At 62.0% G+C, this 57671-nt stretch carries 49 protein-coding genes (1 of these 49 running past the window's edge); 24 read left to right on the top strand and 25 right to left on the bottom strand.

Annotated elements, in window-relative coordinates:
* The 5 genes from xdhC to NIT7645_RS17235 form a co-directional block, all read left to right on the top strand.
* A protein-coding gene (gene xdhC, locus NIT7645_RS17255; protein ID WP_008559404.1) for a xanthine dehydrogenase accessory protein XdhC crosses the window boundary here: on the top strand, positions 1–392 show its end. It extends 562 nt beyond the left edge of the window; only the last 392 of its 954 coding nucleotides appear in the window; its start codon lies off the left edge, out of view; its stop codon occupies positions 390–392.
* A complete protein-coding gene (locus NIT7645_RS17250) occupies positions 389–1906 on the top strand; it encodes an ABC transporter ATP-binding protein (RefSeq protein WP_008561993.1) in 1518 nt (505 codons plus the stop codon). The genes xdhC and NIT7645_RS17250 overlap by 4 nt, the downstream gene beginning before the upstream one ends.
* A gap of 120 nt (positions 1907–2026) precedes the next feature.
* A complete protein-coding gene (locus tag NIT7645_RS17245) occupies positions 2027–3109 on the top strand; it encodes an ABC transporter permease (protein ID WP_037302688.1) in 1083 nt (360 codons plus the stop codon).
* 1 nt (position 3110) lies between these two features.
* Entirely contained in the window at positions 3111–4031 is a 921-nt protein-coding gene (locus tag NIT7645_RS17240) for an ABC transporter permease (protein ID WP_008561847.1), read from the top strand.
* A 70-nt stretch (positions 4032–4101) separates the two neighbouring features.
* A complete protein-coding gene (locus tag NIT7645_RS17235; protein ID WP_008562595.1) occupies positions 4102–5178 on the top strand; it encodes a BMP family ABC transporter substrate-binding protein in 1077 nt (358 codons plus the stop codon).
* A 172-nt stretch (positions 5179–5350) separates the two neighbouring features.
* On the opposite strand, the gene NIT7645_RS17230 is transcribed toward NIT7645_RS17235, so the two are convergent.
* Entirely contained in the window at positions 5351–5962 is a 612-nt protein-coding gene (locus tag NIT7645_RS17230; RefSeq protein WP_008562466.1) for a CDP-alcohol phosphatidyltransferase family protein, read from the bottom strand.
* A 149-nt stretch (positions 5963–6111) separates the two neighbouring features.
* On the opposite strand from NIT7645_RS17230, the gene NIT7645_RS17225 reads away from it, so the two are divergent.
* From NIT7645_RS17225 to NIT7645_RS17200, 6 genes are all read left to right on the top strand, one after another.
* Positions 6112–7077 carry an aldo/keto reductase gene (locus NIT7645_RS17225; protein WP_037303081.1) on the top strand — a complete coding sequence of 322 codons (966 nt, stop codon included), beginning with the start codon at positions 6112–6114 and terminating at the stop codon, positions 7075–7077.
* Positions 7074–8192, top strand: coding sequence for an NAD(P)/FAD-dependent oxidoreductase (locus NIT7645_RS17220; protein WP_008562216.1), 1119 nt, complete (start codon positions 7074–7076; stop codon positions 8190–8192). The genes NIT7645_RS17225 and NIT7645_RS17220 overlap by 4 nt, the downstream gene beginning before the upstream one ends.
* 72 nt (positions 8193–8264) lie before the next feature.
* Positions 8265–8960 carry a DUF938 domain-containing protein gene (locus NIT7645_RS17215; RefSeq protein ID WP_008560845.1) on the top strand — a complete coding sequence of 232 codons (696 nt, stop codon included), beginning with the start codon at positions 8265–8267 and terminating at the stop codon, positions 8958–8960.
* Positions 8961–9057: 97 nt separating this feature from the next.
* A complete protein-coding gene (locus tag NIT7645_RS17210) occupies positions 9058–9393 on the top strand; it encodes a carboxymuconolactone decarboxylase family protein (RefSeq protein WP_008562377.1) in 336 nt (111 codons plus the stop codon).
* Positions 9394–9622: 229 nt separating this feature from the next.
* The gene (locus NIT7645_RS17205) at positions 9623–10867 is read left to right on the top strand and encodes a class I SAM-dependent methyltransferase (protein ID WP_008560996.1); all 1245 of its coding nucleotides are present in this window, start codon (positions 9623–9625) and stop codon (positions 10865–10867) included.
* Positions 10868–10994: 127 nt separating this feature from the next.
* The gene (locus NIT7645_RS17200; protein WP_242656133.1) at positions 10995–11744 is read left to right on the top strand and encodes an HNH endonuclease; all 750 of its coding nucleotides are present in this window, start codon (positions 10995–10997) and stop codon (positions 11742–11744) included.
* A gap of 243 nt (positions 11745–11987) precedes the next feature.
* Here the strand turns inward: NIT7645_RS17200 and NIT7645_RS17195 are convergent, their stop codons facing one another.
* The 6 genes from NIT7645_RS17195 to NIT7645_RS17170 form a co-directional block, all read right to left on the bottom strand.
* Positions 11988–14495, bottom strand: coding sequence for a GcvT family protein (locus tag NIT7645_RS17195; protein WP_008562445.1), 2508 nt, complete (start codon positions 14493–14495; stop codon positions 11988–11990).
* Positions 14496–15120: 625 nt separating this feature from the next.
* Positions 15121–16155 carry a VOC family protein gene (locus NIT7645_RS17190; RefSeq protein ID WP_110732342.1) on the bottom strand — a complete coding sequence of 345 codons (1035 nt, stop codon included), beginning with the start codon at positions 16153–16155 and terminating at the stop codon, positions 15121–15123.
* Between the two features lie 87 nt (positions 16156–16242).
* Positions 16243–16758 carry a hypothetical protein gene (locus NIT7645_RS17185; protein WP_037302686.1) on the bottom strand — a complete coding sequence of 172 codons (516 nt, stop codon included), beginning with the start codon at positions 16756–16758 and terminating at the stop codon, positions 16243–16245.
* Between the two features lie 179 nt (positions 16759–16937).
* Entirely contained in the window at positions 16938–18341 is a 1404-nt protein-coding gene (locus NIT7645_RS17180) for an FAD-binding oxidoreductase (protein ID WP_050673945.1), read from the bottom strand.
* Between the two features lie 215 nt (positions 18342–18556).
* Entirely contained in the window at positions 18557–20359 is a 1803-nt protein-coding gene (gene ggt / locus NIT7645_RS17175; RefSeq protein WP_008561479.1) for a gamma-glutamyltransferase, read from the bottom strand.
* Between the two features lie 151 nt (positions 20360–20510).
* Complete coding sequence (locus tag NIT7645_RS17170) at positions 20511–21497, bottom strand: 2-hydroxyacid dehydrogenase (protein WP_008561080.1); 987 nt, start codon at positions 21495–21497, stop codon at positions 20511–20513.
* Positions 21498–21748: 251 nt separating this feature from the next.
* On the opposite strand from NIT7645_RS17170, the gene NIT7645_RS17165 reads away from it, so the two are divergent.
* Positions 21749–22285, top strand: a complete 537-nt coding sequence (locus tag NIT7645_RS17165; protein WP_008561729.1) for an SH3 domain-containing protein — start codon at positions 21749–21751, stop codon at positions 22283–22285.
* 2 nt (positions 22286–22287) lie between these two features.
* Here NIT7645_RS17165 and NIT7645_RS17160 read toward each other — a convergent pair whose 3' ends face one another.
* Both NIT7645_RS17160 and NIT7645_RS17155 read right to left on the bottom strand, forming a co-directional pair.
* Positions 22288–24897 (bottom strand): AAA family ATPase, encoded by a 2610-nt coding sequence (locus tag NIT7645_RS17160; protein WP_008563226.1) that lies wholly within the window; start codon positions 24895–24897, stop codon positions 22288–22290.
* The gene (locus NIT7645_RS17155) at positions 24894–26027 is read right to left on the bottom strand and encodes a metallophosphoesterase family protein (RefSeq protein WP_008559163.1); all 1134 of its coding nucleotides are present in this window, start codon (positions 26025–26027) and stop codon (positions 24894–24896) included. Before NIT7645_RS17155 ends, NIT7645_RS17160 begins: the two co-directional genes overlap by 4 nt.
* Before the next feature lie 469 nt (positions 26028–26496).
* Between NIT7645_RS17155 and NIT7645_RS17150 the strand changes: the two genes are divergently transcribed.
* Positions 26497–28713 (top strand): NADP-dependent isocitrate dehydrogenase, encoded by a 2217-nt coding sequence (locus tag NIT7645_RS17150; RefSeq protein ID WP_008560188.1) that lies wholly within the window; start codon positions 26497–26499, stop codon positions 28711–28713.
* A gap of 79 nt (positions 28714–28792) precedes the next feature.
* Here NIT7645_RS17150 and NIT7645_RS17145 read toward each other — a convergent pair whose 3' ends face one another.
* Complete coding sequence (locus tag NIT7645_RS17145) at positions 28793–29515, bottom strand: gamma-glutamyl-gamma-aminobutyrate hydrolase family protein (RefSeq protein WP_050673950.1); 723 nt, start codon at positions 29513–29515, stop codon at positions 28793–28795.
* Positions 29516–29827: 312 nt separating this feature from the next.
* Positions 29828–30238: a methylglyoxal synthase gene (locus tag NIT7645_RS17140; protein WP_008560630.1), complete on the bottom strand. Its 411-nt coding sequence runs from the start codon at positions 30236–30238 to the stop codon at positions 29828–29830.
* 190 nt (positions 30239–30428) lie between these two features.
* Between NIT7645_RS17140 and NIT7645_RS17135 the strand changes: the two genes are divergently transcribed.
* Positions 30429–31238, top strand: a complete 810-nt coding sequence (locus NIT7645_RS17135) for a siderophore-interacting protein (protein WP_008560058.1) — start codon at positions 30429–30431, stop codon at positions 31236–31238.
* A gap of 41 nt (positions 31239–31279) precedes the next feature.
* Here NIT7645_RS17135 and arsB read toward each other — a convergent pair whose 3' ends face one another.
* The 9 genes from arsB to NIT7645_RS17095 form a co-directional block, all read right to left on the bottom strand.
* Positions 31280–32323 (bottom strand): ACR3 family arsenite efflux transporter, encoded by a 1044-nt coding sequence (arsB, locus tag NIT7645_RS17130; protein ID WP_008560336.1) that lies wholly within the window; start codon positions 32321–32323, stop codon positions 31280–31282.
* Entirely contained in the window at positions 32320–33606 is a 1287-nt protein-coding gene (gene arsJ / locus NIT7645_RS17125; protein WP_008560688.1) for an organoarsenical effux MFS transporter ArsJ, read from the bottom strand. Before arsJ ends, arsB begins: the two co-directional genes overlap by 4 nt.
* On the bottom strand, positions 33603–34601 hold the full coding sequence (locus NIT7645_RS17120; protein ID WP_037303075.1) for an ArsJ-associated glyceraldehyde-3-phosphate dehydrogenase: 999 nt from the start codon (positions 34599–34601) through the stop codon (positions 33603–33605). Before NIT7645_RS17120 ends, arsJ begins: the two co-directional genes overlap by 4 nt.
* A gap of 42 nt (positions 34602–34643) precedes the next feature.
* On the bottom strand, positions 34644–35477 hold the full coding sequence (locus tag NIT7645_RS17115; RefSeq protein ID WP_050687643.1) for a metalloregulator ArsR/SmtB family transcription factor: 834 nt from the start codon (positions 35475–35477) through the stop codon (positions 34644–34646).
* Positions 35478–35614: 137 nt separating this feature from the next.
* Positions 35615–36328 carry an aspartate/glutamate racemase family protein gene (locus NIT7645_RS17110; RefSeq protein WP_008559299.1) on the bottom strand — a complete coding sequence of 238 codons (714 nt, stop codon included), beginning with the start codon at positions 36326–36328 and terminating at the stop codon, positions 35615–35617.
* Between the two features lie 31 nt (positions 36329–36359).
* Positions 36360–37598, bottom strand: a complete 1239-nt coding sequence (locus NIT7645_RS17105; RefSeq protein WP_008561119.1) for an NAD(P)/FAD-dependent oxidoreductase — start codon at positions 37596–37598, stop codon at positions 36360–36362.
* 4 nt (positions 37599–37602) lie between these two features.
* Positions 37603–39378, bottom strand: coding sequence for a TRAP transporter permease (locus NIT7645_RS17100; protein ID WP_306316146.1), 1776 nt, complete (start codon positions 39376–39378; stop codon positions 37603–37605).
* Between the two features lie 40 nt (positions 39379–39418).
* Positions 39419–39835: a hypothetical protein gene (locus tag NIT7645_RS19810; protein WP_306316145.1), complete on the bottom strand. Its 417-nt coding sequence runs from the start codon at positions 39833–39835 to the stop codon at positions 39419–39421.
* 97 nt (positions 39836–39932) lie between these two features.
* Positions 39933–40943 carry a TAXI family TRAP transporter solute-binding subunit gene (locus tag NIT7645_RS17095; protein WP_050687641.1) on the bottom strand — a complete coding sequence of 337 codons (1011 nt, stop codon included), beginning with the start codon at positions 40941–40943 and terminating at the stop codon, positions 39933–39935.
* 155 nt (positions 40944–41098) lie between these two features.
* Between NIT7645_RS17095 and NIT7645_RS17090 the strand changes: the two genes are divergently transcribed.
* Positions 41099–42064 carry a LysR family transcriptional regulator gene (locus NIT7645_RS17090; protein ID WP_008559586.1) on the top strand — a complete coding sequence of 322 codons (966 nt, stop codon included), beginning with the start codon at positions 41099–41101 and terminating at the stop codon, positions 42062–42064.
* Positions 42065–42066: 2 nt separating this feature from the next.
* Here NIT7645_RS17090 and NIT7645_RS17085 read toward each other — a convergent pair whose 3' ends face one another.
* Positions 42067–42996 (bottom strand): LysR substrate-binding domain-containing protein, encoded by a 930-nt coding sequence (locus tag NIT7645_RS17085; protein ID WP_037303074.1) that lies wholly within the window; start codon positions 42994–42996, stop codon positions 42067–42069.
* Between the two features lie 157 nt (positions 42997–43153).
* Here NIT7645_RS17085 and NIT7645_RS17080 point away from each other — a divergent pair, with 157 nt between their 5' ends.
* The 7 genes from NIT7645_RS17080 (at position 43154) to NIT7645_RS17050 (ending at position 49289) form a co-directional block, all read left to right on the top strand.
* A complete protein-coding gene (locus tag NIT7645_RS17080) occupies positions 43154–43648 on the top strand; it encodes a TRAP transporter small permease (RefSeq protein ID WP_008558803.1) in 495 nt (164 codons plus the stop codon).
* A gap of 1 nt (position 43649) precedes the next feature.
* Complete coding sequence (locus NIT7645_RS17075; protein WP_008561572.1) at positions 43650–44948, top strand: TRAP transporter large permease; 1299 nt, start codon at positions 43650–43652, stop codon at positions 44946–44948.
* Between the two features lie 54 nt (positions 44949–45002).
* Complete coding sequence (dctP, locus tag NIT7645_RS17070; protein ID WP_008562558.1) at positions 45003–45995, top strand: TRAP transporter substrate-binding protein DctP; 993 nt, start codon at positions 45003–45005, stop codon at positions 45993–45995.
* 96 nt (positions 45996–46091) lie between these two features.
* Positions 46092–46403, top strand: coding sequence for a (2Fe-2S)-binding protein (locus NIT7645_RS17065; protein WP_008563192.1), 312 nt, complete (start codon positions 46092–46094; stop codon positions 46401–46403).
* Positions 46390–47817, top strand: a complete 1428-nt coding sequence (locus tag NIT7645_RS17060; RefSeq protein WP_050687639.1) for an FAD/NAD(P)-dependent oxidoreductase — start codon at positions 46390–46392, stop codon at positions 47815–47817. The genes NIT7645_RS17065 and NIT7645_RS17060 overlap by 14 nt, the downstream gene beginning before the upstream one ends.
* The gene (locus NIT7645_RS17055) at positions 47814–48929 is read left to right on the top strand and encodes an NAD(P)/FAD-dependent oxidoreductase (protein WP_008563152.1); all 1116 of its coding nucleotides are present in this window, start codon (positions 47814–47816) and stop codon (positions 48927–48929) included. The genes NIT7645_RS17060 and NIT7645_RS17055 overlap by 4 nt, the downstream gene beginning before the upstream one ends.
* 12 nt (positions 48930–48941) lie before the next feature.
* Positions 48942–49289, top strand: coding sequence for a RidA family protein (locus tag NIT7645_RS17050; protein ID WP_008563097.1), 348 nt, complete (start codon positions 48942–48944; stop codon positions 49287–49289).
* Between the two features lie 271 nt (positions 49290–49560).
* Here the strand turns inward: NIT7645_RS17050 and NIT7645_RS17045 are convergent, their stop codons facing one another.
* On the bottom strand, positions 49561–50778 hold the full coding sequence (locus NIT7645_RS17045; protein WP_037302684.1) for an MFS transporter: 1218 nt from the start codon (positions 50776–50778) through the stop codon (positions 49561–49563).
* Between the two features lie 109 nt (positions 50779–50887).
* Positions 50888–51748, bottom strand: a complete 861-nt coding sequence (locus NIT7645_RS17040; RefSeq protein WP_242656134.1) for an AraC family transcriptional regulator — start codon at positions 51746–51748, stop codon at positions 50888–50890.
* A 191-nt stretch (positions 51749–51939) separates the two neighbouring features.
* On the opposite strand from NIT7645_RS17040, the gene NIT7645_RS17035 reads away from it, so the two are divergent.
* Together NIT7645_RS17035 and NIT7645_RS17030 are read left to right on the top strand one after the other, a co-directional pair.
* The gene (locus NIT7645_RS17035) at positions 51940–52752 is read left to right on the top strand and encodes an SDR family oxidoreductase (RefSeq protein ID WP_008562738.1); all 813 of its coding nucleotides are present in this window, start codon (positions 51940–51942) and stop codon (positions 52750–52752) included.
* Positions 52753–52789: 37 nt separating this feature from the next.
* A complete protein-coding gene (locus NIT7645_RS17030) occupies positions 52790–53632 on the top strand; it encodes an SDR family NAD(P)-dependent oxidoreductase (RefSeq protein WP_008560135.1) in 843 nt (280 codons plus the stop codon).
* Between the two features lie 176 nt (positions 53633–53808).
* Here the strand turns inward: NIT7645_RS17030 and NIT7645_RS17025 are convergent, their stop codons facing one another.
* Together NIT7645_RS17025 and NIT7645_RS17020 are read right to left on the bottom strand one after the other, a co-directional pair.
* Positions 53809–56019 carry a glycosyltransferase family 2 protein gene (locus tag NIT7645_RS17025; protein WP_050687637.1) on the bottom strand — a complete coding sequence of 737 codons (2211 nt, stop codon included), beginning with the start codon at positions 56017–56019 and terminating at the stop codon, positions 53809–53811.
* Positions 56009–57307, bottom strand: a complete 1299-nt coding sequence (locus NIT7645_RS17020) for an HlyD family secretion protein (RefSeq protein ID WP_131724152.1) — start codon at positions 57305–57307, stop codon at positions 56009–56011. Before NIT7645_RS17020 ends, NIT7645_RS17025 begins: the two co-directional genes overlap by 11 nt.
* Positions 57308–57671 lie beyond the last annotated feature (364 nt).

Below are 57671 nucleotides of genomic sequence, written 5' to 3'. Positions count from 1 at the left end.
TCGATACCGGGCCTGAGCGGTTTCCGCCGGATGTACCGGGCCATGTCACGGTTTTGCCCGCTGCTGATCCTGCGCTTTTGGTCAGCCATTGCCCTGAAAATGCACATCATTTGGTGCTTACCTATTCCCATGCGCTGGATCTGGCGCTATGCCACGCCCTGTTGCAGCGGGGGTTCTCCTTTGCCGGGTTGATCGGATCTGCGACCAAATGGGCGAGATTTCGGTCGCGGCTGGCGGATTTGGGGCATCGCCCTGACCAGATCGCAAGGATCACCTGCCCGATTGGGGATCCTGCCCTCGGCAAACATCCGCAGATGATTGCGGTCGGGGTGGCGGCAGAGCTCTTGCGCATGGGCGCCACAGACGAGTTGAAGAAGGACAGACGCGCGTGACACACCCTCTCCTGAGCCTGCAGGGCCTGACCAAGGCCTATCCCGGAGTGGTCGCCAACGACCAGGTCTCCTTTGATATCGGCGCAGGAGAGGTTCACGCCCTGCTTGGCGAAAACGGCGCCGGGAAATCGACGCTGGTCAAGATGATCTACGGGCTGGTGAAACCCGACAGCGGCACCATGCTGTTGCGCGGGGAACCCTATACCCCAAGCGAGCCGCGTCAGGCCCGCGCCGATGGCATTGCGATGGTCTTTCAGCATTTTTCGCTGTTTGACGCGCTGAACGTGGCGGAAAACATCGCCCTTGGCATGGAAAACCCGCCCGCCATGCGGGATCTGGCAAGCCGCATCCGCGAGGTTTCGGAAACCTATGGCCTGCCGCTTGATCCCTATCGCACGGTTGGCGATCTCTCTGCAGGCGAACGCCAGCGGGTCGAAATCATCCGCTGCCTGCTGCAAGATCCCAAGCTGCTCATCATGGATGAGCCCACTTCGGTTCTGACCCCGCAGGAGGTGGATATCCTGTTCCAGACCCTGCAGAAGCTGCGCTCCGAGGGCACCTCGATCCTGTATATTTCCCACAAACTCGAAGAGATCCGCACCCTGTGCGATCACGCCACCATCCTGCGACTGGGCAAGAATGTGGGCGAATGTGTCCCGGCCGAGACCTCGGCGCGGGATATGGCCGAAATGATGGTCGGCACCGCGCTGCAGACACCCGAACGATCAGGCCGCGCGTTCGGTGATGTGGCGCTGGATATCACCGGGTTGTCGGTGCCTGCCCCATCGGCCTTTGGCACCGCGCTGAAGAATGTCCACCTCACTGTTCGCAAAGGGGAAATCCTTGGAATTGGCGGGGTTGCGGGCAACGGCCAGGACGAGCTGCTTGGCGTTTTGTCGGGCGAGACGCTGACCACCGACGATGCGGTCAAGCTGGAGGGTGCGCCAGTCGGCCACCTCGGCCCGGTTGCCCGCCGCCGCCTCGGCATTCTCGCAGCACCAGAGGAACGTCTGGGCCATGCCGCAGCCCCGGATATGAGCCTGACGGAAAACGCCATGCTGACCGCCGCCACCCGCGAAGGGCTGGCGAGCCGGGGGTTTCTCAAATGGGGCCTGGCGCAGGAGTTTGCCGAAAAGGTCATCGAGCGCTTTGACGTGCGCACCCCTGGTCCGCAGAACGCCGCCCGCTCGCTGTCGGGGGGCAATCTGCAGAAATTCGTCATCGGCCGTGAGGTGCTGCAAAGCCCCGAGGTTCTGGTGGTGAACCAGCCGACCTGGGGCGTGGATGCCGCCGCCGCCGCCGCGATCCGCCAGTCGCTGCTGGATCTGGCCGCGGGCGGCACCGCCGTGATCTGCATCAGCCAGGATCTCGACGAACTGATGGAGATCGCCGACAGTTTTGCCGCCCTGAACGAAGGCCGCCTGAGCGCACCGCGCCCCACCACAGGGCTGAGCGTTGATGAAATCGGCCTGATGATGGGTGGCGCACATGGGATGGAGGTTGCGCATGTCTAGCGCAGCGACCCTGCTGATCCCCACCAAGGGCCGCGTGTGCGGGTCGGTCGGGACTGTGAGTATTTTTGGAAAGATGACAGGCACGCAGGCACAGATCTGCGACCGGGGGGAACAACAACAATGATCCGGCTAGAAAAGAGACCACAGCCGTCGCGTGTCTGGTCGATGGCAACGCCGCTGGTGGCGGTGCTGGCGACCATGATTGCAGGCGGGCTTTTGTTTGCGGCGCTTGGCAAGAACCCGGTCGAGGCGATCCGCACCATTTTCTGGGATCCGCTGTTTGGCGAATTTGCCTTTTACTACCGTCCGCAGCTTTTGGTGAAGGGCGCGCCCCTGGTGCTGATCGCCATCGGCCTGTCCCTGGGCTTTCGCGCCGGGATCTGGAACATCGGCGCCGAAGGCCAGTATATCATGGGCGCCATCTGCGGCGCCGGTGCGGGCCTTGCGTTTTATCCCGCGGATTCTGCGCTGATCTTTCCCCTGATGGTGGTGGCCGGCGCGCTTGGCGGTTGGGCCTGGGCGATGATCCCCGCTGTGCTGAAGACCCGCTTTGGCACCAATGAGATCCTGGTCTCGCTGATGCTGGTCTATGTGGCCGAGCAGTTCCTGGCCTCGGTTTCGCTTGGCCTGTTGAAAAACCCCGAAGGCTTTGGCTTTCCCGGTTCGCGCAACCTGCAGTCCTGGGACGCCGCCCATAACGCCGAGCTGATCACCGGCACCGGCATGCACTGGGGCGTTGTGGCGGCGCTGATTGCGGTGATCTTTGCCTATGTGCTGCTGAACCGTCACATGCTGGGCTACCACATCCGCCTGAGCGGCGAGGCCCCGCGTGCCGCACGGTTTGCAGGCGTGAACCCCACCCGGCTGGTGCTGTTCTGCCTTGGCACCTCTGGCGCGCTGGCGGGTCTTGCGGGCCTGTTTGAGGTCTCTGGCCCCTCTGGTCAGATCTCCATCGATTTCAACGTGGGCTACGGCTTTACCGCGATCATCGTCGCCTTCCTGGGCCGGTTGCACCCCGTGGGCATCCTGCTGGCGGGGGGGCTGATGGCGCTGACCTACATTGGCGGCGATATCGCGCAGTCCAACATGGGCCTGCCTTCGGCGGCGATCCAGGTGTTCCAGGGGATGCTGCTGTTCTTCCTGCTGGCGCTGGATCTCCTGACCAATTTCCGCATTGCGCTCAGCAAACCCGAGGTGGTGTGACATGGATCTTTCTGCAATCAATCCCGTCCTCCTGGTCGCCTCGCTGATGGTGGCGGCCACACCGATCCTGATCGCCGCGATCGGAGAGCTGGTGGTGGAGAAATCAGGCGTTCTGAACCTTGGCGTCGAAGGCATGATGATCACCGGCGCCATTGCTGGGTTTGCCACCGCGGTGGAAACCGGCTCCCCCCTGCTGGGCTTTTTTGCGGCCGCCTTTGCCGGGGCTGCGCTGTCGGTGCTGTTTGGCTTTCTGACACAGATTGCGCAGGCCAATCAGGTGGCGTCGGGTCTGGCGCTGACATTGTTCGGCCTGGGGCTGTCGGCCTTGATGGGGCAATCTTATGTGGGGGTGAAACCGCCGCAGATGAGCGACATCCACATTCCCGTCCTCAGCGATCTGCCGGTGGTTGGCCCGATCCTGTTTGGCCATGACATCATTCTCTATTTCGGCATCGCGCTCACCGCCGCGGTCTGGGCGCTGCTGAAGTTCTCGCGCGCCGGGCTGGTGCTGCGCGCGGTGGGGGAAAACCACGATGCCGCCCATGCGCTTGGCTACAAGGTGATCCGTATCCGTCTGATGGCGATCCTGTTTGGCGGCGCCTGTGCGGGCATTGGCGGCGCCTACATCAGCCTCATCCGGGTACCGCAATGGACCGAAGGCATGACGGCCGGTGTTGGCTGGATCGCGCTGGCGCTGGTGGTCTTTGCCAGCTGGAAGCCCTGGCGCGCGCTGCTTGGTGCCTATCTTTTTGGCGGCGTCACCGTTGTGCAGCTCAATCTGCAGGCCGCAGGCGTTGCCATCCCGGTCGAGTATCTGGCAATGTCGCCCTACGTGATCACAATTATCGTGCTTGTTATCCTTTCCGCGGACAAGAGCAGCGCACCCGCCGCCCTTGGCCGCAATTTCCACGCCTCCCGCTGATCTGGCGGGGGTCGCTCATCGTCCAGGGCCCTCTCCTGGGCGTAACAACCAAAACGGGGAGTCCGTAAAGATGAAATTGAACAAACTGCTGACCAGCGCCGCTGTGGCGTTTGGCCTGGCAACCGGCGCCGTGGCCGCAGATGACAAAACCAAAGTCGGCTTTGTCTATGTTGGCCCGGTGGGCGATGGTGGCTGGACCTACGAACATGATCAGGGCCGCAAGGCCGTGGTCGAGGAATTCGGCGACAAGGTCGAAACCGTCTACGTCGAAAACGTGGCCGAAGGCCCCGACGCCGAGCGCGTCATGACCCAGATGGCGCTGGAAGGCGCGGATCTCATCTTCACCACCTCCTTTGGCTACATGGATCCAACCATCAACGTTGCCAAGAAATTCCCCAACGTGAAGTTCGAGCACGCCACCGGCTACAAGCGCGCTGACAACGTCTCGACCTATTCTGCCCGCTTCTACGAAGGCCGCGCCGTTCAGGGCCACATCGCAGGCCAGATGACCGAGAGCAACATCATCGGCTACATCGGCTCCTACCCGATCCCCGAAGTGATCCGCGGCATCAACTCTGCCTATCTGCACGCCAAGGAAGTCAACCCCGACGTTCAGTTCAAAATCGTCTGGGCCTTCACCTGGTTTGATCCTGCAAAAGAAGCTGACGCTGCCAAGGTTCTGATCGAACAGGGCGCAGACGTGATCCTGCAGCACACCGACTCCACCGCGCCGCAGGCCGCCGCTCAGGCCGCAGGCAATGTGATCACCTTTGGTCAGGCCTCGGATATGGCGGAATACGGCCCCAAGCCGCGCGTCTCCTCCATCATCGATGACTGGGCGCCTTACTACATCGCCCGCACCAAGGCGGTTATGGACGGCACCTGGGAAAGCAGCGACACCTGGGACGGCATCGGCGCCGGCATGGTGAAAATTGGCGAGATTTCCGACGCTGTTCCGGCAGAGATCAAGGCCTCTGCCCTGGCGCTCAAGGCTTCGCTGGCCGATGGCAGCTACCACGCCTTTACCGGCCCGATCAAGAAACAGGACGGCTCTGACTGGCTGGCAGACGGCGAAACCGCCGATGACGGCACCCTGGCCGGCATGAACTTCTACGTCGAAGGTCTTGAAGGCGACATCCCGCAATAAGCGGCTCGCACCATCTGATAGATGAAACAACACGAAAGGCCCGCCTCCTCTGGCGGGCCTTTTTCGTGGGGCCATGACTGGCCAGCGGCGATGGCAGACGTCGCAGGGGCCCCTGCCCTTGCCCCGTCATCTTTCCATAAATACTCAAATTCGGGGCGCGCGGCGCAGCACCTCAGTCGCGGCGAAACACCCGCAGCGCCAGCAGCACGCGCGAGCCCGCAGTCACCAGACACAGCGCGCCAAAGACCCAGGCCATAGGGGCAAACCATGCAGGCAGCAGACACAGGAGCACGAAAAAGCCGATGGTTTCGGCCCCTTCCAGCAGCCCCCCGGTGAAATAGAGCGTTTTGACACCGCGCGCTTCGCTCTTCATCTTGTGCTTTTCCGCCAGCACCGCGTAGCCGAGAAAACTGGTGCCATTCACATAGAAGGTCATCAGCAGGAACGCCCCGGCGACGCCGTTTTGCACAGGATCGGCCAGCACAAAGGCAAGCGGCACCGCGCCGTAGAACAGAAAATCGCAGGTGATATCAAGATAGCCGCCAAAGTCGCTTGGCTCGCTGGCGCGCGCCACCGCACCGTCCAGACCATCGGCCAGCCGCGACAAGAGCAACGGCAGCAAGGCCAGCGCAAACAGGCCACAGGCGATCATCACCGCCGACAGCAACCCCAGCGCCAGCCCCAGCAATGTCACCTGATTGGCGCTTATGCCTGCGCGCGCAATCACTGCGCCCTGGGCGTTCAGAACCGGATCAATCAACGGGCGGATCTTTGAATCAAACATATCTGTCCCTACTCCGAGCCCGGTGTCATTGCCATTCACGATTGCGCCACGGCTTTGAAACAGGCCAGCGCGAGCCTGCGGTGATTTTGCACAACGTATGGGAATTTTGGGGCTTTTGGTTGCTGCGAACTCATGCCACGCTCTGCGCCATGAACACCGATTTGATCAGCCTGGATGGCACCCCCGCAAGCGCCCTTGCCTTTGGCACCATGCAATTTGGCGGCCGCGCCGACGCCGCCCAATCAGCCGAGATGTATGCCGCCTGCCGCGCTGCAGGCATCACCCATTTCGACACCGCCTGGGTCTATACCGACGGGCGCAGCGAAGAGATCCTGGGCCAGTTGATCCGCGACGCGCGTGACAGTCTGCTGATCGCCACCAAGGTTGCCTATACCGGTGGTGCGGGCGCCGAGAATATCCGCCGCCAGCTGGATCAGTCGCGCGCGCGGCTGGGGCAGGATATGGTCGATATCCTGTATCTGCATCGCTACGACGAAGACACCGATCTACGCGAAACGCTTGCCACACTGGCAGAGCTGCGCGCGGCCGGGCAGTTTCGCTATCTCGGCCTGTCGAACTTTGCCGCCTGGCAGGTGATGAAGGCGATCATGATCGGACAGGAATTTGATCTTAGCCCGGCGATTCTGCAGCCGATGTATTCGCTGATCAAACGTCAGGTCGAGGTCGAGATCCTGCCGATGTGTGCCGATCAGGGGATTGCCGTTGCGCCCTATTCTCCGCTGGGCGGCGGGATGCTGACCGGGAAATACGCCGCGGGTCTTGCGGGCGACACGGCCGCGGGCAGCAGCCGGGGGCGGCTGGATGATGATCCGCGCTACCGCGAACGCTATGGCCAGCCCTGGATGCTGGACAGCGCGCGTGCCCTTGCGGATCTGGCCGCAGAGCTTGGGGTGGAGCCTGCGAGCCTCGCAGTGGCCTGGGCGGCAGGCTATGGCGCGCAGGTGACACCGATCATCTCTGCCCGCTCGCTGGAGCAGCTGCGCCCGTCGCTGGCGGCGCTGGAGATTGACATGACGCCCGCGCTTTATGAACGGATTTCGGCGCTGTCGCCGCGCCCTGCCCCGGCAACTGACCGGTTGGAGGAACAGGCATGAGCGATCAGATCCTTGATGTGATCATCATTGGTGGCGGGCTTGCCGGCCTCAGCGCCGCAGCCGCGCTCAGCCCCTTGCGCAGCACCCTGGTGCTGGAGAGCGAAAGCGCGCTTGGCTATCATTCTTCCGGGCGTTCTGCCGCGATGTTCGAGGCCCATTACGGCCCCGGCCCGGTGCAGGTGCTGACACAGGCCAGCGAGGCCCATCATCGCAGCAACGGCTATCTCAGTCCGCGCGGCATGATGCTGGTCGCAGGCCCCGATCAGGCAGAGGAATTTGCCGCCGATTGTGTGAGCCTGTCGCTGACAGAGATTCCCGTGGAACAGGCGGTGCAGATGGTGCCGGTTCTGAACCCCGCCGCGGTGGGCTTTGCCGCCTATCACGACACTGCCGAGGATCTGGATGCCGACCGTCTGCTACAGGATTTTGCCAAGGTCACGCGCAGCCACGGCGGGGTGATCCGCACCGATGCACAGGTCACGGCGCTGCAGTATGCTGCCGCTGACGGTATGTGGCAGGTCGACATCACCACGGGATCAGGGGCCGCGCGCAGCACCGAAACCCTGCGCTGCCGCAGTGTCGTCAATGCCGCCGGTGCCTGGGCTGATGAAATCGCCGCGCTGGCGAATATTGCCCCGATTGGGTTGCAGCCCAAACGCCGTTCCATGGCGCGGCTGCCTGCCCCCGGTGGCCATGATGTCACAACCTGGCCGATGATCATGGGGGTGGGCGAATGCTGGTATGCCAAGCCGGACGCGGGCAAACTGCTGGTCTCCCCCGCCGATGCCGATCCGGTCGCACCCCATGATGCCTATGCCGATGACATGGTGCTGGCCGAGGGGCTGGCCCGCTATGAAGAAATGGTCAGCGAGCCTGTGACGCGGGTGGAACACAACTGGGCCGGTCTGCGCAGTTTCGTCAACGACGGCGTGCCGGTGATGGGTCCCGATCCGGATCAGCCCAGCTTTGTCTGGTGCGCCGGTCAGGGGGGCTATGGCGTGCAGTCCTCACCAGCTGCCGGGCGGTTGATTGCCGCTTTGATGACAGGCGCGGCACCGGAGATTGACGCGGCCACCCTGGCCGCTCTCAGCCCGGCACGTCTGCGCGGGGCGTAACCGATCGGGCAAGCGGGCCAATTCCAAACGGCCCGATACGTATGGGCCCGACACATATGGAAAGGACAAACAATGGCCGTGAGATCCGTCCCTGGCGCAGCCTCTGTCGTGGCCCCGGCCGATGACGCGACCTCGCCCAAGCTGTTCTCTCCCTCTGCCGCGCGCAACCTTGCGCCGCTTGCAGATCTGATCGCCGCGATTGCCCCTGCCGCACGCCCGGACCGCCCCCAGCCCAAGGCGCTGGAAATCGCCAGCGGCACCGGTCAGCACATCACGGGCTTTGCCGCGCGCTGCCCGCATATCCTGTGGCAACCAAGCGAGGTCGATCCGCTGCGCCGGGCCAGCATCGATGCGCATGTGCGCGATCATGTGCGCGATCAGGCGAGCCCAAACATTGCCCCTGCGCTGCATCTTGATGCCACCGAAACCGACTGGCCCGCAGGGCTGGGGCGCTATGATCTCATCACTTTGTGCAACCTCCTGCATCTGATCAGCGCGCCCGAAGCCAGAACCCTGATTGATGGTGCCGCGCGCCATCTGGCGCCGGGGGGACGGCTGATGATCTACGGCCCGTTCATGCGCGCCGGAGAGCTGACATCCGAGGGCGACCGCAGTTTTCACACCAAGCTGACCGCCCATGACCCCGACGTGGGCTACAAGGATGATTTCGACGTCATGGACTGGATGCAGGCCCAAGGGCTTGAGATGGCAGAGGTGGTGGAAATGCCCGCCAACAATCTTGCCCTGATTGCGGAAAAACCGGCCTGAGCTGCCCCAAAACCGCATCCGGCTGATCGAGATCAAAGTCCGGGAACGGGCGTCGCCTTACGCATTCCATTACCTGAATGTGAAAGGATCCCACATCATGAACTGGCATGACAAACTCACCCAGACCCGCGACCGGCTGCGCCGGCTGAACCGCGCCATTCCCCAGACCGCGCAGGCCTTTGGCGGGCTTGGCAAAGCAGTCAAGGAGGGGGGCGTTCTGGAGTTCAAGCAAAAGGAATTCGTGGCCCTTGGCATCGCGGTCGCGCTGCGGTGCGAGGACTGTATCGGCCTGCATGTCGAGGCCCTTGTGCGGGCGGGCGCCAGCCGCGAAGAGCTGGGGGATGTGCTGGCCATGTCGATCCAGATGGGGGGTGGCCCATCAATGATGTATGCCTCAAAGGCGATGGCCTGTTTTGACGAGCTGACCGCCTGATATCGCGCCTGTCTTGAGTGCCGGGTCGGGCCACTGATGGTCCTGGCCCGCCCCCTTCACCCGGCCACGGCAGAGCGCAGATTAAAAGCCCCACAAAAAGCCCAGAGCCAGCAGAACAACCGGGCCGCCCCCTGCCACAACAATGCCCGTTTCCCTTTACCGAAAATTAGATGCGAATGCCCGATAGTCGCCGCAACGCATTTGCCTCAAAACAAGGGAAAATTGAAAGTTGCTTGAAAATCAGACGCCTGCCCCTTCCCCGATGCCTGCCTTGCCCGCCCAAAGCCCCGCCGCCGCCGTCGATGCCGACCATCTGGTCGCTTTGGCCAAGGCCACAGCTTTGGGGGATGGCGGTCTGCAAACCGCGCGTCTGCTGAATGAGGCGCTGGCGCTCGACCCCCAGCACCACGAGGCGCAGATCCTGCGCGAGCGGCTCTATCAGACCTTTGTGCCGCGCTGGCATTTTCCGATGCTGGCCGATCAGGCCCGCAATCAGGCCTATGCCGCGGCCATTGCTGCCAAGGTGCGCCCCGGTGACATCGTGCTCGACATTGGCTGCGGTGCCGGGCTGACCGCCATGCTGGCCGCACGGGCCGGTGCGCAGCACGTCTATACCTGTGAACAGCAACCCCTGATCGCCGAAGCCGCCCGTCAGGTGATCGCCCGAAACGGGCTGGCGGATCGGATCACCGTCATCAGCAAATGGTCGCATGAGATTGTCATTGGAAGCGACATGCCGGAGCCTGCGGATGTGGTGATTTCCGAAATCGTCGATACGGTTCTTCTGGGCGAAGGCGCGCTGGCGACGCTGACCCATGCGATGGGTGCGCTGGCCAAACCCGGCGCACGGGCCATTCCCGAAACCGGGCGTCTGCTGGCACAGCCTGTCGAGGCGGCGCATCTGGCGCAGCAGTGGCAACCGCAAAGCGCCGAAGGCTTTGATCTCAGCGCCTTTCACCATTTTGCCAATGTGGCGCAGATCACTCCGGGGGAGTTTTCTGCCAGCCCGCCGCGCTCGCTCGGCCCGGCGCAGGAGCTGTTCACCTTCGACTTCACCCGCCCCAGCATCGATCCCGGCCACAGCCAGCGCAGGCTGACCTGCGCCATGCCCGGCACCCTGCATGCGGTGCTTGTCACCTTCGAGATGCAGCTGGCAGAGGGCATCGCGGTCAACAACGGTCTGGCCTCTGATGGTCACTGGGGGCGCACCGCCTATCTGATGGAGGCCCCGTGCGCGGTCAAAACCGGCGCGGTGGTGTCGCTCACCGCGCAGCATGACGCCGCGCAGCTGAGCCTCAGCATCAACAGCACCCGCCCCGCTGCAGCCGCCCCGCAACCCGCACAGGACAGCGACGCCGCCATCTGGCTGAACCCCGCCTGGGCCGTCCCGCAGGACACCACAGGCCCCTGGCTGCCCCCTGCCCCCACGCCCCAGGACCGCCCGACCATCCCCTCGCAGGCGGCCTTTCACTAGGCGGGGCGACATGAGAACAAAGGCGGGGCCACACTCCCCGCCTTTGTCTTGTAGGAAGGGTTGTGCTTGAATTCGCACCGACGTCCTGGCAGCCTCTGTCAGGATTTTATTTTGCGATTTTATGACGATGCGACGACATTGGACCGACGCCGAAGTGCGCAAGGCCCTGACCCTCTATCTGCGGCTCGAGTTCGGCAATTTCCACAGCCGACAACCTGATATCATCGCTCTGGCCCGCGAGATCGGCCGCACCGCCAGTGCGGTGGCGCTAAAGCTCGCCAATCTCGCAGCATTGGATGACAGCCTGCCCCAGAAAGGCATGCAGAATGCATCTGCCCTGGATCGAAAGATCTGGGAAGAATTCCTGCGGACACCAGACACAATCCTCGATCATGCGGCACCGCTGACGCCTTTCCAGAACGAGGACCCTGTGGCTGGTTTTGCGGAAAGACAGGCCCGATTTGAGCAGCACCACCCGCAAGAGCCAACTGCCCTCGTCCGTCAGCGCCGAGGGCAGGCGTTCTTTCGCGAGATGATCCTGACCTCATACAAACACAGATGTGCGCTGAGTGGGATCGAAGACCAGAGGCTTCTGACGGCAAGCCACATCGTGGGATGGGCAGAGGATCACTCGGTACGTCTGAACCCGCAAAATGGCATTTGCCTCAATGCGCTGCACGACCGGGCTTTTGACAGGCACCTGATTTCCTTCGACGAAGACTATCGCCTGATCATCGCACAAGACGTGCCGAGCGAGGCCCGCAAATCCCTGGAGCGGATCGATAGCCCCCGCCTTGCGTTGCCAAGCCGGTTTCTCCCCAGCCAGAGCTTTCTCGAACGGCACCGACGCAAACTGCACGCGCGGCAGCAGGCCTGATCATAGGAAATGCCCTGCAGGGTGGGGCACAGGCTTTGCGCCGGGCTGCGCCCGTCGCGGGGCGGGCCAGGCAGGCCGCGCCTGCGGCGCGGCCTGCCTGGCCCAACGGGAACCTTCGGATTTCACATCCGAGTGGTGACGGGCGGGAGGATTGGCTGTTGCGCGTCTTTTCCGCTCCCTTGCACCTTCCCTCCAACGAAAAAAGCCCCGGCGCGGTGCCGGGGCTTTTGTTTTTGGTCAGGCTTAGCCGTTGACGCGGATGGTTTCGTTCTTCGGATCGTAGGGGCTGTCGCAGGTGACGACAGCGTCCCACAGTTTGTCCTGGATCTTCACCTTCAGCTTGGTGCCTTCCACGGCCATTTCAGGCTTCACGTAACCCATCCCGATGGATTTCTCGAAGGCGACCGAGTAGCCGCCGGAGGTCAGACGACCCACACGGGTGCCATCCTCGGCATAAAGCGCCTCGCGACCCCAGGGATCGGCATCTTCCGGGCCGTCGATCAACAGGGTGCAGCACTTCACGCGGACGCCGGTTTCGACCAGCTTGTCCTTGCCGTGGAAGTCCTTCTCCAGATCGACAAAGCGCGGCAGGTCGGCTTCCAGCGGGGTCGCGTCACGGCCCAGCTCGTTGCCGAAGGCACGGTAGGATTTCTCCTGACGCAGCCAGTTCTGGGCGCGCGCACCGACCAGCTTCATGCCGTGCTTCTCGCCGGCTTTCTCCAGCAGGTCGAACAGGTAGTTCTGCATCTCGATCGGGTGATGCAGTTCCCAGCCCAGTTCGCCGGTATAGGCCACACGGATCGCATTGACCGGGCACATGCCCAGTTCGATCTGACGGGCCGACAGCCAGGGGAAGCGCTTGTTGGACAGCGCGGTTTCCGGATCTGCGTCGACGATCACCTCTTTCAGCACATCGCGGGACTTGGGGCCTGCGATGGCGAAGACGCCCCACTGGGTGGTCACGTCCTGAATCTCGATGTAGCCGAATTCCTCCATCTTGTCCTCGGCCGCCTTGCGCAGGAAGTCGGCGTCATACTCGGACCAGGCGCCGGCGGAGACGAGGTAGTAGTTGTTCTCGCCGTTGCGCACGATGGTGTATTCGGTGCGGGTGGTGCCGAAGGCTGTCAGCGCGTAGGTCAGGTTGATGCGGCCGACCTTGGGCAGTTTGTTGCAGGTGAACCAGTCGAGGAACTGGGTGGCACCGGGGCCTTTGACGACGTGCTTGGTAAAGGCGGTTGCGTCGATCAGACCAACGCCTTCGCGGATTGCCTTGGCTTCGTCCACAGCGTGCTGCCACCATTTGCCACGACGGAAAGAGCGGCTCTCTTCGTCGAAGTTTTCAGGCGCATCCACGGGGCCGAAGTAGTTCGGGCGTTCCCAGCCGTTGACCCAGCCGAACTGTGCGCCGCGCGCTTTCTGGCGGTCGTAGGCGGGAGCGGTGCGCAGCGGGCGGGCTGCCGGGCGCTCTTCGTCCGGGTGGTGCAGGATGTAGACGTGCTCGTAGCACTCTTCGTTCTTGCGGGCCGCGAACTCGGTGGTCATCCAGTTGGAGGAGTAGCGTTTCGGGTCGAGCGACGCCATGTCGATCTCGGCCTCTCCGTCCACCATCATCTGCGCCAGGTAGTAGCCGGTGCCGCCAGCGGCGGTGATGCCGAAGGAGAAACCTTCTGCCAGCCACATGTTGCGCAGGCCCGGTGCCGGACCAACCAGCGGGTTGCCGTCGGGGGTGTAGCAGATCGGACCGTTGAAATCGTCTTTCAGGCCGGATTCGGCGCAGGAGGGAACGCGCTCTGCCATTGCCATGTACTGGTCGGCAATCCGGTCCAGATCCAGCGGGAACAGGTCGGCGCGGAAGCTGTCCGGTACGCCATGTTCGAAACGTGCAGGTGCGCCGTGCTCGTAGATGCCGAGGATCCAGCCACCGCGCTCTTCGCGGGCGTAGGATTCATTGTCGGCGTCACGGATGACCGGGTGCTCCGGGTTGCCGGCTTCGCGCCATTTGACCAGCTCGGGGTCCTGATCCATGACGATGAACGTGTGTTCAACCGGGATCGCAGGCATTTTGATGCCGAGCATCTTGGCGGTGCGCTGTGCGTGGTTGCCCGATGCGGTCACGACGTGCTCTGCGGTGATGACCACCTGCTCGTCGCTCTCGATGAGGTTGCCGCCTTTTTCCACCATCTTGGTGCAGGTGACTTCCCAGTGGGTGCCGGTCCAGTGGAAGGCATCGGCCTGCAGTTTGCGGTGGATTTCAACGCCGCGCTGACGGGCGCCCTTGGCCATCGCCTGGGTCACGTCTGCGGGGTTAATGTAGCCATCTTCGGTGTGGTAGATCGCGCCTTTCAGGTCGCCGGTCTCGATCAGCGGCCAGCGTTCCTTGATCTGCTCGGGGGTGAGCCACTCGTAGTCCACGTCGCAGGTTTCTGCGGTGGAGGCATAGAGCATGTATTCGTCCATGCGTTCCTGGGTCTGCGCCATGCGCAGGTTGCCCACCACGGCGAAACCCGCGTTCAGGCCGGTCTCTTCCTCAAGGGTCTTGTAGAAATCGACCGAGTACTTGTGGATGTGGGTGGTCGCATAGGACATGTTGAACAGCGGCAGCAGGCCAGCTGCGTGCCAGGTCGAGCCGGAGGTCAGCTCGTCCCGCTCGATCAGCATGACATCGTCCCAGCCTGCCTTGGCCAGATGATAGGCAATGGATGTCCCGACGGCACCACCGCCGACGACCAATGCTTTGACTTGGGTTTTCATGGGCCCGATCTCCCGAATAGATGACTCGTTGCACGGAGTTATGCCCGGCCTTGCGGTTTCGCTCCAAATCCATCCGACCCAAAACATGACAAAACCGACCTAGGGTCGCCCAGAATGGCGGTTTCTGGGGGGATCTGACGGATTTGAGGGAAAGCGTTGCGGGTTTGGCCTCTGGTTTTGCACCAGTTTGTGCCCCGCCACAGCAGGAGATTCCCGGCGTCGCTGGGTGCGGGCACGTGGCCCTGGCGTCGGTGTCTGACGTGCCGTTGGGTATTCGGTCTGTCGGCCAGTCTGCGTTTCCAGATGCCGGGGCCATGCTGTGTGATGTGGACCCCGGAGCGGGTAGAATAAGAAGGCGGCGCCGCCCATGGGCGGAAGGTGGATGGGGGTTGCCCCCCATACGCGGGATATCAATCATGCGTGCCCCTGCCAAAGGGCCCGTTTCCTTGGGGTGGCAGACGTGCCAGGCCTGCCAGAGATCGCGATCCTGAACAGTATGGCAGAGCCATCCAAAGCAATTCCGAACACAGCGTGCGCAGCTATGGCAACACCCCTGCCCCCGGACCTGGCTATGGATCTGGCTAGGGATCTGGCCGCGGGGTCAAATCTGCCTCCACCAAGGCGGTCAAAAGAGGCCCAACGCCGCGCCGATCATCCAGAGGCTGAGGCCAATCCAGGTCGCAGACAGACCCCAGAACAGCAGCGGATTGCGCTGGCGGTCCACGGGGTCAATGAAATCCGCCCGCCCCGCGCGCAAGGCAGACCAGCTCCACAGCAGAAACAGGACACCCCAGAACAACGGCAGCTCCATCACCACGGCGAGCCAGATGCAGAGCAGGCCAAGTGCCGCACGCCAGGGCCGTGGGCTGTGGTCGGTTGCGGGCGTGGCTGTTGCCCCGACAGGATCGCCCGCCGCCTGTATCATAAACGCCGCCCCCTGACTGTCCGCCGCCATCAGGCGGCCGTCCTGCAGATCCCCGGTGATTTCTCCCCCGATGCGCTGCACCGCGCTGCGCGCACCATCCAGCGAGGGCACGGCAAAACAGGGCATCCAGTAGCGGAATTTGCCACGGATCGTCTCTGGCACCTCTTCGGCCTGCGCCACAAGGCTGCCGTCGGGGTGGCGGATGTCATAGACCGGCCAGGGGATCTCTGCGATCTTGTGAAAGCTCCAGCCGAACAGCGCCCCGTAGAACCCTTCGATCAGGGTGATATCGGGCACGTGGTGATATCGGCGCAGCACCTGACCCGGAATGGCCTGATGGGGCGACGACTGCGATGCGGGCGCCATCAGGGTGCTGCCCTGAACAAGGGTGAACCCGGCCCCTGCCGGATCCCGTACAAGCGCGATGCGCGTTGCCCCGTCAAAGTCATGCGGCTCGATCTCGATGATGGTGCCGGGGTGGCCGCGTGCGATGTCGACGGCCTTGTCCAGATCGTCAACCTGCACATAAGACATCCAGAAGGACGGCATGTTGATCTTGGCCAGAAACTCCGGCATCGGGAACACAGCCGCAGCCGGATCGCCGTTTTGCGTGGCAAAGGCGTAGGTTGCGTCCTGCTCAAATCGCCAGCCAAAGAGGGTGCTGTAGACTGTCTTGGCCGCAGCCATGTCGTAGGTGGACAGGTCCGTCCAGGTGAAATGTCCGACAGAGGTCATGTCGTCTCCCATATGCAAATTCATCCCGCAGCTAGCACGGGCCAAACGGACAAATCTTGCGGAGTTGGTGGTGGCAAGGCGCTGGGGTCAATCGCAGCTGAGCGTGCTGCCGCGACGAATGCAGATCCCGACGCTGCGCGCCGTGCTGCCGTTGCCGAACGCCTGACCGCTGCGGCGCGCAGGGGCGGCGTCGTCCGATCCCAACAGGCCCTTCACCGACTGAAACAGATCGTCTTGAACTGCGGGCATATTGCGCGCGACGCCAGAGCCTGCGGCAGACACCATGCTGCCGATCAGCCCTGCTCTTTCGTCTGCGGGGGCAAGGCCGGTCTGCGGCAGATGCGCCGCGATGCGGGGGCCGGTGGTTTGCGATCTGGTCCCTTGGGCATGGCCGGGTCGGGTTTGACCGGAATGCAGCGGGTCGCGGGGCGCGGTATGTGTTTCGTCTGCCTGCCCAAACCGCAGGCGCACGCTGGAGACATAATCGCCCACGCTCAGATCCTGCCACTGGCCAAACGGGTCGCGTGACTGGCGTTCATAGTCGACAGCAGCGATGATTGCGACACAGACAAGGGCAAAGGCCGCCAAGCTTTTGATACTCATACCCGGATCCCCGACTCGTCCCGCATTGATCCCAACCTGATCCCACACCATTTTTGGAAGCTCTACCCGAGCCCCCTTAGTTAAGGCGTCTTAACCAGTAAATCAGGCGAGAGTTGGGCCAAGCGGGCAACCACGGGATGATTTCTATCCTACCTGCCCCTGTTGGCGCAGCAGGCGGGTCACATTTCCAGGATCTTGCCGGGGTTGAGGATGTTTTCCGGGTCCAGCGCTGCCTTGATCGCGGCCATGTAGCGGGTGGTGTCGCCCAGCTCTTGTGTCAGGTAGGGGCGTTTGCCCTGCCCGATGCCATGTTCGCCCGTGCAGGTGCCCTCCATCGAGATTGCCAGCTCGTTTAGCCAGCCGACGTAGGTGTCTGCCTTTGCGCGCTCTTCTGCGCTGTCCATGTCGATCAGCAGCAAGGCGTGGAAATTGCCATCGCCCACATGGCCCACCATCGGCGCCAGCAGGCCCATGTCTTCGGCTTTGGCCCGTGCGGCGCTGACACATTCCGCCAAACGGGAGATCGGCACGCACACGTCGGTAGAGATGCCCTTGGCGCCGGGTCGCAGCTGCAGGCAGGCCCAGTACATGTCATGGCGCGCTTGCCACAGCTTGCTGCGCTCCTCGGCGGTGGAGGTGGCTGCGATGTCAAAGCCTCCGAACTCTTCTGCGATGGAGGCAAACATATCCGTTTGCTCGACCACACCGGCGTCGGAGCCGTGGAACTCCAGCAGCAGCAGCGGCACCTCGGGCAGGTTGAGACCGGAATAGGCATTGGCTGCGCGCACGCTGAGCGCATCCAGCAGTTCGATGCGAGCCACGGGAATGCCGTATTGAATGGTCATCATCACCGCGCGGCAGGCATCATCGACGCTGTTGAAGGCACAACGCGCCGAGCGGATCGCCTCGGGGATGCCCTGCAGGCGCAGGGTGAGTTCGGTGATGAGGCCAAGCGTGCCTTCGCTGCCGACCAGCAGCCGGGTCATGTCATAGCCTGCCGACGACTTTCGGGCCCGTTGCGCAGTGCGGATCACGCCACCGTCGGCCATCACTGCCTCAAGCGCCAGAACATTGTCCTTCATCGTGCCGTAGCGCACGGCATTGGTGCCAGAGGCACGGGTTGCGGCCATGCCCCCGAGCGAGGCATTGGCACCGGGATCGATGGGAAAGAACAGGCCCTGATCGCGCAGATAGGTATTGAGCTGCTCACGGGTCACACCGGGCTGCACCACCACATCCAGATCCTCTGGGTGCACGGCGAGGATCTTGTCCATTTTCATCATGTCGATGCAGATCCCGCCTGCGGGCGCGTTGACGTGTCCCTCCAGCGAGGTGCCGGTGCCAAAGGGGATAACCGGAACGCCATGTTCGGCGCAGGTCTTGACGATCTCGCTTACCTCTGCGGCTGAGGTGGGAAAGACCACCGCATCGGGGGCCTGATTGGTGATCCAGGTGGTGGTGTGGCCGTGCTGTTCGCGGATCGCTTGGCCCGTCTGCAGCTGGTCGCCAAACCGCGCTTTCAATGTGTCGATGGCAGCGGCGATTCCCGCCTCGTTGCGCGGCAATGTGGTGGCTTGCACCATGGTTCTGTCTCCCCCCTCAGGCCCGGCTGGATGGGCCGGACATTTCACCTGTTAACCTAAGGTCCGGCAATGGGGTTGGGCAATACCCAGTAGCGGGTATCCCGCAGGCTGTCGGAGATTTACCGCTGCACCAGCGTCAGATGGCCCGCCCCCGCTGGCCGGGGGCGGGCAAGAGGCAGGTGGGGCGCAGATCAGCCGCCCAGTCTGCCCCCAAGTCAACCGCCCAGAGCGATACCCTCGCGGCGGGGATCGGCGGCGCCTTTCAGCCCTTCACCGATTTCGATCACATGCAGGCCTGAGGTCAGATCGCGGGTGTTCACCTCAAACCCCATCTCGCTCAGCGGCTGTTCAAGGGCTGTGGCCTCGGTGCCGGCTTCAAGATCATAGGTGCCAAAGCGGTTGACCAGATGCGGCAGGCCGACGGCCTGCTGGACATCCATCCCCCAGTCAGCCCAGGCGACGATGGTCTTTGCCACATAGCCGATGATGCGGCTGCCACCGGGCGAGCCGACCGCCAGCGCGGGTTTGCCGTCCTTCAGAACGATGGTCGGCGCCATGGAGGAACGCGGCCGCTTGCCCGGTTCAAGCCGGTTGGCAATCGGCACCCCGTCGCGATGCGTCCGGAAGGAGAAATCGGTCAGTTCGTTGTTCAACAGGAACCCCGCCGCCATCACCCGCGAGCCAAAGCCGTTTTCGATGGTTGTCGTCATCGACAGGACGTTGCCGTATTGATCCACGATGGAGATATGCGAGGTCGAGGGAAATTCGATCGACTCGTCATCTGCAAAATTCAGGGCGTGATCAAAGGCGGGATTGCCCGGTGCCACCTCGGGCAGCGCATCGTCCCCCGACAGCAGGTTTGCCCGGTCAGCCAGATAGTCCTGTGCCACCAAGCCCTTGGTCGGCATTGGGACGAAATCGCTGTCTGCCATGTAGCGGCCACGATCCGCAAAGGCGAGACGCGAAGCATCGCCGATCAGCCGCCAGGCCTCGGGATTGTCAGCGCCAAGGGCTGCGAGATCATAGTTGCCCAACATGCCGAGGATCTGGCCCACGGTCAGCGCCCCGGAAGACGGCGGCCCCATGCCACAGGCCTCGAATGCGCGGTAGGTGACACAGACGGCGGGGCGTTCCTTGACCTGATAGAGAGCCAGATCCATCGCCGACAGCAGCCCCGGATTTCCCTCTGCCCCGCGCACTGCAGAGGTGATCGCCTCTGCGACGGGACCGGTATAGAACCCCTGCGCGCCATCGCGGGCGATATGGCGCAGCGTGTCGCCATAGGCGGGGTTGGTGAGGGTTGCCCCCTCTGCCAAGGGTGTTCCACCCGGCAGGAAATAGGCGGCGGTCTCAGGCCAGCGCGACAGGCGGTCAGCGTCGCGTTCGATCAGACCGGCCAGACGCGGCGACACGCTAAAGCCGCCATCAGCCAGCGCAATCGCGTCCTCGAACAGGCTGGGCCAGTTGGCCTGTCCCCAGCGCCGGTGCGCGGCCTCCATCAAGGCAGGTGTGCCCGGCGTGCCGACAGAGCGCCCGCCGACAACGGCATCAAAGAACTTCATCGGTTCGCCGTTTTCGTCCTGAAACAGACGTGGCGTGGCCGCCAGCGGCGCGGTTTCGCGACCATCCAGCGTGGTCACTTCGCCGGTTTTGGCATCATACCAGACCAGAAACGCACCACCGCCAAGGCCCGAGGATTGCGGCTCTACCAGACCCAGCACGCTTTGCACGGCGACCATCGCATCTGCGGCCGTGCCACCTGCCTTCAGCACCTTGGCCCCGGCGGCAACCGCATGAGGATTGGCCGCGGCCACCATCCAGTTGTCGGCCTGCACCGGTGTCCCTGCGGCCTTGGCCTGCAATGCGGCGGCGACCTCTGGGCTGATGTCGGAAAACTCTGCCGCAACGGTTGCAGCGGCACCTTCCGGGGCAACGGCGTCGGCGGCCTCCTGCGCCATGGCGGCGCCTGCAGTGGCACCGGCGGCGAGCATCCCCAAAACAACGGCTGAATAGCGCATGATCCTCTCCCTGATTTTTGTGAAATGACAGCAAATATGATGCCATTCACCTTAGAGGAGAATTCCGCGCTGAGAAGGGAAAAGGGCAAGGCCCCATGCGCGGATCCACATCACCGGCGGATCCCCGCAAAGGGCCACTGCTGCCGCGTCCTCACAACATCGAGGGCACAACCTGATCCGGCGGTCGGTGGCCGTCTTCGAAGGTCTTGATGTTCAAAAGCACCTTTTCGCCCATCTCAAGGCGGCCTTCGATGGTGGCAGACCCCATATGCGGAAGCAGCACCACGTTTTCCAGCTCGCGCAGGCGGGGGTTGATGTCCGTGCCGTGCTCGTACACGTCGAGCCCGGCCCCCGCGATTTCACCGGCCCGCAACATCCGGGTCAGCGCGTGTTCGTCGATCACCTCTCCGCGGGATGTGTTGACGATCACCGCGTCGGGTTTCAGCAGCTTGAGCCTGCGGGCGTTCATCAGATGAAAGGTCGAGGGGGTCGAGGGGCAGTTGATGGAAATCACATCCATACGGGCCACCATCTGATCGAGGCTTTCCCAATAGGTGGCCTCGAACCGCTCTTCGATCTCAGGGCGCAGGCGGCGGCGGTTGTGGTAATGCACCTGCATGCCAAAGGCCCCGGCGCGGCGCGCCACAGCCTGACCGATGCGCCCCATGCCGAGAATCCCCAGACGACGCCCGGCCAGACGCCCGCCCAATAGCGCCGTGGGCGACCAGCCTTCCCAGTCGCCTTTCTGCATGATGGCGAGCCCTTCGGGGATGCGGCGCACAACGGCCATGATCAGCGCCATCGCCATATCGGCAGTGTCATCCGTCAAAACGCCCGGGGTGTTGGACACCAGAATGCCGCGCTGGCGGGCGGTGGCGACGTCGATATGATCCACACCTGCGCCATAGTTGGCGATCAGCTTCAGCCGCTCTCCGGCCTGGCCCAGAAGACCTGCATCGATGGTGTCGGTGACGGTTGGCACCAGCACATCGGCGTCTTTGACTGCGGCGGTCAGCTCGGCCCGGCTCATGGGGGTGTCATCGTCGCGCAGACGCACATCGAACAATTCGCTGAGCCGGGTTTCCACCGGTTCCGGCAACCGTCGCGTTACGACAACACTCAGACGTTCTCTTGCCACTGCTGGTCTCCCTCACCATTGCAATTCCTGTTCCTTTTGGCATCGTGGCTCAGGACGCGGGCAGGCACAAGAACCATCCCGCGCACCGGTCCATCTGACGAGGTTTTCTTTCAGGCAAAGGTGCAGACCCGGACGCAGATCGCGGGCAGATCACCGGGGCGGTTGCGTCCCTCACATAAGAAACCCGCACCCCCATCAGCCAGACCGGTCACAGCAGGCATGACACAGCGTCAGAAAGAAGCGAGCAGGCAGTGAACACAACGAAGGCATCTTTTCTGCGGTCCGCGTTGGCCGCATTTTGCGTGACCCTTGCAGGTTTTGGCGGCGCAGCCGCACCCGGCGTGGCCGAGGCCAAGGAAGCCCGGGGGCCGGTGACCAATCTGCCCCTGCCCCGTTTCGTGTCGATGAAAGCCGCCGAGGGCAACGTGCGCCGTGGCCCCTCGCTTACCCATAAGATCGACTGGGTGTTCAAACGTCGCGGCATGCCGCTGGAGATCACCGCCGAATACGGCCATTGGCGACGGGTCCGCGACCGCGATGGTGCGGGCGGCTGGGTGCATTATGCGTTGCTGTCGGGGGCGCGCACCGTGCTGGTCGAGGAAGACATGCTGACCGTCCGCGCCCGTCCCGAAGTGAATGCCCCGGTCACTGCAGCCTTTGAAATGGGCGTCGTTGCACGCCTTGGCAAATGCCACCTTGATTGGTGTTCGATCTCTGCCGGTGGCTATCGCGGCTGGGCGCCCAAGGAAAAGCTGTGGGGCGTGGCCCCGGACGAGCTGCGAGACTAGGATCAGCCCCCATCAACGGGGCGGATCGCCAGTGCGGTGCCGCCGAGATTGCGAAAGCTCTTCTGGCGGCAGGAAAAGACCAGGATCTGCAGATCGCTTGCCTGCAGGGTGAGCGCGTCAAATAGGGCCTCGATCCGGGCGTCATCGGTGTAGACCAGCGCATCATCCAGAATGACCGGAATGCCCTGACCGGACTGCGCCAGAAGCCGCGCAAAGGCCAGCCGGACCAGCAGCGCCAGCTGTTCCTGCGTTCCGCCCGACAGCTGGGTCAGGCTTTCTTCTGTTGCCCCCCGTGCGAGCTGGCTGGGCAGGACGCTGTCGGCATCTACCTGCAATTCCGCCTCGGGCCAGAGCCTGCGCAGAAGCGGGGCGAGTTCGCCCATCAGCGGGCCAAGATACTGGGCCTGCGCCCCGTCCTGTGCCGCCTCAAGCGCCTGATCGAGCCGCTGTAGCGTCGCCACCTCAAAAGTCACGGCGGCATGGGCTTTTTCCTGCACCGCGAGCAGATCCTGCACCTCTGCCAGCTCTTCCTCGACGGCGTGGCTGGCGTGGGTTTCGATGCGGCTGTCGAGCACCGCAAGATCACGGGCGATAACCTGCAGCCGCGCCTGGGCTGTTGCCTGCACCGAGCGGGCCCGCTGCGCTGCGGCACGCGCCTGATCCAGATCGGGGGCTGAGGCCAAGAGCCCCTCGAGCTCTGCCTGGGCGCTGTGCACATCCTCTGTCAGCTTTGGGCGGTCGGCCTCCAGCTCTGCGAGGGTGGCGCGCGCGGTGGCGTTGTCTCCCAGCACCTGCGCGGTGCGTTCCAATTCGGTCAGTGCCGCCTCGGCGCGCGCGCGGGCCAGTTGCGCCGCCTCCTGTGCGCTGGCCTGGGTGTGCCGTGCTTTGGTTACCGTGGCCTGGGCCTGCGTCAGCGCCTGTTGCGCCTCTGCCTGTTCCGCCTCCAGCCCGCTGCGATCCGCCTCTGTCCCCTCGGCATCAGCGGGGGCTGCGGGCAGTGCATCCAGTTTGGCGACCAAGGCCTCCCGCCCGTCGGGAGCAAGGGCGCGCAGGGTGGCTTCGGCCTCCTTGAGGCGACTGGCGGCTTCGCTGCGGGTCAGATGCGCGGCACGGGCCGCGTCCAACGTATCAAACCCGGCCGCGTGCAGGGCCTCCGCCAACGCGCTTTCGGCCTGTGGCAGGGCATCGCTGTCCCCGGTGCGGGCGGGCTGCACTGTCAGCGCGGCCAGACCCGGCACATCCAGCGTTGCGGTATCGGTCAGCGCGACCTCTGCCCCGTCGGAAAGCACAGTGCCATCCAGTGTCAGCACGGGATCTGCCCCCGCGTAATACCGCACAGACAGGGTTGCCGCCGATGCCGCACGGGCATGACGGGCCAAGGCCACCGCCTGGGCCTGCTGTTCAAGCCGCGTGAGGCATTGGGCATCCGGGCCCTGCGCCGCCAGCCTGCGGTCTGCCGCCATCGCCGCCTGCAATTTGTCATATTCTGCCAGCTGCGCCGTCAGTTCGCGCCTGCGCCCGGCTGACAGGCGGGCATTTTCGGCCTGCAGCGCATCGGCAACCGCCTTGCCTGCCGCTGTGACCCTGTCCTGTGCCGCCCTTGCTGCGTCTTCGGCCAGCTGCAGTTCTTGCGTCGCGGTCTGAGCGGTTGTCGCCGCGCGCTCCTGTGCGGTGGAGGTTGTCTGCACGGCGTCCTTGGCGCGGGCGTGATCGGTCAGACGCGCTGTCAGCGTCTCAATGCGGCCAATCGCCTGATCAAGCCGCACCCGCGCCAGATCAAGTCCGCGGATGGCCTGTTCGCATTTTTCGCGATGGCGCTCGGCTGTGGTCAATGCTGCCTCGGCCTCGTCCAGGCGCTGCTGGCGGGCGCGCTGTTCGTCGGGATCCTGCAGCTCTGCCTCTTCGCGGCGCAGGGCCTGACGCTGATCCAGTTGGTCGCGCAGCTCTCGCACCTGTGCCGCCAATGTATCGCGACGCTCTGTCAGTTCGGCCAAACGGGTTTCGGCCTCTGCCAGCGGGCCATTGGCGCGGGCGCGACCCTGTTTGGTCACCAGCCGGTCAAGTTCGGCGCGGATCTCGCGGCGGAGGCTCTCCATCTGCTGACCGCCGGTGACTGCGCCGATTTCGCCACTCAGCGACGACATCAGGTCGCGACGTGCGCCCAGTGTTTCCTTGGCGTCGGAGAAATCGGTCAGCCCCTGCCGCACCCAGAGCATCGCAGCCGGGCCATCGTCCTTGGGCGAGGTGATCAGATCCCTGAGCCAGGCCTCGGCGGCATCAGCCTGATGCAGGAGCGTCCCGCCCTGCCAGACCCGCACGCTGCCCTTGCCTGCAGATTTGGTGAATTGCTTGGCCACGCGATAGTCAACATCCCGATGGCTGAGCGTGACTTCGATCTCGGGGTCCCCTCCGGCGTGGGGCGCCAGCGCGCGCACGTCCTTGTCCCAGGATTTTGCATCCTTGAAGAACAGTGCATGCAGCGCGTCAAAAATGGTGGATTTGCCCTGTTCGTTTGGCGCGCTCAGCAGGTTGAGGCCGGGCGCGATGCCGTTGATTTCCACCGGGTCGGTAAAGCGTCGGACGTTTTGCAGCCGGATCGAGGTCAGTCTCATTCGGCGTCCTTTCGCACAAAGGCATAAAGCCGGTTGAGCGCAGCCGCAGCGACATCGCGGCTGTCCTGTGACTGCGCCACATCCTGGCTGTCGCGCAACAGAACCTCTGCCGCGGCACGCAGCGCACCGGTTGTGGCGATCTGGTCGAGATCCTCGGCCCGGTGTTCGACCCGCAGCCCGGAGGTGTCGAGGTCGAGATGGCGAAAGGCGGGGGCGTGGTCCTGGACCTGTTGCATCAGGGTGATGCGCTGATCCGCCCGCACCCAGCCGCGCGCGCGCAGCCGCACCAGCGTTTCCCCCCACGTGCTGCGATCCTGCGGCAAGACGCGCATCAGCTCTGCCGTGATGTCCTGTGTCGGGCTCAGCTCCAGCGCCAGATCCTGCCAGTCGAACTGGCCCACCGGGATCTCCTTCACCTCGGGTGGCGCGCCGGGTTGGGACAATTCGACCAAAAGACAGCTGCCGCGACCGGGGTGTTTGAAGCGGTCGCGCTCTGGCGTGCCGGGATACTGGCTGCGCGCATCCAAGGTGAACCGCCCATGCCAATCGCCAAGCGCGAGATAATCCAACCGGGCACTGGCGGCGCGATTGCTGGTTATGGTGTCAGCGCCGTTCTGGTCGCGGTCGAAATCAAGCACCGCGCCGTGGGCCAAGCCGATGCGCAGCTGGCCGTCTGCTGTGGCGGCGGTGTCCATCCAGACCGTGCGGTCATGCCCTGCAAACCGGTGCAGACAGGGCGCAGGCAAAAGCACGGCCCCCGGCGCCATCTCGACCGGCTCGGCCGTCATCAACAGGTGCACATTGTCCGGCTTGTGGCGCGCCATTTCAGCCCACAGGGGCTCGGCTGCGCCGCTGTCGTGATTGCCGGGAATGATCCACCATGCGACGCCATCTGCCCCGCCCATCGCAGCAAGCGCCTGACGGATCACCCGCGACGACGGCGTTTCTGTATCAAAGAGATCCCCCGCAATCAGCACATGGCCCGCCTGTTCAGTCACTGCGATCTCTGCCAGGCGGGCAAGGCTGGCCTGACGGGCCAGCTGGAGCGCGGCGCGGGTGTCTTCGTCGAATTGGCCAAACCTCTTGCCCAGATGGAGATCAGAACAATGCAGAAAGCGCAGGCGGGTCATGCAGGGCGGTGTCCTTTTGCGGGCGTCTTGGCTGGCGGTTTCGGCCCGCTGCGGGGCGGGGAGATCTTGCGGGGCTGAGCAGCAGAAGTGACAGAGCCACGCCGGGCCGTCAACGGAGGCAAACCCTCCCCTGCCCGCCCGCCCATCGCAGGCAGTGAGTCGCAAATCCGTGTCATCAGCGCGCAAATTGGAGCCAATCGGCGCAGAAAACCCGCGATAAACTCAAAAGCGCGGCAATATGCGGCCCTCTTACCCCAAGCAGGCAATTGCGCCCGCGGCTCAGCTGATTTACATGGGGGACCGTATATATGTCCGTTTCCCCTGCGGGACAGATCCGCACCGCCCCTATGGCTGGTCCGCGTCCCCCGCTTGACAGACCCCACGGGTCAGGCAACGGCGCCCATCCATCAGGTGCAGCGGCTGATCGCTCACCCCAGTTTCCGATATCGCTGAAAAAAGGTTGTGGAATATGGCAGAAAATTCGACCCCCGACATTTTGTATACCATCGTAGACGAAGCCCCCGAGCTGGCCAGCGCCTCGCTGCTGCCGATCATCCGCAGCTTTGCCGCAGCGGCGGGCGTCTCCGTCGGGACCAAGGACATTTCGCTGGCTGGCCGTATCCTTGCGACCTTCCCCGAAGCCCTGAGCGACGAGCAGCGTCAGAGCGATGACCTGGCAGAGCTGGGCCAACTGGTGAAGACCCCCGAGGCAAATGTCATCAAGCTGCCGAACATCTCTGCATCGGTGCCGCAGCTGACCGCGGCCATCAAGGAACTGCAGGCGCAGGGTTTTGCGCTGCCTGATTATCCGGCGGATCCGGCGACCGACGCAGAAAAAGAGATCCGTGCGCGGTATGACACCATCAAGGGGTCGGCGGTGAACCCGGTGCTGCGCGAAGGCAACTCTGACCGTCGCTCTGCCAAGGCCGTAAAGAACTTTGCCCAGAACAACCCCCATTCGATGGGCGCATGGTCTGCTGACAGCAAGACCAAAGTCTCCTCTATGCCGGGCAATGATTTCTACGCCAACGAAGTCTCTGCCACCATTTCTGCCGCACAGGCCGGCACCGCGAAGATCGAATTCGTCGGCAAGGATGGCACAGTCACCGTGTTGAAAGACAGCTGGCCGCTGGAAGAAGGCACCGTTGCGGATGCGACCTTCATGTCGGCCAAGGCGCTGTCGTCCTTCCTCAAGGACGCGATCGAAGACACCAAAGCAGACGGCACCATGTTCTCGCTGCACATGAAGGCCACCATGATGAAGGTCTCTGACCCGATCATCTTTGGCCACGCGGTAAAGGCATGGCTGGGTCCGGTCTGGGACAAGCACGGCGCAGCCATCGAAGCGGCTGGCGGGTCTGCGAACTCGGGTCTGGGCGCGGTTCTGGCGACCATCGACGGCATGGACAACGCCGCCGAGATCAAGGCAGAGATCGCCGCACTGGACCGTCCGTCCATGTATATGGTCGACAGCGACAAGGGCATCACCAACCTGCACGTGCCGTCGGATGTGATCATCGACGCCTCGATGCCTGCGGTGATCCGTGCAGGCGGCAAGGGCTGGGACGAGACCGGCGCCAAGGGCGACACCAACTGCGTGATCCCCGACCGCTGCTATTCCACCGTCTATGACGAGACCATCAACTTCTTCAAAGCCAACGGCGCGCTGGATGTGACCACTGCGGGTTCCGTCGCGAACGTTGGCCTGATGGCACAGAAAGCCGAAGAGTACGGCTCGCATCCGACCACCTTTGAAGCGCCTGCCGATGGCACCATCCGCATCGTGCTGGCCAATGGTGAAACGCTGCATTCCCACGAGGTCGAAGCGGGTGATATCTGGCGTTCCTGCACCGTGAAGAAGGCCCCGATCGAGAACTGGATCGAACTGGCGATGGATCGTCAGCGTCTGACCGGTTCCGAGGCGATCTTCTGGCTGGACGAAAACCGCGCCCATGACGCCGAGCTGATCAAGTATGTGAAGCCCGCATTGGAAGCGGCAGGCAAATCCGACCTGTTCCAGATCCTCGCCCCGCGTGAGGCGACAGCCCAGTCGCTGAAAACCATCACCGCAGGCAAGGACAGCATCGCCATCACCGGCAACGTGCTGCGCGACTATCTGACCGACCTGTTCCCGATCCTGGAACTGGGCACCTCGGCCAAGATGCTGTCGATCGTCAAGCTGATGAACGGCGGCGGTCTGTTTGAAACCGGTGCGGGCGGGTCGGCCCCCAAGCACGTGCAGCAGCTGGTCGAAGAAAACCACCTGCGCTGGGATTCCATGGGTGAGTTCTGCGCCCTCGGGGAATCGCTGAACTTCCTCGCCGACAGCAAGGGCAACGCCAAGGCCGGTGTGCTGGGTGCCGCTGCAGAGGCGGCGACACAGGGCATTCTGGATCACAACCGCTCGCCCTCGCGCAAGGTGGGTGAGCCGGACAACCGTGCCAGCCACTACTGGTTCGCCCGTTACTGGGCCGAAGCACTGGCTGCGCAGGGTGATGATGCCGAACTGGCGGCACATTTCGCCCCCATCGCGGCTGAGCTGGCGGCCAAGCAAGAGGCCATTCTGGCCGAATTGGCGGCGGTTCAGGGTCAGGCGGCTGATCTGGGTGGCTACTACCACACCGATCCGGCCAAGACCGCAGCGATCATGCGCCCAAGCGCGACGCTGAACGCGATCATCGGCTGATCCGGCCAAACACTGAAAACACCAAAGCGCCTGGAGAGATCCGGGCGCTTTTGCTTTGTTTGGTTGAATGTGCGGCGTCTCAGCCGGTGCGCTGATCCTGATGCGGCACCTCTGCGTCGGTTTCGATGGCAGATGCTGCCCGCACGAAAGCCCGAAGAAGACGACGCTGCGCCCGTTTGTGCAGCAGGTATTCCGGCGCCCATTGAACACCCACAAAGAACGCGTGGTGAGGGTCTTCGACGGCCTGGATCATTCCCTTGCTGTCGCGCCCCACGACCTGAAGCCCCCGACCCAGAACGCTGACGGCCTGATTGACGGTGCAGTTCACCTCCAGTTCCAGCCGGTCCATCACGCGACGCAGGCCGCTGGTGCTGATGAGAGAAACCTCTTGCCGGGCCATCAGCCGGGTGTCGAGATCCACCCCGTAGAAGGCTGCGGCGTCATTGTAGATGCTGCCACCCCGCGCCAGATTGAGCCACTGGCACCCGCCATTGACCGCAAGGACCGGGATCTGGCTGCCGCTGTCGTGACGCAGCAGATCCAGCAGATGCGGAGGCAGGACAACGGACCAGCCGTGGCTCTGGAACTGGGCAAAGGGCACCACGTTGTCAGCGGTGATTTCTGGCTGCTCGGCCACCTCGCTGCCGACGATCACGATGCCATCGACGTAGTCGCGGTCGATCGGTTGCGTCCAGGGCTGTTTGACTACTCGCGCCCCCGCCAGGCGCAGGGCAGCAGCCAGAAGGCGGGCCTCGCCGGTGGGGTGTTCTGGTGGCGTCAGCAGTGCAATAACAGGTCGCATACTCGGCACTCCGTCAAAATCGGGAATGAACGTCTTGGCCGAAACGATCCGATCCACTGCCGGTGGCAGGGGGGCCCAAAGCAAGTTCTGGGGTGGCTCACGTTCATTCAGTGAAGGTCTTGGGGGGACAACACGCCAGATGGGTTTCCGTTCCAAGGCCGCTACAATTTTAACGTCTTATTTGCGCGGGATGCGCGCAGATCGCCCCATTTGGCGGCCCCAGATTGGCAGCGGAGGCCGAATTATTCAGAATAAATCGAACGATAACAGTAGGTTGCAAAAAATGCGCCGCGACCCGCGCAAAGTTGCGGATCAGCCCGCCGTGTGATCCGCGATCAGCCCCCGCAAGACAAAGTCGGCCGTGCTTGGGCTGTTGGCAAAAGGAAGGTCATAGACGATGGCCAATCGGCTGAGCGCCTTGACGTCGACATCGTGGGGCATGGGTGACATCGGGTCGATGAAGAAGAACAACCCGTCCAGCCGCCCTTCGCAGATCATCGCGCCCAATTGCTGATCGCCGCCCAGCGGGCCGCTTTTCAACCGCGTCAGATTCAAATCCGGCAACAGGTCAAGGATACGTCCCCCCGTGGTGCCGGTGGCAAACAGCTCTGCCTTGGTCAGATCCCTGGCATGGGCCTGCACCCAGCTGACAAGCGCATCCTTTTTGGCGTCATGCGCAACAAGAGCCAGCCGCAGTGGCGCGTTTTTTGATCTGTCAGCCATTCGAGCTCTCCGGTGGGTGGGCGTTTCACTGATAGACTAGACAGCTCTCTGTCGGCGGCAAAGGGCAATTCCTGAGCCCCTGTGCGATCCTGCAGAGCAACCTGTGCACCTGCCTATGCGATGGGCAGCTTGCATCGTGGATGGTGCCCGCTTATTTCTGACTTTATTAGTCAGGTTTAAGGATTTCCGCATGACACACGCCCATTCTGCCCCGTCTCAGCCCAAGCCCCCGCGCCCCCTGCCCCGCATCCTGACCGTCAAGACAGCCTATCGGCTGACCCCCAACATGATCCGCGTGACCTTTGCCGGGCCTGAACTGGCAGGGCTGCCAGAAGGGCGGGAGGGGGCCAACTGCAAGCTGATGCTGCCCGAGCCGGGCGAAAGCCGGGAGGAGTTTGTTGCGCGGCTTCAGGGCGGCCAGCAGCCCCTGCGCCGGACCTACACGGTGCGCCATTACCGCCCAGATCTGCAGGAAATGGACATTGATTTCGTGGCTCATGGTGACACTGGCCCGGCATCACGTTGGGCCCATCACGCGCAGCCGGGTGATTTTCTTGGCTTTGCGGGTCCCGGCCCTGTGAAGGTCGCGCAGTTTGACGCAGATTGGTATCTGGTGGCGGCGGATCCTTCTGCCCTGCCGGTGGCGGCCGCAACGCTGGAGGCGATGCCACGCGATGCCAAAGGTGTCGCCATCTTCGAAATCACCGATGCGGCTGACCGGCAGGACATTGACGCACCTGCGAGCATTGAAATGCATTGGCTGGTTCATCCCGATCCGCTGAACGCCTCTGACCAGCAGGAGCGGCTGATCCGCTCGCTGGACTGGCCAGACGGGCGGGTGCAGACCTGCATCGCCGGGGAGTCCGGTGTCATCCGTTCGCTGCGGGCCTTTCTGCATCAGGAAAAGGCATTGGCGCGCGCAGATACCTATATCTCGGGCTATTGGAAAATTGGTCTGGTCGAGGATGAACATCAGGCCATGAAACGCGCCGAAGGCTGATGCAGATCAGGCGCCCCTCGGCTTGGGGCGCCTGTGTCCCGTCATAACGGCGTGCGGCGGCGAGTTGTTGCGCCTTGCGTGTCAAACCGGTGGCGGGTGCGGTTGGCCAGCGCCACAAGGGTGAGCATCACAGGCACTTCGACCAGCACACCCACGACCGTTGCAAGGGCTGCGCCGGAGTTGAGGCCGAAAAGGCTGATGGCGACGGCCACGGCCAGCTCGAAGAAGTTCGATGTGCCAATCAGCGCACAAGGGGCTGCAATCCGATGCGGCACCCGCAGCGCATAGGCCGCGCCATAGGCGATCAGAAAGATCCCATAGCTCTGGATCAGGATCGGCGCTGCAATCATTGCGATCACGGTCGGGCGCTCTACGATGACCTGCCCCTGTAGCCCGAACAGGATCACCACGGTTGCGATCAGACCGACGACCGACAGCGGTTTGACCGCGGCTAGAAACCCATCGATCCGATCCTGGTGCGCAAGACGCTGTCGTGTCCACAGGCCAGCCAGAAGCGGCAGCAGCACGAACAGCACCGCCGACAGGATCAGCGTGCTCCACGGCACCTCGATATCGGTGACACCCAGCAGGAATGCCACGATGGGGGCAAAAGCCACGACCATGATCACATCATTCACCGACACCTGCAGGAGCGTGTAACTCTCGTCCCCCTTGGTGAGCTGTGACCACACAAAGACCATTGCGGTGCAGGGCGCTGCCCCCAAAAGGATCAGTCCCGCGATATATTGCTGCGCATCAGCGGGCGCGATGAAGGGGGCAAAGACCACCTCGAAGAACAGCACGCCCAGCGCCGCCATCGAAAAGGGTTTGATCAGCCAGTTCACCACAAGCGTGATGGCCAGCCCCCTGGGTTGACGGGCGACGTCCTTGAGACTGGCGAGATTGACGCCGATCATCATCGGATAGACCATCGCCCAGATCAGAACCGCAACCACCAGATTGACGCTGGCGATCTCGGCTGCGGCGATGGCGGCGACCAGCCCGGGCGCCACATTGCCCAGGCAGATCCCCGCCACCATTGCCAGCGCGACCCAGAGGCTGAGATAGCGTTCAAAGATGCTCATGCCGGGTGGCTCCGTTCTGTGGTGTCATTGAGCCGCCCCGCTGCCAGCGCGCTGACGGCAACCATTGCCGCCGCTGTCCCAAGGCAGGCAGGCACCCCGCCGAGTTGATAGGTCAACCCTGACAGAACCGTGCCCAACAGGCGCCCGCCCGCGTTGGCCATGTAGTAAAACCCCACATCCATTGTCACGCGCTCCTCCTTTGAGAAGGCAAGGATCAGATAGGAATGGAGGGAGGAATTCACTGCAAACAGGCCGCCAAACACCATCAGCCCCAGCACCAGCAGCACTGTCAGCCACATGGCGGGCGCACCGGCCTGCAGCACGGCAAGGGCAAGCGCGGCAGGGACAATCGCGAGCAGCGCGGTCCAGTTGCGGGCTGCGGCGATCAGGTCTGCCTCGCTACGCTGGGCGGCGCGCAACAGCCGTGGAGCCGCAGCCTGAATGGCCCCGTAAAAGATGATCCAGACCGCCATGAACGTCCCGATCATGAAAAAGGCCGCGCGATTGCCCGCCTCACTGCCATCTGAAAGCACCGCGTAGAAATAGACCGGAATGCCAACCACGAACCACACATCCCGCGCCCCAAACAGAAAGACGCGGGCGGCAGACAGCCAGTTGATATTTGCGGACTTGGAGAAGACTTCCGAGAATTTGGCACCCTTGCGCCCGGCGGGCAAACCGGACGGCATTGCCAGCCCCACCGCAAGAAGGATCGCTGCCAGCACAGCGGCCATAGCCAGCGTGGCCCCGGTAAAGCCAACCGTGGCCAAAAGAGCCGCGCCCAAAAGAAAGCCAAGCCCCTTGACCGCGTTCTTGGAGCCAGTGAGGACTGCCACCCAGCGAAACAGGCCATCGCCCTCCTTGGGGGCGAGCAGCTTGACCGCAGATTTGGAGGCCATCTTTGCCAGATCCTTGGCAACGCCGGAAAGCCCCTGCACCACCATCACAAATACGACGGAGCTTGCGATCTGCCAGCTGGGATCCAGCTGTGACAGCGCCAGAAGCGCGGCGACCTGCAGCGCGAGCCCGGCATAGAGTGTCGTGGTCAGACCAAACCGGGCGGCGAGCCAGCCCGCCGACAGGTTGGTGACCATGCCCGCGACTTCATACAGCACAAACAGATAGGCCAGCTGCACCGCACTGAAGCCCAGCGTGTGAAAATGCAGCAAAACCAGCATCCGCAGCGCCCCATCGGTGAGCATGAAGGCCCAATAGGCTGCGGTCACCGCCACATAGGCCGACAGCCCCTTTGTGGGCTCGGCTGTTTTGGGGGCCGGTGTCACAGGCTGTCACCCACCATGCGGGCGACATCGACCAGACGATGGGCATACCCCATTTCATTGTCATACCAGGCGTAAACCTTCACCTGTGTGCCGTTCACCACCAGGGTCGATAGTGCATCCACAATCGAGGAGCGGGTGTCATTGGTGTAGTCCGCCGACACCAGCGGGCGTTCTTCATATCCGAGGATACCGGCCAGCGGGCCTTCGGCGGCGGCCTTGAACAGGGCGTTCACCTCTTCCGCGGTGGTCGCGCGGTCCAGTTCAAAAACGCAATCGGTGATCGAGGCATTGAGCAGCGGAACCCGTACAGCATGGCCGTTCAGCTTGCCCTTGAGGTCCGGGTAGATCAGCGTGATCGCGGTGGCAGAGCCCGTCGTGGTCGGGATCAGCGAAGTCAGAGCCGACCGCGCGCGGCGCAGATCCTTGGCCGGACGGTCCACAATGGTCTGGGTGTTGGTCACATCATGGATCGTGGTGATCGACCCATGTTTGATCCCGATTTCCTCGTGCAGAACCTTCACCACCGGGGCCAGGCAGTTGGTGGTGCAGCTCGCTGCGGTCACGATGCGATGGCGGGCCGGTTCATAGACGTCGTTGTTGACGCCATAGACAATATTGGCCGCATCCCCGTCCTTGACCGGGGCTGAGACGACGACCTTTTTGACGCCCGCGTCGAAATAAGGCGCCAGCTTTGCCTCGGTCTTGAAGACACCGGTGCAATCGATGACCACATCGACACCTTCAAGCGGCAGATCCTCGATGCGCTGTGTGCAATGGACCGGCAGGCGGGTGCCGTCGATGGTAATGCTGTCGGCATCATGAGAAAACGCCGCCTGCCAGCGGCCATGAACACTGTCGAACTCCAGCAGATGCGCGTGCATCTCGGGCGAGCCGACCGCGTCGTTGATCCAGGCAATTTCCGCTCCGCTTTCCAGCAGCGGTTTCAGGGCCAGTTTTCCCATCCGGCCAAGGCCATTTAGAGCATATACAGTCATGTTCATTCCTTTGTCCTGAGCGGCGCTGGGTTGCAGGCGCAGTCAGTGGTTGCGGGCGATGTCATCCACCGCATTTTGCAATGAGATCCGGTCCAGTTCTGCCAGCGGCAGCGCCGCAAAGGCGAGGATCCGGTTTTTCAGGGTTCCGTAGGCCTGCTGAAACGCGAGGCTTCGCTCTGCCTCGGTGCCCTCGGCCTTGACCGGGTCGGGCATGCCCCAATGGCCGGATATCGGCTGACCTTCCCAGGTGGGGCATTCCTCGTTTGCGGCCTGATCGCAGACGGTAAAGACAAAATCAAAGCGCGGTGCATCTGCACCCATGAACTCCCCCAGGTTTTTGGCGCGCAGGCCTGAGAGATCATGCCCCTTGCTGCGCAGCACCTCGAGCGCGAAGGGGTTCAGTCTGGAGGACGGCAGCGTTCCGGCAGAATAGACGTCAAAGCGGCCTCCACCGACACTGCGCAATAGACACTCGGCAATGATGGAACGGGCCGAATTTCCGGTGCAGATGAACAGCACATTATAGGGACGGCTGGGCATCGGCGCCTTGTCAGGCTCTGGCAGAGGCGAAGTGGACGGCAGGCACAGTTCTGGGCGGCCACGGCAGCAGTCGCGCATCAGCGCATCCAGTGTTTCGCGCATTCCGCCCATGTCGACCTGATAGTACAGCCAGGTGCCCTCGCGGGTCTGCGTCACCAGCCCGGCCTGCATCAAAGCAGACAGATAGGACGACAACGTACTGGGTTTCACATCAAGTGCAGTGCTGATTTCGCCAGCGGGCACACGATCGGGGAAACGGCGCATAAGCAGCCGAAACACCGCGAGACGCTGAGGGTGTCCAAGGACAGACAGGCGGAGGGGAATCATTTTTTCCATATTTCACGTTTTATCGAAATACAGCTATCAAGCAATCCTCTATTTGTGCGGGCACAGGAAAAACGGGCCCGCAGGCCCGTTGTTGTGTTGCTGGTGATGCAGTCGGTGCGATCAGGCTATTGCGCCCTGCTGCGGTCTCAGTCGTATTGAAGCTGTCCGGTGTAGGCCTGCCGCGACACGATCCCATGCACCATCGCAGAGAGGGTTGTCAGATCCGCCACCGGAAGGCCGATCGCCTGTTGCAGCTTGTGCGCATAAGGCGGCAGATCCGTGCATTCCAGCACGATGGAGGTCACATCGGGATAGCGCGCCACCAGATCCCGCCCCACGGCGCAGAGCTCCTCTGCCAGCAGATCTGCGTCGATGTCGGTTTTCTCATCCTTGAGGATCACGCTGGAAAATTCGGGCTGGTCCTGCATCCCTGCAACCGCGACCGGCACGTGCCCGGCACCGACGGCTTCGAAGTGGGCATCGGTCAGGGCAGACTGGCGCGCAGTGATGACCCCGACCCTGCCCTTGCCGCCTGCCATCTGATGCATCAGAGGGATCTGGATCAGACTGGAGGAAAACACAGGGATGGAAACCGCTTCGGCCAGTTCCTTCTGGTAGAGCGCCATGAACCCGCAGCTGCCGGTAATTGCAGCACAGCCTGCCTGTTCCAGCGCCTTGGCGCCTTCGATGAACGGGGCAAAGAATTCAAGGCTCGGGCGCTCCAAAAGCTCTGCAATCGTGGCGCCGCGCACCAGGTGTTTCATGATCTTGAACGGCTGGCTGTTCACACAGCGGATATGGCCCGGCGGCTTGGCAAAATGGGTGTCCAGACACAGCACACCAATCACGTTTTCAGACATCAATCATGCCTCTTCTTCTGGGGTTTCAGGGTCAGTTAAAGCGGGTCGTTTCGTAAGGGCGGCAATCAAGGTTCGGGGCCCTTCCGCTCAGCATGTCGGCCAGCAGCTCTCCCGTTTTGGGCGCCATCATCAGCCCGTAGTGGGAATGGCCAAACCCGGCAAAGAGGCCCGGATGATCGGGGAACTCTCCAATCATCGGCAAGCTGTCCGGAAACGAAGGGCGACGCCCCATCCAGAAGGTTGCGGTTTCTGTGTTCAGATCCGGGAATGCCGCCTTGGCCTGGGCGCGCATGCGCGCCTCCTTGGCGGGATCGACGGGGGCGTCGACCGCTGCGAATTCAGCCTGACCCGCCACCCGCAGCCCGCCCTCCATCGTGCTGGCGACGAACTTGGCGTCTGTGTCCATGACGGAATTGTTCAACTCGATCCCGGCGGCCTGAAATTCCAGGTGATAGCCACGCTCTGCCGCAAGCGGGACAGAAATCCCCAGTGGTTTCAGCAGTTCAGCCGACCAGGCACCCATAGTGATGACCAGCTTGTCACCTGTGAGCGTGTCGCCATCGCACTGGACGGTCCAGCCCGTTTCCGTTCGCAACAGAGCAGTGACAGACTGGCGCAGGATCTCGACACCCAGCCTTTGGGCCTTGTCTGCGAGGACTTCCATGATGCGGCCCGGCGACAGGGCACGGGCCTGATTGTGGATCAGGACAGCCGCCTGAAACTCTGACGACAGGGCGGGTTCGATCTGGCGTAACTGATCGGCGCCCACCAGTTCCAGCTGCGCCCCCTTTTCTTGCCGAATGCGGTAGTCAATCGACGTCAGCACATCCGGGTTGATCTGGCGAAAGGCGTGGACATAGGCGCTGTCCTTGACCAGATGTTCCTGCCCGGTGCCCGCCAGATGCCTGCGGTAAAGATCAACGGAGGGCATGCAGAGCGCTTCCATCCCGTCGGAGATCTCGCGCACCCGATCAGCGCGACCGTGACGCAGGAACTCCAGCCCCCAGGGCACCATGCGCGGCCAGTAGGTCGGCCGCACGCTGAGGGGGCGATATTTGCCAAACAGCATTTCCGGGATCTTTTTCCAGGTGCCTGGCATGGACTGGGGAATGATGGACCAGGGGGAAATCACCCCGGCATTGCCAAATGATGTCTCCTGCCCCGGCGCGCCACGATCCACCAGCCGCACCGAGAGGCCGCGTTCAGCCAAGGAGAGGGCAGTGCAGAGGCCAATGGCCCCTGCGCCCAGGACGATAACCTGTTCCTGCATCAAATCAGACCGCCTGTGCCTTGGCTGCGCGGGATTGCACCAGCTGGCTGATGATTGCCGGGCTTGCGATCAGCAAGGCAACGAGATCCGCCTGCAAGGACGGTGCGATGAACACCAGACCCGCGATCGCCATCAACACCCTGAATGCCACCCCCATCGGGGCCAGCCAGTAGCCGACCACAGCTGCGGACAGGGCGATCACCCCGGCGATGCAGCTCGCGGCGGTGTAGGTGAACTCCCACAGGTCAAACCCGGTGGAGGACACGAACAGCAAGACAGGCGCATAGACAAAGGCCATCGGCGCCACCACCTTGCCAAGCCCGAGCGAGAAGGCCGACAGACCAGTGCGGAAGGGGTTGGAGTTCGCAATCGCCGCCGCTGCATAGGCAGAGGTACAGACCGGCGGCGTGATCTCGGCCACGACCCCGTAGTAGAGCACGAACATATGGCTCGCGATTGGCGGGATGCCCAGCTGCGCCAGTGCAGGCTGTGCCACCGAGACCAGCATGATGTAAAGCGCCGTGGTCGGCACGCCCGCCCCCATCAGGATGCAGGCAATTGCGATGAAAACGAGGCTGATGAACAGGGTGAGATCGGCAACCGAGAACAGCTCCCACGCGCCGAACGTAAACAGCCCGTGCAGGTCAGAGCCAAGGTTCGCCGCCGCCTGTGTCACCATAAAGCCGATCCGGAAACCAACGCCGGTTGTGTTGATGACACCGATCACGATGCCCACAGCCGCCGACGCAGCGCCCACAGCCAGCGCGTATTTCACACCGGTTTCCAGCGTATCTGCCATCTCTGGCAACGTCGTGCGCGTCTGCGGATTAAAACAGGCCAGCACGGCGCCCGCCACCAGAAGGGCCGACATGCCCGGTTCAAACCCGCCGCCCAGATATTTCCAGACCACAAATCCGATAAACAGTGCCGGATAGATCAGGGTTGCCGGTGTCTTGATACGGCTCATGCCAGCAATCAGCGCAAGCGAAATGCCGCAGAAGGCCGACATATAGGGGGTGTAGCCCGAAAACAGCACCGCCAGCAGCCCCACAAGCGGCACCAGATTGGCCCAACCATCGCGCCAGACTGCGCCCAATTTGGGCAGCATCTCGGCCGACATCCCCTTGAGCCCAAGGCGACGGGCCATCAGGTGCACGACGGCAAAGACGCCGACATAATGCAACAGCGCCGGGAAGATCGCCGCAATCACGATGGTGGTGTAGGGCACCTCGAGGAACTCGGCCATGATGAAGGCAGCAGCCCCCATGATCGGAGGCGTGATCTGCCCCCCGGCCGAGGCCGCGGCCTCTACCCCGCCTGCGAAATGGCCGGGATAGCCCAGACGTTTCATGTTGGGAATTGTCAGCGCTCCGGTGGATACGGTGTTGGCCACCGATGAGCCGGAGATGGTGCCGAAGAAGGCAGAGGACACCACGGATACCTTGGCCGGACCACCGGTGTAGCGGCCTGCCAGAATGGTTGCGTTGTCGATGAACAGCTGTCCCAATCCGGTGCGCTGCGCGATGACGCCAAACAGCACAAAGTGGAACACGATGGTCGACACCACCCAAAGAGTGACCCCAAAGATGCCTTCCTGCGGGAAATACATCGAGGACACAAAGGTGCGGAACTTTACACCCGGATGTTGCAGCAATCCCGGAAACCAGGGGCCAAACAGCGCATAGGCAATGAACACGCTGATGATGAGCGGCAGGATCCAGCCAAGCGTGCGGCGGGCAATGTCCAGAACCAGCAGGATGAGGATGCAGCCAAACACCATGTCGTAGGTGTTGGGGTTGCCCATGCGAAAGGTCTGCTCTTCAATGCCAAGCGCAGGCACCCCATGCCAGGCAAACCCCATGCCAGGCAAACCCCAGGTACAGTGCAGATGCGGTGCCAAGCATCATCAGAAGGATGTCGAAATAGGGCACCCCACCCAGACGGAAGGCGCCGCCTTTGGCCCCTTTGTCGCCTTTGGATTTGAACAGGGGAAACAGCGCGTAGGTCAGGATGAACAACCCCGACAGATGCCAGCCCATGTGCCAGAAGTCCGGCGGCAGGGCAAAGCCCGCTGTCAGGTAGTGATAGGTGGCAAAGGCCAGCGCGACATATCGCAGGAACTTCGCAAACCCGTCCGAGACCTGACGCGTCGCAGCGCCTTCGTCATATTTTTCTTCAATCGCGGCGAGTTCTTCTGCGGTGAGGTCTCGCGCCTCAATGTGCGATGTGTCGCTCATTGCTCACCTTTCTGAATGCAAGGGAGTAAAAAACGGGCGGCGTCATTGGCTGACGACCGCCCGGGGGGAGAGGGTCGGTTTTCAGGTGCGCGCGGTCTTAGTCGAGCAGACCGGCTTCCTTGTAGAACTTCTCGGCGCCAGCATGCAGCGGCACGCCCAGTGCGGCGACGCCATCCAGCGCGGTGTCCGGGGTGATCTGCTTGCCCTTGGCATGACCATTGTCGAGCAGCTTGCGGGTGTTGTCGTTCCACAGCGCCTGAGTGATGCCATAGACCAGCTCTTCCGGCAGGTCAGAGGAGACCACGAGAAGCGCCGAAACCGCCGGGGTCTTGACCTCGTAGTCAACGCCTTCGTAAACGCCGGCCGGGATCTTGGAGGGGATATAGGCAGGGATCAGTTCGTTGATCTTGGCCAGGTCCTCATCCGTGAAGCTGTGCAGTTCCATGCCCTTGGTGGTGGCAAGCTGCACCATCGCGGAAACCGGCCAGCCTGCGGCATAGAAGTAGCCATCCAGCTGACCATCCGCGAGCCGTTCTGCGGACTGGCTGTTGTTCAGCTCTGCTTCGTCCATGTTGTCGCGGGTGACGCCCCAGGCTTCGAGCATCTGCAGCACAGCGACTTGCGTGCCCGAGCCGGCCTGCGCGATGCCAACACGTTTTTCTGCCAGATCACCCAGATCGCCCAGAGACTGGCCCTTGGGCAGCACCAGGTGCAGGTCTTCGGGGTAGAGATTTGCCACGATGCGCAGTTTCGGATGCGCCTTGCCCTCGAACTTGCCCTCACCCAGATACATGGCGCGGGTCACGTCGGCTGCTGCCATACCGGCCTCCAGCTCGCCGTTTTGAACTGCGGTGTTGTTGAACACAGAAGCAGTGGTGGATTGGGCAATCGCGATCAGGCCGGGAACGCCACACTGACCACCCTGATCGCAAGGGCGCGCGCCGGGTGGCGAGGAAATGCCGTTTGCGATGGTCCCACCGATGGGGAAATAGGTACCACCGGCACTGCCTGTACCAATGCGGAAGAATGTCGGGCTCTGGGCGGCTGCGGCTCCGGCCAGAAGGGCAACCGCAGCAACGGCGCCGCTCAGTCGGGAAATGAAACTCATTGAACTCTCCTGTTGGTTGGCCGGTCTTGGTGCACCGGCACGTTATCGCCTAATCATGGGATAGAGGTTGGATAAATACAAATTTTAATATCTTCACTTAAGCAAAGTTTGACTTATGAATGAAGATGGGATTTTTCCCACCAACAGGAGGCCACATGAACCTGTCTCAGATGACCGCCTTTCGTGCCGTGATGAGCTCTGCCTCTTTGTCGGAGGCGGCAGAAAAGCTGGGCCGCACCCAGCCAGCGGTCAGCCTGGCGATCCGGTCCCTTGAAGAAACCCTTGGCCTCCAATTGTTTGAGCGGCGTGGCAGACAATTGGTTCCGGTGCCTGAGGCGCAGTATCTCTATGCCGAAACCCGTGAGATCCTGGACCGGGTGAACAGCGTGACCGGCACAATGAAGAGCCTGCAGGCAGGACAACGCGGCAGTCTCAACCTTGCCTGCATGCCGGGGCCGTCCACCTTTTTGTTTCCCCGCTTTGTCAGCCGCAGTGTCGGGGACAACCCGGAAATCCACGTCTCATTGTCGTCGCGGACCTCCCCCCAGATCCGGGAACTGGCCGCGACCCAGGGCATTGATTTCGGTTTCGCAGATATGATCGGGCGGGCCCCTTCGCGTGGGACGTTCCGCCAGGAGACGATTTCGGCGGATTGTTACTGCGCAATGCCCCACGACCATCCCCTTGCCGCCAAAGAGACAACGGACTGGGAGGATCTCGACGGGGTTCCGCTTGGGCTTTTGCAAAGCACCCATATCAGCCACAAACAGACCGTGGCCCAGTTGCAGGCGGTGGGCGCACAAGCCAATGTCGTTCTGGACAGCCAGTTCTTCCTGCCGATGATGCCCTTCATCAGCGCCGGGCGCTGCCTGTCGGTTGTGGACCCGCTGACCGCCGTTACAGAGCAAGAGATCAGCATGACCGGTGGTCAGGTCGTGTTTCGCAGAATGGCGCATGGGTTTCGCTACGAATACACCATCGTCTCTCCCATTTTCCGGCCTCTGTCACAGCTGGCATCGCGGCTCAAGATCGGCTGGCAGGAAGAGGTCATGGGACTGTTGCATCAACTGGGGGCCAATCCGCAGATGACGGCGGATGACAGCGAAGAGACTGCCCCCTAGGGTCAGGATGCATCAGCAGCCAACAGCGTCCCCACACCATCCAGCGCCTGACTGAGCCGTTTCACAAACTCTTCCGCCAAGGCAGAGGGCGGGCGGTGTGCCGGTTGCATGATCGAGATATCAAGCATCACATTCGGCGCAAAGGGCCGGAACACCACCGGACGGGGGCCGGGCGCGATATTGAGATAGCCCGCCGCAGTGATCGGATCGCAGATGCAATAGCAAAGGTCGCGCTCTACCAGGGTCAGGGCAGGATGAAAGGTGCGCAGCTCAAACCGGTGCTCAAACCGGGATTTCTGCTGATCAAAGGCCGCAAGTGTCGCTATCAGGTTGGGGTGGCCTTCCTGCAGCGCAGCCATCGGTTTGCCCGACAGATCGCGCGCTTCGATCTGGTCCTTGGCCGCCAGCGGATCGCCTGCTGGCAGGGCGCAGACGCATTCCATCCGAAAATCCACCGTCCGGATCGCTGCAGATGGTTTGGGGGTCTCGCCGAGACCGATGTCATATTGCTGGGAGGCCACCCATTCCTCGATCACCGGCGAGGCCCGCATCATCAGCGAGGCGCGCACATCCGGTTTGTCCTGCAGGAATTCCCCCAACAACTGCGGCATCAGCAGGTTTGCCGCGGCAGGCATGCAGGCGATGTTCAGCCGGCCCTTCGTCAGCGCGCCGATTTCCCGCATGGTGCGCGTTGACAGGCTCAGTCGCTCAAGGATGGCCTCTGCCTCGCCGAGGAAATACTGCGCTTCGGGCGTTGGGACCATCTTGCCCCGCTGCCGCAGAAACAGCGCGATCTCCAGCTCTGCCTCCAGATTGGCGATAAGGGCGCTGATTGCGGGCTGAGTCCGGCCCAAAATCCGGGCGGCCTCAGAGACTGATCCGCTGCGCATCACTTCGCGAAAGGCCTGAAGTTGGCGGATGCTGAGATTCATGGTGCATTGATATCCTTGGGCATTTCCCAACCCCATAACAAAAATCTATTCGTTAATCAATTTAATCGCTTTGACTTAATACGTTCCGATCGCGAGGGTCGCCCCACCAATGCAGTGCCTGCAGAGCTGGCCTGCACTCAACACATGGGAGGGGAAGATGACCCGTGCCTTCAGTATCCTGCTAACCGTGCTGATATGTCTGGTCGCACTGGGTCAGTTCGTCCAGGTGATCACCCGCTACGTGCTGGAAATCCCGGTCATGGGGCTCGAGGAAAGCCTGCTTTACCCGACGCTGTGGCTGTACATGCTGGGGGCGGTGAACGCCTCTCGCGAGAACACGCATATTCGCGCCAATGTGCTGGAGATCTTTCTGTCGAGCGAGCGTCAGCATCAGGTTCTGGCGGTCATCGGCGAAGTCATCAGCCTGGCCGTTGGCCTGTGGCTGACATCTTGGGCGTGGGATTTCTGGAAATACTCCCAGCGGGTCTGGCGCGAGAGCCCGACGCTCTATCTGCCGACCTTTTACGTGGATGCCGCACTGTTCATCGGCATGGCCCTGATGATGATCTTTACCGCCTTGCAGCTGGTGCAGCACATCCGCGCCCTCCTGTCGCCGATTGCGGCCAACACCTCTACCCCAAAGGAACTCTGAGATGATCGAGATTGCGCTTCTCGCGGTATTTGTGCTGGTCGTTCTTCTGACGCTTGGCGTGCCGCTGCCCTACTGTTTCGGCGCTGGCCTGATGGTGATGTATTTCGTCGGCGACGTGGTCATGAAGGGCAATATGCTCTGGGGTTTTCAGCAATTGGGCAATCCCGTCCTGCTGGCGATCCCGCTGTTCGTGCTGGCAGGGACGATCATGTCTGTGTCGGGCATTGCGGCCAGTCTTCTGAACTTCGTCAATATCTTCATCGGTCACCTGCGCGGCGGCCTGGGCGTGGTTGCAACCGTGTCCTGTGCGCTGATTGGTGCGATTTCGGGCTCTGGCCTGACCGGTGTGGCGGCAATCGGCCCGCTGCTGATCCCCGAAATGGAGAAACAGGGCTATCCTCGTGAATACGCAACTGCGCTGATTGCCAATGCCTCTCTTCTTGGCCTGCTGATCCCGCCCTCTGTCACCATGATTGTTTATGGCTGGGTCACAGACACGTCGATCCTGGCCTGTTTTCTCGCCACGCTTGGCCCGGGCCTTCTCATCATGGCCAGCTTTTCCGTGGTCAACATCCGCATGGCGCGCAAGTTCCCGCTGCAGCTGAACGACCCGCCGAAGGGTGCAGCCTTTGTCGCCGAGGCGACCAGCCGCGGGCTGAAGGCCACCCCGGCTCTGCTGATGCCTGTAATCATTCTGGGCGGCATCTATGGCGGCATCATGACCCCCACCGAAGCCGCAGCCGTGGCCGTGATCTATGCCGTGCCAGTGGGCTTTCTGATCTACAAGGGTCTTGATCTGCGCACCTTCCTTGGCGCGGGTCGTGAGGCGGCGACCTCTGTGGGGGCGATCATGCTGATGATCCTGTTCTCGATGATCCTCAGCCAGATGTTCGTGCTGGAAAGCGTGCCGCAGGCCATTGTCGAAGGCATCTTCTCCATCACCGAGAACAAGGCGCTGCTGCTGATCCTCATCAACATTCTATTGTTCCTTGTCGGCATGGTGGTGAACGACGTGACGGCCATCATTCTGATCGCCCCGCTGTTGTTGCCACTGATGCAGGCCATCGGCGTGAGCCCGATCCAGTTCGCCGCAATCATGGGCGTCAACACCGCCATGGGTGGCGTCACCCCGCCTTATGCATCGATCCTGTATCTCGGCGCCCGCGTCGGTCAGGTGCCGGTGACAAAGGTGATCCGCCCAGCCATGACGCTGATCCTGCTTGGCTATCTGCCAGTGGTCTTTCTGACCAGCTTCTGGCCGGACCTGTCGCTCTGGCTGCCGCGTGTCTTTGGCTACTGAGACCCGCCAGCCTCTCCCTTCACAACAACCAAACCACCAACAGAGGAAACCACAATGAAGACCTTTCTGAAGTCCACCTGCATGGCAGCGGCCATGATCGCAACCGCGGGCCTCGCGATGGCAGACACACTGAAGATCAGCCACATCCGTCCGCAGGGTGCGACAATCGACAACGAACTGCGTGCCTTTGCTGAGGATCTGTCGGCCGCGACCAATGGCTCGCTGGAGCTGAACCTGTTCCCGGCCTCTGCGCTTGGCGACTATACATCGGTGCAGGAACGCATCTCTGTTGGTGCAATCGACATGGCCGTTCAACCCGCCGCAACGGCCGTTGATCGCCGGATGCAGATCTCTGCCTTCCCTTATGTGGCCGCGAACTGGGCCGAAGCCAAGAAGATCTACGGCCCCGGCGGCGCCATCTATGACGCGATGAAAGAGCTGTATGCCAAGCAGGACATCACAATGCTGGCGGCCTATCCGGTGTATTTTGGCGGCGTTGCGTTGAACACCGAAGCGGTTGATCCTGGCAATCCGACCTCTGCCAAGGGGATCAAGGTGCGCGTCCCCGGCATCAAGAGCTTCCAGCTGACAGCGGATGCGCTTGGCTATATCTCCTCTCCGATCCCCTTCTCCGAGGCCTTCACCGCAGTGCAGACCGGTGTGGTTGACGGCGTGGTCGGCTCTGGCGCCGAAGGCTACTATGCCTCCTTCCGCGATGTGACCACCACCTATGTGCCCGTGAACACCCACTTTGAAGTCTGGTACATGATCATCAACTCCGGCACCTTGGCCGAGCTGTCTGATGCGGATCGCGCAGCACTGGAACAGGGTGCAGTGGCGTTTGAAGCCAAGCGTTGGGAAACCGCCGAGGCAGATCAGGGCGCCTTTGAACAAAAGCTTGCAGACAATGGCGCCACCATCGTGTCGCTGAGCGACGCCGAACTCGCCGCCACGGCAGAGCACGTGCGCGCGCAGGTCTGGCCGCAGGTTCTGGAAGATGTCGGCGCTGACTGGGGTCAGGCCATCCTCGACAAGATTGCAGAGTAACCGCTGCAATCCTGACGGAAAGGCGCGCACCTCCCCGCGCCTTTCCTTTTCTCCCCAATTCATTTTCCTCTCTTGCCCCTCAAAGGAGCCACAGAGATGTTCAGATCCCTACGCCCGGATGGGGCGGATGATGTCACCCTGACACTCAACGGCCAGCAGATCACCGTCCCTGCGGGCCAATCCGTCTGGTCTGCGATTGCCCTTGCCGGTCAGCCGATCACCCGCAGGGCCGCCCTCTCCGGTGCACCGCGCAGTGCCTATTGTGCGATGGGGGTCTGTTTCGAATGCATGATGGAAATCAACGGCGTGCCCAACCAGCAGGCCTGCCTGCGTCAGGTCGAGCCCGGCATGACGATCAACACCCAGACCATTCTTGAAGACAGCAGGATCACCGATGCAGAGCTTTGACTGCGCCATCGTAGGGGCGGGCCCCGCCGGCATGTCCGCCGCTCTCACCCTTGCCGAACGCGGCCTGCGGATCGCCGTTCTGGACCGCGGGCAGCGGGCCGGTGGGCAGATCTATCGCTCTGCCAGCCAAAGCCCCCTGCCCGATGCCTCCGTCCTCGGCCCCGACTACACGAAAGGGGCTGATCTCATTGCGCGGTTCGAGAAGGCCGACGTGACCCATCTTAGCGGGGCAGACGCCTGGCACCTGGGCGATGATGGCCGTATCCTGTTTTCGCAGGATCACAGCACCCATGAGCTGCACTGCCGCGAGATGCTGCTCTGTCCCGGTGCGATGGAGCGCCCGATGCCCATCCCCGGCTGGACCTTGCCGGGGGTGATGACCGCAGGTGCGACCCAGGTGATGCTGAAATCCGATGCAACCGTGGCCGATGGCGCAGTTTTTGCAGGCTCTGGCCCGCTGTTGTATCTGATCGTTGCGCAATATCTGCGCCTTGGTGTGCCGATTGCCGCCGTCGTGGATACCACACCCAAAGACAACTATCTCGCCAGCGCCCCTCTTTTGCCCCGCGCACTGAAACAGGCCCGGCAACTGGCCAAGGGGCTCGGCCTTCTCAACGAAATCCGTCGCTCCGGCGTTCCGGTTTTTCGCTTTGCCAGCAAGCTGCAGGTGCTCGGCCGCGAAACAGCCGAAGGGCTGCGGTTTGATGCAGGGGGCAAGACCCATGACATCGCGGCTGAGACCGTGTTTCTGCACCATGGGGTTCAACCGAACCTCAATATGACCCGCGCGATGGAGCTGGATCATATGTGGAATGCGCAGCAGCTGTGCTGGCAGGTGGTGACAGACCCGTTTGGTCAGTCTTCTGTGCCGCATGTCTCTGTCGCCGGTGATGGCGGGGGCATCATCGGGGCTGACGGTGCATGCCTCGCAGGGCAGCTGGCCGCTCTCAACAGTCTATATCGCCTGAACCGGATCACCCTCGCACAGCGGGACACAGAGGCCGCATCCCCCCTTGCGGAACTGGCCTCGATGGCCCCGTTTCGCGCCTTTGTCGACCGGCTTTACCGCCCTGCGGAGGCCCTGCGCCTGCCCCAGGAAGACGACACGCTGGTATGCCGCTGCGAAGAACAGACCCGCAGAGATCTGCGCAGGGGCTTTGACCTTGGCGCCCGTGATCCAAACGCGCTGAAGTCCCTCACACGCTGTGGCATGGGGCCCTGTCAGGGACGCCAATGCGGCCACATCGTTGCGGGCCTGCTGAGCGACTGGCGCGGCGATAGCGCCGAAGACACCGGCTATTACCGACTGCGCAGCCCGCAGCGCCTGCTGACGCTGGAAGAGCTGAGCCGGTTTGACCACGTCACCCCAACGCAGGCACTCCCCACAAGGCAGCAAAACGAGGCCCCGGAATGAAATCGGATGTTCTGATTATCGGTGGCGGCATTCAGGGCTGCGCCACTGCCTATCATCTGGCCCGCCAGGGCGTCTCTGTCACGGTGATCGAAAAGGATTATGTTGCGCGCCATGCCTCTGGCGTCAACGCAGGCGGTGTCCGCCTTCTGGGGCGCGACATGGCCGAAGTCCCCCTTTCCAAGGCTTCGATGGAGATGTGGCAGACCCTGGATGACGATCTTGGGCTCGACACGGGGTTTCGCCGCCAAAGCATCATCAATATCGCCGCAGATGACCAGGACATGGCCACGCTGCGGACGCGCGAGACCAAGATGCACGCCGAAGGCTACACCCACGAACGCATCATCGATCAGGCCGAACTGAGAGAGCGGCTGCCTCAGGTCAACCCGTCCTGCGTCGGCGGCGTGATCTCGGAACTGGACGGCTATGCCATCCCCTACAAGGCCACCTCTGCCTTTCGCCTCGCCGCTGAACGCCACGGGGCACGCATCATCGAAGGCGAAGAGCTGATCAGCCTGCGCCGCCTCGGCTCCAGCTGGCTCGCTCAGGGCAGTCGCAACCGTTATGAAGCGGACACAGTGGTCAATTGTGCAGGCGCCTGGGCCGACCGCATTGCCCTGATGATCGGCGACAACGTCCCTCTCAGCCATGCGGCCCCGATGCTGATGATCACCACCCGTGTGCCGCATTTCGCCTCTCCCGTGGTGGGGGCCGTGAGCCGCCAGCTCAGTTTCAAGCAGTTTGAAAACGGGACGGTTCTGATTGGCGGTGGGGCCAAGGGCTTTGCAGATCGGGCCAAGAACCAGACGCGTCTGGACTATGCCAAACTGGCGAGCGCCGCCCGCACCACTGCCGATTTCTTTCCGATCATGCGACAGGCAAGCATCAACCGCATGTGGGCCGGGCTTGAGGCATATATGCCTGACAACCTCCCCGTCATCGGCCCCGCCGAAAATGCAGATCGCGCCTTCCATGCCTTTGGCTTTTCGGCCCATGGCTTTCAGATGGGCCCCATCGTGGGTCAGGTTCTGGCCGATCTCATCCTCAACGGACAAAGCCGTTTTGGCTTGTCCGCCTTCCGGATCAACCGCTATGACCGCAAGGTCCTCTAACAGGAGCCTCACATGAGCATCACCCGCATCGAAACCGGCCAACGCATGAGCCGCATCGTCAAACACAATGGCACCGCCTACCTCTGCGGCCAGACCTCGCAGGCGGCAACCGTCGCCGAGCAGACCCGCGAGATCCTCGCCAAGATCGAGGACCTTCTGGAAAAGGCAGGCAGCGACAAGACCCGCATTCTGCGCTGTGAGATCTGGCTCGCGGATATGGCGGATTTCGACGAGATGAATGCCGTTTGGGATGCCTGGGTGCCCGAAGGCCACGCCCCTGCCCGTGCCTGCGGCGAATCCAAGCTCGCCCGCGAGGTGCTGAAGGTGGAAATGCTGGTTACCGCAGCCTGCGACGCCTGAGGCCGCCCTGCCGATAAACGGGGGCGACCACATCGGGGCTCCCGCAGGTTTCATGCGCGGACCACCCCCCGACAGCCCCCACCGGTCGCCCCTTCCAACAGTGCCAAGACCGCCTTTGGGCGGTCTTTTCACGCCATCGACACTCTCAGGCCCGCCCACCCGATGACCTGAACAGGGACATCACCCTGCCGGCGTGCGGCAGGAGGCCACCTCGTGCACGCTGATTTCGACCGTGCGGCCTTAGGATTGGTGAAGAGCGAAGTCCGCTGGACTATTCCAAACGGAGTCTCGCCATCGCATATCCGAGCAAAAACGCACATGCCGCTCCGGCACAGATAAATGTGGCGCGCAAGGCGAATTCCCGACCGAGTTCCTGCTCCAGAACTGAGACCAGTAGCCCGCCGGTCATGGCCCCCAATGGCATCGAGCCCCAGCCGAAGAAACGGTAAATGCTGTTGACCCGCCCAAGCAGCGCAGACTGAATACGCCTTTGCCGCCACGATACCGTGATGACATTCCACAGCATTGCTGCGGCCATCACAAAAAACAGCGCGGTTGCCATGGCATAGGCAGACTGGCTCAGTCCGATAGATAGATAGCCACCCCCCCAAGTCGCAATTGACAGATACAGGCATCTTTGTGTTCCGAAAAAACCGACGAGCTTTGGGGCAAGAAGGCTTCCCGTAACGGCCCCAAGTGCCGCGACAGACAGAACGAGCCCGTAGGCATAGGCGGACATCGCCAGCACATCCTGCGCAAATAGAACCTGAACTGTGATCGTCGCCGTCGCGATAAAGTTGGCGATCCCCAAAACGACGGCAAGCCGCAGCAGCAAGGTATCGGCTCGCATGAAGGCGACCCCTTCCACGAGAGCTTGGCGAAAACGCGTCTTCGTCTGCGCCCTTGGCGCGAGTGTGATCATCCAAACAAACCCGGCGGACAAAACCAGAAGGGCCGCGTCAACACCGAAGGGGATGCCGATGCCCGCAGCGATCAGCGCACCAGCCAGTGGTGGCCCGATGAACTGATTTGTCAGTTGTTCACTGCTCCAGAGTTGCCCATTGGCCGCCTCCAGGTCTTTCGAGTCGACAATGGACGGAAGCATTGTCTGAGCGGCATTGTCTCTCAGCACTTCCGCTGAGCCCAAAACAAAAGCTAACCCCGCCAGCACCCACACTGCGCCCTCCGCTGGCTGGTTCACGGCCAGCATAAGGATCGCCAGCGCGATAGCAGCGCGCAAGAGGTCGGCTCTGGCAATCAGCTTGTTGTGTTCAGCATTGTCGATAATGACGCCCGCCGGAATCGCAAAAAGCAGCCACGGCAGCCGACTTGCCGCCGCTACCGCACCAATGGCCATTGGATTTTGCGACATCAGTGTCGCCAGCCAGGGCAATGCGAGGACAACAAGTCCATCGCCAAGATTGCTCAAGGTACCAGCCCCCAAGAGAAGGCGGTAATTCCGGTTTCTGATAAGAAGAGGTGCCGCCAATATTCAACCCTTTTGCAACTTGATACATCGTGGCATGGCCCAGCAGGTGCGGCAAGCTAACAGGGATGGATTTGTGGAACGCTCACCTTTCAGGTGAGCTTCTTTGGTCTTATTGGACGACTTCAGCAGTCCGGTCCTGTCTTGGTGAGCAGCCGAATTTGCGGGCATATTCTCTCGAGAACTGAGCCGGGCTCTGGTATCCGACCCCATAGGCTATCTCAGAGACTTTTGCGCCGGTGGTTCGAAGTTCATTACGGGCATGAAGCAGGCGCAGGTCTTTCTGGTATTGCAGCGGAGAGTTGCCGGTAACTGCTTTGAACTGTTCAAAAAAGGCCGAGCTGCTCATACCCACGCGAGCGGCGAGCTCTCTCACGACAAGGGGTTTGCCCAGGTCTGACCGGATCTCACTTGTTGCCACGAAGATCCGGCTGGCCGTGTTTTCGTGCCACAAAAGTTTTTGGAGCGTGCCGCCATGTTGCCCGATCAACAGCCGGGCGTGAATTTCTCGCGCCGTGATCGGCGCCAGCATGTGCCGTTCCTCTTCGGTTTTGCACTGGCAAAAATATCGGAGCAAGGCCGCCTCCAGATCGTCATCAGTGGGTGTGAGGCAAATTGAAAACGGATCTGACCCATGGTTGGCAGATGACTGGGGCACACCCGGAGCCAGGGCGCGAAGGACATCCAGATCCAGCGGAAAGACAAGCGCGACATAGGGATGATCGGGCGTGGCCTCAGTGATCCTGGAAACAACGGGCAGCGCATTGCTGACGATCAAAGACTGCCCGGCCCGCACGGTGAGAGTTCTGGTACTGGTCCCAACTTCTTTCGCACCTTGCAGGACCGCGCACAACAACGGACGGTAGACGTTTGCGTCATGTTGGGTGGTCGTCGGATGGATGAGAAACACCGCCCCGCCATCTTCACATCTCAGCACACCTTCAGTGACGCCTGAGCGATCAAGCCGCGCCAAAACATAGTCCAACAACGCCTGAGCTCCCATGAATGCCTCCTATTGGTCGCCCCATCCGTAGCACGCAACCAAGGCAAGCACTTACCCAAAACTTCAGATTGCGGAGGATTGTGCAAGAAAACTGGAGAATACCGAAAGATACATCCCGCCTTGGTGAGTATCGTGTGAACAGAACGTGAGGGAGTTGAGATATGAAAACCATGCTTATTACCGGGGCTTCGTCAGGCATTGGCGCGGCGACGGCCCGGCATTTTCAGGCAAAGGGTTGGAATGTCATCGCCACGATGCGCACCCCCGAAAACAGCCCCGAGTTTGGCGCGTTGGAAAACCTGCATCTGGCCCGACTGGATGTGACCGACGCTGGCTCTATTGCGACCGCCGTAGCCGAAGGCATCGAACGGTTCGGACAGATTGATGTTGTGCTGAACAATGCAGGCTATGGCGCCTATGGGGCGCTGGAGGCCTTTTCAATGGAGCGGATCCGGCGTCAGTTTGACACCAATGTACTTGGGGTGATGGAAGTGACCAAGGCCGTTCTGCCCCATTTCCGGCAGAACCGGTCAGGCACGATCATCAATGTCTCGTCCATTGGCGGACAGATCACCTTTCCACTTGGCGCGCTTTATCACGGCACCAAATTTGCAGTTGAAGGGCTTTCGGAGGCGCTCCACTACGAGCTGGAGCCCCTTGGCATTCGGGTCCGGATTGTCCAGCCGGGCATGATAAGAACCAACTTCGGGGGCAGTTCATTCGATTTCGCCATGGATGAAAACCTGCCCGACTACGCACAGATGGCAGAAGCGATGGGGCGCCTGTTTGGTAAGCTGGCGGCGAACCCTTCTGCACCTGAAACCGTTGCGCAGGTCATTTGGGATGCCGCCAACGAAACCGGAAGCCGCCTGCGATTTCGCGCGGGACCTGATGCAGAAGAGCTGCTCGATGCGCGCAAACACCAAGATGACGAAACCTTTATCGGTGGTATCAAGCAAATGATGGCGCCCTGAAGATTGCCAAACACTTCATAGAAACAGGGGATGATCCATGTACAGCGAAGCAATCGAAACAGGCGGCCTGGCCGTCGTGACCGGGGCTGCAAGCGGCGTCGGCAAGGCCGCAGCCCAGCGATTTCTGCAAGACGGTCTTGGAGTTGTGCTTGTCGATCTGGCGGGTGAGGCTTTGGACCAAGCCGAGGCGGAACTGCGCGATCTGGCAGGCACCGACACGATCGTTCAGGCCATTGCCACGGATGTCTCTGACGCCGACGCGATGACCGCCTTGGCGGATCAGGTCTTTGCCCTCGGAGAGGTGGCCGTCCTGATGAACAATGCCGGTATCGCACTGCCAACCGGCAGCTGGGAGAAAATGGAGAATTGGCGCAACCTGTTAGAGGTCAACCTCTTTGGGGTCATAAATGGTGTGCACGCTTTCCTGCCACGCATGATCAAAGCTGCGCGTCCCGCCGTGGTCATCAACACGGGGTCGAAACAGGGCATCACCACACCGCCCGGAAACCCCGCCTACAACACCAGCAAAGCCGCCGTGAAGGTGATGACAGAAATGCTGGCACATGATCTGCGCCAGGCCGAGGCGAAAATCTCCGCCCATCTGTTCGTTCCAGGGTTCACCTATACTGGCATGATAGAGAAGTTCATGCCGGAAAAACCCAGCTCTGCCTGGACGAGCGAAGAGGCAATCGGCTACCTGATGATGCGCATGTCGAACGGGGATTTCTATATTCTCTGTCCGGACAACGACGTGTCCGAAGAGCGCGACCGTAAACGTGTTGAATGGGCCCTGGGCGACATTATCAACAACCGCCCGGCGCTCTCACGCTGGCATTGCGACTATGCCGATGCCTTTGCCGCACATGAGGCATCGGACTAGCCATCCCAGAACAGCAAACACCAGATCAGGCCAGTGCCCCCTGTTCGGACAACACAGCTGACACCTCGCCTAACCGGCTGGCAGAAAAATATAAAAGCGCAGTGGCAAATGTTCTGTCCGCACATGTCCCCCCGGCCCCCAAAAGGTGATGGCGGCACACCTGCCAATGAATTCGTCTAGGCCGCGGAACTGTCTTTTTCGGGCTCTGTCCGCTCATGAAGCAACCCTTGCCATTCGCTATCCAATGTTGCTTCGGCTTGTGACTGAAGATCACATAACCAAGCGGGCACCACCGGGTGGGCATCATCTTCGCTGGTAAGTTTTATCGCGGCGCCGGCCTGTTCCGAGCTGACAATGCTTTTCAGCATCCTGATCCCCAGTCTCCAGTCGTGTGGATCATCGAATTTGCGCATCCGGTCCGTGGTAAACAGCTTGTGGATCAAGCGGCGCCTTAGCTGTGCTGCGCTGTGGGCCTCTTCCGGGCTATCGGGGCTGTGTTCATCGCTGTGCTCGGCCAGTTCACCGGCCGCAGGTAAGGCAAAGGACAGCCCCGCGCGAAGGCTGTGTTCGTCTTGGTTAAAGACCCGGCGCAGCCGTGCCGGAACGATACCCACCCGCGCAATTTCAACACCAATCCAACCGCCGCTTTTGGGCAGACAGGACCAATCCGCAGGCACCTCTACCTGTATGCCGTTCAGGGACATATCGTGGCTTGCACCTTTGACCTTTCCCTCGCCCGTATGGAGCATGACCGGCTCATGCAGCTCAAACCGCTCTTCGCTGCGAAGAAGCGGCGGCGTGATGGCGATCTTTGCCACCAAGAGCAACACAATCATGTTGACCACAGACCAGAACGCAACAACTGGCATCAGGTGGCTGGAAGCGATGATCTGGAAATTGTAGCTTGAGTTCATGGCAAGGCCGATAGCCATCAAGCCGCAAAGAAAAAGGCAGATTGCAACCGTTGCCGTGTCTTGGATCTCTGTTCCCTCACCGCCTTTGGGGGTGACCTTGAACGCGTGACCGTGCGGTTTCAGCAAGGTGGCAAGCACCACAGGCAGCAGCCGGAAGGCTTGCAGAACGCCATGTGCCATGGTTGCCAGCGGATGGTATTTTCCCGGCGCGAAGTGCTGCACAGCGGCAATGGCTGCAACAATTGCCGGAAATTGGTAGGACATCACCGTGTCAAAGGATGCATTGACCAGCGGCGGCACACCCGTGAGCATGAAAATGGCAGGTGTCACCATCGCGATCGTCTGGCCAAGCGACTGGGTGATCCAGTGGAACGGCAGGAAGAACAAGCGCTCGTACCACTTGAGGCCGGGGCCCCCGAACGGTCCCTCGCGAAGAAACATGATTTGGATTGCGCCCCGCGCCCATCGGGCCCGCTGGATGAAGAACGCATTGATGTTCTCTGGTGCCAGGCCGAACGCCAGACGCTCATCCAGATAACGCGTCACATAGCCTTTCCGCTTGAGCGCCAGCGTCAGGAGCATGTCTTCGGTGATGGAGCCCGATGGCAGCTTGTTGCCGATCTCCTCCAAGGCACTGCGCCGCACAATCCCGTTGGAGCCGCAACAAAAGGCGCAATCATACCCGTCGCGCCCCGGCATGATTGTCTCGAAAAAGAAGCGCTGATCGTCAGGCATAACCTTGCTCATGTTGAGTGAGGTCTGCATCGGGTCAGGATTGAAGAAGTTATGGGGGATCTGCACGATACCGATTTTAGGATCTTCGAAAAATCCCATTGCCCGGTAGAGAAAATTCTGTTGCGGAATAAAGTCCGCATCAAGAACGAGGAAAAAAGGGGCAGACGTGCGCGCAACCGCGGCATTGATATTGCCAGCCTTTGCATGGGCATTGTCGGCGCGGGTCAGATAGCCGGCCCCCAAGCGTTTGCTCATCAGCTGCAACCAGTCTCGCCGACCATCATCCAGAACCCAGACATTCAGCTTGGCTTTTGGCCAGTCCAGCTCTGTCGCGCCAACAATTGTCTTCTCGAGGACTTCGGCAGGCTCGTTGTAGGTCGCGATGAAAATATCAACCTCGGGCAGTTCACTGGGGGTCATGTGGCGCAACCGGGTCTCGTGCCTGTCTGCTTCCGGGGTACGGTTTGTGCGGCGCAACATGTAGGCGTAAAGCACCGCAGTATCGAGCCAGGCCAGAATCTCGACCACAAAGACGCCCCAGACAAACACACCCGTGACAGTGAGAACATTGACCGGCAGGACCGTTTCGAACAGCCGCCATATCAGATAGCGCAGGACAACCACGGCCAATCCTGCCACGACCAGCCGGTCGGCCACAGGATTGTTGCGCCAACGGTTCCCGAACAGCAGGATGGCCGCAGCAACCAAAAGAAGCGGTACAAGGGACTCAGCCTGCATCGGACGCGCCGAACCAGTCCCTTGAGTGTCCCGCAACGAGCGACGGCGCAATCCCCCGCAGCAGTTCCTCAAACCAATGGCCCGCAACGGTCAGCATGGTACCGAATTCGCGATCAAAACGAACCTCAGCAGTGCGCCCGACATCACAGAAGTTCTGCGCCACCCCAGCCATGCCAACATCCGCCGGAGCAAGGCGCAGCATCACCGACAGGCTGCCTTCGGTGAGATTTTCCGGCTCAGCCGCAAGCAGGCCGGTGGCCCGCTGGCTGCCTGCCCCGCGTAGCGCCTCGACAGTGGCGAGAAAGGTCTCGTCCGATCCCCGCAGGCGCACCCGGGCCGTGTCTCCGGGCCGGATCGCCTCAAACGCCGTTTCATGCACAAAAACCTCGACGAACCGGCGCGAACAGTCGAGCAGCTGCAACACTTCATCACCCGAAGCGATCACGGCCCCCTTGGCCGGGGTTGCCGACCAGACCACAGCCCCTGTCGGCAGCCGCGGGGCAAACCGATCGAACCTGCCGACCTCCTCGCGTAGCGCTTCGATCTCCTGAAGGAGGCCCACGCGCTGTGCCGCGATGCGGGCCTTACGGCCCTTGAGATCAGCCAAACGGATTGCGACTTCATCCCGACGCTGCCGGGCATAGCTGCCATCCTCTGTGCCCAAGCCGGGAAGAATACCATCCTGGATCCCGGCAATGCTCCGCACGGTTTCCTCGACCGCAGCAGTCAGGCGGATGACCTCGCCGTTTGCCTCAGCCGCAAGCGAAACCGCTGTCTCAGCCTGCGCCTGCGGCACCGAACCATTGGCAGAAAGCTGCGTAAACCGCAGAGCCTCTCGCGCGAGCCTGTCCTGCCGCTCGCGGGCCGCTGCCAGCTCCCCGCGCAAACCACTCAGCTGTGCTTCCAGAACCTCCCGGGCCAGCGTTTGCACCCGCTCCATCCGGACCACCAGTCGCTGATCCAGTTGGCTCAGCGTAGAAATTTCCGTGCTTATCGAAACCTCCTCCCGAGCCAGAATGCTGCTTCTGGCTTCCAATCGCGCAAGCTCGGTCCGGCTGGATCTAGAGGCTTGAAGTTCCACGATTGTAGAAGTCGGCAATACAGGAGTTGCAGGTGTGAGCGCGTCAGACGTGAGGGCCCCGTCAAAGGGGCTCTTGACGGAAATAATAGGCGCGTTCACCACTGCGGCCCGCGAAATGTAACTTGTTAAGTGCGGTATGAAAACCGTAAGCGCGGCACCAAGACAGGCAAGGCCCGTCGCAATCCGCATCGTTCGCTTCAGTTTCATGGCGAGACTCGGCGATTGATTTGCAAGATATTGGAGCATCCCAGCGCCGGGTTAACTGTCGGTTTCCGAACAGCGCCCGCCGGTGAAAATCTGGTTAAAATGCCACCAATCGTCCCTCAACCAACGGCATCAGGTAGCCGACCCAACCACGGACGGTACAGCCCGCTGAACCTTTTCACCCCCTTCAGGAAGATTGCCGTGCAAGATCTCAAAGCATGAAGAAATACTGTGCCCTTCGCCCCCGCCCACCCCTATCCGCCCCTGGCTGTGTGCTGCGCTCGACCATTAGGCTGCGTGTCCTGGTGATTGCCCTTGTTGGCCTTCACAAACAGGCAAACCCCGCGGACGCGAGGTTAGGAGCATT

The organism is Phaeobacter italicus (assembly GCF_001258055.1).
GTDB lineage: Bacteria > Pseudomonadota > Alphaproteobacteria > Rhodobacterales > Rhodobacteraceae > Phaeobacter > Phaeobacter italicus.
This window is presented reverse-complemented; position numbering and strand designations above follow the sequence as displayed.

What these genes read in the sequence shown, in the direction of transcription:
- NIT7645_RS17220 (WP_008562216.1), top strand. Translation starts at nt 7,074, where the DNA reads ATGAGCGATCAGATCCTTGATGTGATCATCATTGGTGGCGGGCTTGCC.
- NIT7645_RS17080 (WP_008558803.1), top strand. Translation starts at nt 43,154, where the DNA reads ATGACCCGTGCCTTCAGTATCCTGCTAACCGTGCTGATATGTCTGGTC.
- arsB (WP_008560336.1), bottom strand. Translation starts at nt 32,323, where the DNA reads ATGAGCATCTTTGAACGCTATCTCAGCCTCTGGGTCGCGCTGGCAATG.
- NIT7645_RS19810 (WP_306316145.1), bottom strand. Translation starts at nt 39,835, where the DNA reads ATGAGCGACACATCGCACATTGAGGCGCGAGACCTCACCGCAGAAGAA.
- ggt (WP_008561479.1), bottom strand. Translation starts at nt 20,359, where the DNA reads ATGCGCTATTCAGCCGTTGTTTTGGGGATGCTCGCCGCCGGTGCCACT.
- NIT7645_RS17085 (WP_037303074.1), bottom strand. Translation starts at nt 42,996, where the DNA reads ATGAATCTCAGCATCCGCCAACTTCAGGCCTTTCGCGAAGTGATGCGC.
- NIT7645_RS17245 (WP_037302688.1), top strand. Translation starts at nt 2,027, where the DNA reads ATGATCCGGCTAGAAAAGAGACCACAGCCGTCGCGTGTCTGGTCGATG.
- NIT7645_RS17105 (WP_008561119.1), bottom strand. Translation starts at nt 37,598, where the DNA reads ATGCAGGAACAGGTTATCGTCCTGGGCGCAGGGGCCATTGGCCTCTGC.
- dctP (WP_008562558.1), top strand. Translation starts at nt 45,003, where the DNA reads ATGAAGACCTTTCTGAAGTCCACCTGCATGGCAGCGGCCATGATCGCA.
- NIT7645_RS17210 (WP_008562377.1), top strand. Translation starts at nt 9,058, where the DNA reads ATGAACTGGCATGACAAACTCACCCAGACCCGCGACCGGCTGCGCCGG.
- NIT7645_RS17055 (WP_008563152.1), top strand. Translation starts at nt 47,814, where the DNA reads ATGAAATCGGATGTTCTGATTATCGGTGGCGGCATTCAGGGCTGCGCC.
- NIT7645_RS17090 (WP_008559586.1), top strand. Translation starts at nt 41,099, where the DNA reads ATGAACCTGTCTCAGATGACCGCCTTTCGTGCCGTGATGAGCTCTGCC.
- NIT7645_RS17240 (WP_008561847.1), top strand. Translation starts at nt 3,111, where the DNA reads ATGGATCTTTCTGCAATCAATCCCGTCCTCCTGGTCGCCTCGCTGATG.
- NIT7645_RS17195 (WP_008562445.1), bottom strand. Translation starts at nt 14,495, where the DNA reads ATGAAAACCCAAGTCAAAGCATTGGTCGTCGGCGGTGGTGCCGTCGGG.
- NIT7645_RS17230 (WP_008562466.1), bottom strand. Translation starts at nt 5,962, where the DNA reads ATGTTTGATTCAAAGATCCGCCCGTTGATTGATCCGGTTCTGAACGCC.
- NIT7645_RS17120 (WP_037303075.1), bottom strand. Translation starts at nt 34,601, where the DNA reads ATGACTGTATATGCTCTAAATGGCCTTGGCCGGATGGGAAAACTGGCC.
- NIT7645_RS17180 (WP_050673945.1), bottom strand. Translation starts at nt 18,341, where the DNA reads ATGGTGCAAGCCACCACATTGCCGCGCAACGAGGCGGGAATCGCCGCT.
- NIT7645_RS17050 (WP_008563097.1), top strand. Translation starts at nt 48,942, where the DNA reads ATGAGCATCACCCGCATCGAAACCGGCCAACGCATGAGCCGCATCGTC.
- NIT7645_RS17075 (WP_008561572.1), top strand. Translation starts at nt 43,650, where the DNA reads ATGATCGAGATTGCGCTTCTCGCGGTATTTGTGCTGGTCGTTCTTCTG.
- NIT7645_RS17020 (WP_131724152.1), bottom strand. Translation starts at nt 57,307, where the DNA reads ATGAAACTGAAGCGAACGATGCGGATTGCGACGGGCCTTGCCTGTCTT.
- NIT7645_RS17030 (WP_008560135.1), top strand. Translation starts at nt 52,790, where the DNA reads ATGTACAGCGAAGCAATCGAAACAGGCGGCCTGGCCGTCGTGACCGGG.
- NIT7645_RS17155 (WP_008559163.1), bottom strand. Translation starts at nt 26,027, where the DNA reads ATGACCCGCCTGCGCTTTCTGCATTGTTCTGATCTCCATCTGGGCAAG.
- NIT7645_RS17140 (WP_008560630.1), bottom strand. Translation starts at nt 30,238, where the DNA reads ATGGCTGACAGATCAAAAAACGCGCCACTGCGGCTGGCTCTTGTTGCG.
- NIT7645_RS17235 (WP_008562595.1), top strand. Translation starts at nt 4,102, where the DNA reads ATGAAATTGAACAAACTGCTGACCAGCGCCGCTGTGGCGTTTGGCCTG.
- NIT7645_RS17115 (WP_050687643.1), bottom strand. Translation starts at nt 35,477, where the DNA reads ATGGAAAAAATGATTCCCCTCCGCCTGTCTGTCCTTGGACACCCTCAG.
- NIT7645_RS17110 (WP_008559299.1), bottom strand. Translation starts at nt 36,328, where the DNA reads ATGTCTGAAAACGTGATTGGTGTGCTGTGTCTGGACACCCATTTTGCC.
- NIT7645_RS17145 (WP_050673950.1), bottom strand. Translation starts at nt 29,515, where the DNA reads ATGCGACCTGTTATTGCACTGCTGACGCCACCAGAACACCCCACCGGC.
- NIT7645_RS17215 (WP_008560845.1), top strand. Translation starts at nt 8,265, where the DNA reads ATGGCCGTGAGATCCGTCCCTGGCGCAGCCTCTGTCGTGGCCCCGGCC.
- NIT7645_RS17135 (WP_008560058.1), top strand. Translation starts at nt 30,429, where the DNA reads ATGACACACGCCCATTCTGCCCCGTCTCAGCCCAAGCCCCCGCGCCCC.
- NIT7645_RS17185 (WP_037302686.1), bottom strand. Translation starts at nt 16,758, where the DNA reads ATGAGTATCAAAAGCTTGGCGGCCTTTGCCCTTGTCTGTGTCGCAATC.
- NIT7645_RS17025 (WP_050687637.1), bottom strand. Translation starts at nt 56,019, where the DNA reads ATGCAGGCTGAGTCCCTTGTACCGCTTCTTTTGGTTGCTGCGGCCATC.
- NIT7645_RS17035 (WP_008562738.1), top strand. Translation starts at nt 51,940, where the DNA reads ATGAAAACCATGCTTATTACCGGGGCTTCGTCAGGCATTGGCGCGGCG.
- NIT7645_RS17225 (WP_037303081.1), top strand. Translation starts at nt 6,112, where the DNA reads ATGAACACCGATTTGATCAGCCTGGATGGCACCCCCGCAAGCGCCCTT.
- NIT7645_RS17160 (WP_008563226.1), bottom strand. Translation starts at nt 24,897, where the DNA reads ATGAGACTGACCTCGATCCGGCTGCAAAACGTCCGACGCTTTACCGAC.
- NIT7645_RS17150 (WP_008560188.1), top strand. Translation starts at nt 26,497, where the DNA reads ATGGCAGAAAATTCGACCCCCGACATTTTGTATACCATCGTAGACGAA.
- NIT7645_RS17065 (WP_008563192.1), top strand. Translation starts at nt 46,092, where the DNA reads ATGTTCAGATCCCTACGCCCGGATGGGGCGGATGATGTCACCCTGACA.
- NIT7645_RS17060 (WP_050687639.1), top strand. Translation starts at nt 46,390, where the DNA reads ATGCAGAGCTTTGACTGCGCCATCGTAGGGGCGGGCCCCGCCGGCATG.
- NIT7645_RS17100 (WP_306316146.1), bottom strand. Translation starts at nt 39,378, where the DNA reads ATGGTGTTTGGCTGCATCCTCATCCTGCTGGTTCTGGACATTGCCCGC.
- NIT7645_RS17190 (WP_110732342.1), bottom strand. Translation starts at nt 16,155, where the DNA reads ATGACCTCTGTCGGACATTTCACCTGGACGGACCTGTCCACCTACGAC.
- NIT7645_RS17200 (WP_242656133.1), top strand. Translation starts at nt 10,995, where the DNA reads ATGCGACGACATTGGACCGACGCCGAAGTGCGCAAGGCCCTGACCCTC.
- NIT7645_RS17095 (WP_050687641.1), bottom strand. Translation starts at nt 40,943, where the DNA reads ATGAGTTTCATTTCCCGACTGAGCGGCGCCGTTGCTGCGGTTGCCCTT.